Genomic DNA, 57,671 nt, shown 5'->3' with positions numbered 1-57,671 from the left:
TTGGCTAGGGCATAAATTAGTCGAGGCGCTGGGCGATGGCAGCGCTTTTGGGGTGCGAATTCGCTATAGCGCCGAAGAGAGTGCGCTTGAAACCGGCGGCGGCATTAAACGGGCTTTGCCTTTATTGTGTGAGGGGGAAAGCGATGAACCCTTTTTGGTCATTAATGGTGATGTGTTTATCGATGCCTTACCGCCAATAACGCAGCTTGCTGCCGATACGCTCGCCCATCTCTGGCTAGTGCCTAATCCTGAGCAGCATCCGCAGGGGGATTTCGCCTTGAGTGGCAATAGAGTGCAGGAGCTTGGTGAGAATAAGTACACTTTCTCGGGCATGGGCATTTATCGGCCTTCGCTGTTTAATAACACGCCGCAGGGCGCGTTTGCACTCGGTCCGCTGCTTAGAAAGCAAATGGCCCAAGGCCGAGTCAGCGGCGCGCTGTTTCACGGGCTTTGGTGCGATGTTGGCACGATTGCACGCCTGCAAGGGCTCGAACTGAGATTACAAAGCAATACCTAAATATCTGTGCTGGCTTATCCATAGGATAGTGCTGGCACATCAAATACATTATAGAAATCAGGATATAAGATGCGCTTTTGGGGTAAGTTTTTTGGGTTTATCATTGGCTTTATGTTCGGCCGCATCTTTGGTGCTTTGCTCGGCTTGTGGCTCGGACACCTCTACGATAAGCGCGCGGCTTCTGGCGTGGGGTTTCGCGAGGTTCTAGGGCAGGCTAAGAATCGCCAAGCGATCTTCTTCAATACCACCTTTGCGGTGATGGGGCATGTGGCGAAAGCGTCGGGACAGGTGACTGAAACCGATATTCGCATCGCGACCCTGTTGATGGATCAAATGCGCTTAACCGGTGAAGCCCGTAAAGAAGCACAGCAGGCGTTTCGCGAGGGGAAATCGGCGGATTTTGATCTACGCAGCAGCCTACAAGCTTTCCGCGTTATTACCATGGGACGCAAAGAGTTAGTGCAGATGTTCATCGAAATTCAGATCCAAACGGCATTGTCCGATGGTGAACTGGATCCCGCTGAACACGCTATCTTGATGACGATTGCCCAAGAGTTAGGTTATGGTCGAGCGCAGTTAGATGAATTACTGAAGCGCTGGCAAGCGGAGTTTCGCTTTCATCAGACCTCAAGTGGTAACAAAACATCGATTACCGATGCTTACAGTTTGTTGGGGATTACTAACGAGGCCAGCGACCAAGAGGTTAAGCGAGCTTACCGTAAGTTGATGAACGAACACCATCCCGATAAGTTAGTCGCTAAGGGCTTGCCACCGGAAATGATGGAGCTGGCAAATCGTAAGGCTCAGGATATTCAAGCGGCCTATGACAGAGTCAAGTCTGAGCGTGGTATGCGTTAGTCTTGATTGCTTTGGATTTTATAAAAGATAAGGAATTCATTATGAAACACACGCATTGCCTGTTGCTGTTGGCTAGTTTGCTCCCTGTGACTATGTCCGCGCAGGCTGAGGTGTTTGTCGCACCTTTTGGCGGTTATAGTCTGGGTGGCGGTCAATTTGATGTTAATCAAGTTGACGTCAACGCAGATCAAACGGGCGACAAGAAAAATGTGAAGGTCGAGGAATCAAGCCATTACGGCCTGATGCTGGGCATTGCCACGAATGATCCCGGTAATATTTATCTTTTATACAGTCACCAAGCCTCTGAACTCAAAAGTGGCGGTTTGTTTACGCCCGATCGTCTTACCTCTTTAGACCTAGATTACATCCACTTAGGCGGCACTTTATATTTCCCCCGTGGCGATATTCGACCCTATGTCACCGCAAGTGCGGGGATAACCCGCATGTTGCCCGACGCTTGGTCGAGTGAAACGCGTTTCTCTATGGGGATTGGCGGCGGGGTAGAGTATCAAGTGACTCCACACTTTGGTCTGTTTGCGGATATCCGCGGTTACGCGACGTTTATCAACAGCGACAGTTCGTTGTTTTGCAATGAAGATGAATGCCTATGGCACATTACGTCGGATGTGATGTGGCAGGCGCAGGCTAACCTTGGGCTCAAAGTCAGTTTTTAGCGCTAACACATCGTCTTAAAAGGAGATTTAGCGGCATGAAGATAGTTGTACTCGATGGCGAAACCTTAAATCCTGGCGATCTCAGTTGGCAATCCTTGACTGAATTAGGCGAGTTTGCGTGTTTCCCTCGCACCGCTGGCGCCGATATTGTTGCGCGTGCCCAAAGTGCAGAGATCATTCTCACCAATAAAACGCCGCTCAATGCTAAGACTCTGGCGCAACTTCCGGCACTGAAATACATAGGCGTATTGGCAACGGGTACTAACGTTGTCGATATAGCGGCTGCAAAAGCGCGCGGAATAGTGGTAACGAATGTGCCCGCCTATGCGCCCGATGCCGTAGCGCAGATGGTTTTTGCCCATATACTGCATCACACCCAAGCCGTGGCTGCCCATCATCAAGCCGTGGTCGATGGTCTGTGGGTGAACTGCCAAGATTTTTGTTTCACCTTAATGCCGCTGCAATCCTTAAAAGGCAAGACTTTAGGTTTAATAGGTTATGGTGATATCGGCCAGCAGGTTGGGACGCTCGCCCTTGCATTCGGGATGAAAGTGCTCGTCAATACCCGCTCTGTTATCAAAGACTTGCCCCAAGGTTCCACTTGGGTACCGCGTGATACTGTGCTGAGCGAATCAGATATTATCTCGCTGCATTGCCCGCTTACCCCTGAGACTGAGCAATTTATCAATCACCAAGCACTCGCCTTGATGAAGCCTAATGCGCTGCTTATTAATACGGCGCGCGGTGGATTAATTGATGAGTCCGCGCTTGCAGCAGCGCTTTCACAAAACCACTTATTTGCCGGTGTCGATGTATTATCGACCGAGCCGCCCAGCGCGGATAATCCCTTATTGCATGCACCAAATATCAGCATTAGTCCCCATAATGCGTGGGCGACTAAGGAAGCCAGACAAAGTCTACTCAATATTGCCGTTGCGAATGTGCACGGTTATTTACAGGGTGAAGTGATTAATTGTGTGAATTAAGGAATGCATTAGAACAAGGAATGTTATGTATAAGATAATTTTGATTATAGTTTTTGGATTAGTGTTTTGTGGGTGTGCTAGCAAGAGTCGAGTTCCTAAATCTTGTGACACAGTGAAAGAATGTTCGGTATTAGTGATGAATAAAATTCAATCAAACTTAGTCGTTGATGAATCTTTTAAAGACCAAATGGTAAAGGTTAATTTTCATCTTGATGAACAAGCAAATGTGGTTAATTACTCTGTAATACAACCAAGTCAGCTTGCTGAGCTAAACGAAGCAGTAAAAGCAGCAGTATATGCCTCTTCACCTTTCTCTGAAGTCTTATTCGCAGCACCTGTTGTGTTTACCGAGATCAAGGAGATTAATCTTACTGTTACACCTTACTTTAACTAAACTGCATGATATGAAAATGGCGTATAGTGAAGGTCAGCTATGCGCCATATCTCTATATATTTAAAGGTTATTTTGTTGTTTTTTAGATCTTCTACGCATCCACCACACACCCAATAAGCCCATGATTGCTAATACGCCAAATACGACGGGCTTTTTCAGCTTGTGGTACAGGGCGTTCCATTCTGCAATTTCATTGGCCTGTGCTCGTTTTACTGCCCCGTCAAAATCGGGCGTTTCACACTGCATACCAAAGTTTTCGGCCCAAGGCACAAAGGGGCCGTTGGCGACGTATTTTTTGTAGTAGCGTAGGGCAAGTTCTTGATCTCGATACAATACCCATCCAGTCGCTTGGCAGAGTAGCGCGGCGTAGGCTTGGCTGTTGTGGGGCACATGATCCGATGCCTTGTTGGCCAGTTCCGCCGCCGTGTAACGATAATGAAAGCGTTTATCGGGAACGGCTTGGCTGGCGCTTAACCGCAACTGTTCTTTTTCGGCCAATTTGCTCGGTTCATTCCAATCGCTTAGATCGAATACCCCTTGGTATATAGAGTAATCCGGGGCTAATTCAAACCCTAAGATTTCCATACCTTGATGGCGGGCAAGTTCTGCTGCAGCCCAATAGGCCTTAGCGCTATCAATGCCTGTTGCATTTTTCGCCGCTTTCAGCTCAGTGCCATAGGTGAGGGCGCTGGCATTAAGATTAGGATTAGGGAAATAAGCAGGCGCTTCGGCAATTGCGCCTTCACGTAATAATCTGCGGCCTAGTAAATAGCGTAAGCGATTGTTAATCGGCTCAATGTTATCGTACCAGTCGCTATCTTTAGGATATTCGAAGGCGATAAGCGGCACATGCTCATCGATAAATAACTTAAGTTCAGCCGTGGTGAGAACGCGCTCCGCCACATAGGCGATGTCTTGCCAGTACTCGTCGCCGCTGGCGAGTAAGTGATTGAGCGCATCGACATATTCGCCGCGCTCTAGTGATAACACGCCTTGCTCTGCGCGAATACGACAGTAAGTGGCTATATCTTCATCGGCATTAATGGCTTGCTGTTGAGTCTCTTTAGCATCAACTGTGGCCAATGCTTCATTAGACTGTTTGGGGAAGTGACGCGCTGCCTGAGCATAGGCCTTGGCCGCTTCTGCTTGATCGCCCTTTTGTAGCAGTAATTTTGCGTTGAGCCACCAAGTGAGGCCGCTGGGTTTCGCTAGCGTCAATAGGCGCTCAGCACTGGCATAATCCCCAAGCTGGTAATAAATCGCGGCTAACTTATCGCCATGGTTGAGTTGTAAACCATCGGTTGGAAACACTTTGAGGATGTCAGCTACCTTTGAGCCCATTTCCGAAAGCTGGCCATCGTAGGCAAATTCATTGGTGCTGCTTTGCCAATAGGCAATCAATAACTGCTGCACGCTCGCCTGTTGCAGTAGCGGTTTTAGTTCAGCAATGTCTTTCCCCATCAAGGTGCGGCTTAACATCAATAAAGAATCATAACCGCCGCTATCGCCTTGCACCGATTGGGTGGCATAGAGCTCAATTGCCTTATTCAGTGCATCAGGGGTAAGCGTCATTTGTAGCTCAGTATCATCTGCACTTTGATTGGTCACTTGCGGGAGCGGCTGGCCTTGGTGCAGCAGAATATAGGCTTGCTCACCTAGGCTAGCTAAGCTCAAACGCAGGGGATCGGCGACGCCTTGGGTGACTTCGTTTTGCAATTGAGCCAGGTAAGCGTTGGCACGATTAAAGTGCTCAGGATCCGCTGAGGTTTTACTTAAGATAAGCTCAATACGCGACAGCGAATAGAGTGCCCACAGACTGCGAGATGCGCGTTCATTTTCTGGTAATTTAATGATTTTACTGAAATAGTTACTCGCTCTATCATAATCTTTTGCCTCAAACGCCACGGCGCCTAAGGTGTACCAGGTCAGCGCTTGGGGCAAATCCTTATCCAACTTAGCGGCCATTTGTTCGGCCTCGATTGGACCTGTCGCATCCCGTAGTGTGTTCACTAAGATTAAATGGGCTTCACTTAACTCGCTGTTTTCAAAGGCGCGAGTTTGTGACAGATAACGGCTATGCACTTCATCCCACAGATATTCCTGCGCGGCTGGCGCATCTTGATACTGCCAAGGCAAAGGTTTTGCGAGGGCGGTTAGCTGCTGGCTGAAAGAGGTTTGCGGTAAATAACTGAGATTACTCTGCCTGTCCTGAGTCAATTGCAAAGGGAAGTCGGGGCCGCAGGCCAAGAGCATTGGCGAAAATAGGCTTAAACAGATAAGCGTGGTTTTTTTAAGCATAAAAGCCTGATTGGATGTTGCCATTGTGGATGATGATGTTGGCTTATGGCGCATAAATTCCCTGTAAATATAATGACTCACAACGTGCCCAGCCTATCACTTTCTGGCCGCCAGGGTTGAGCATGTGTTTTTGAGTTTGTTTGTTTGCTTGCGGCATTGGCATGTTCGTCGCGCTTGGAGCAGTGTCAGTCGGCGCCAACGCGGCGGTATTGTCAGCTCGCCACTGCCAGACTAACAGGCCATTTTTTTGTATTACGCGATAGCCATTTTGCGCATCATACCCGCTGCAAGCTTGTCCCGCTAGGGACAAAGTCGTGGGAATCTCGCCAGCAATATTACCGCGATTAATTAAGCTCAGTTGGAATAGCTGTGGCTTGAGGATTTCTTGGTTTTTAGTCTTATTTTCAGTGGCTAATGTCGTTTGGGTATCGTTATCGCTTGAGATCACTAATTCAATCTTGGCGGCAAGTTTACCTTGCTGCGCAACGGCGATTAAGGTGTCGAGTGGCCAGACTCTTTTATCCCCTTCCAGCGGCAGCCTGAACCAGATAATGCCTTTGAGCTTGGCATCCGCGTGGCTTTGCAGTTTGTGCACAAAAGCTTGCAACACTTGCGGATCGGCCATCAGTTCCTGTACTGCATGGGTATCATTGAGTTGACCTCGAAGCGGTGTTTCACTTTCAACTTTATAACCTGAAGCTGTGCTGATGACCGCCGAGCCGTAAGCGGGAAGCGCAATAAGATAAGGTACAGTACTGATTTTTGAGAGTTGCTGCACCCATTGCCAACCTTGATCGGCATCGAATAGTCCGAGGCGTGGGTCGCTCACGCTGTGAATTTGCAGCACGAGTTCATCGATATTGGTGAGTAATGCGGGGAAATTGGCGCTATTGAGCCAAGCGGGCAGGGCGGTAATGCTGAGTTTAAGGTCAGCAGGTAACTGCGCTTTAAGCTTTTTAAGAAAATCCCGATAGGCGGGCAGTTTGCTGCTAGCGCTGTCGTGATCGATTTCAACTCCGGCTATGTGCGTGCCTTTTGCCTGCCAATCTGTCAGTACTTGGCTGATTTTACGGATCACTTGTTCATCATTTAAATGCACGAACTGACCATCTAAGCGAATCACGGCGATTTTGGGTCTAGGATCTGCCTGTAGCCAAGCATGATTGACCGCGACTTCAAACCAAATGTCTGCGCCATTGGGTTTTGGATGTGCTTGCAGCGCTAAAATGCGCAATCCTTGGAATGCTCCTTGGCTTTGCACTAATGCCGTTTGATTGGCGGGGCGCCATTGGCGCTGCCAGATATAGACTTCCTGGGTGAGCGGAGCACGAGGCATTGCGGTTGCTGAGGTGACTTCTGCTGTATGACTGGCATCTGGGGTTGTCTTGAGTTCACTCGGTTCCGATGCGGGCTGACAGGCGCTTACGAATAGAGTGGTGCTCAGCAAAGCGAATAACAGCCATTGATTTCGGCTAATGTTTTTAACCAGATTGCCTATGCCCATAGTATTGCTATCGGTTCCGTTTTTGAGTGAGGCATTACTATGCCCGAAAAAGCCCGCTTTTACATTGCGGTCAAAGAGCCTGCATCAAATCTTAGTCTTCAAGCACAGATATCACGCCCTAAGCTTGGTTCTTCCTTTGGTGCCTTGTTAATCAATATAGAACTCAGGTCTCAAAAATCAGGATCGACCTGAAAGCGCATCCGTTCACGGGTAACGGGATGCTGAAGCATCAATAAATCCGCATGCAGATGCAGGCGATTGGCGCGAGTGCCGTAGAGGTCGTCACCGACAATCGGTGTATTTAGCCCCTCTGAGTGGGCGCAGTGAACCCTGAGTTGATGGGTTCTGCCTGTTTTTGGATACAGATATACGCGGGCTGTACGTGCCATTTCATCAAGTTGGCTCAATTCCCAATGGGTTTCGGCTGCTTTACCAAACTCGTGGCAAACGAGTTGTCTCGGTCTATCGTCTAAATCGCCACGCAAGGGTAAAGAGATGTGACCCGTCGCCTGCTTATTTGCCATTACCGCAGGCATTCCCGCTAAAAGTGCTACATAACGTTTAGTCACAGTGCGCTGGATAAATTGTTTTTGCAGCTGTTTATGGGCCTCTTTTGTCAGCGCGATCACCATTAATCCCGAGGTCGACATATCGAGTCGATGGACGATAAGTGGCCCTGTGGTATGGGGGAAGGTTTGGCGCATACGCGAATACACTGAGTCTTCAATTTCTTTGCCGGGCACGGATAAAAACTCGGCGGGTTTATTCACAATCGCCATCGCATCGTCTTGGTAGAGGATGGCTAAGGTTTTGCCTTCGGCGGGGTTGGTAAGCAGAGGATTCTCATCAACCACGAGTCCTTCGAGCATATGTCCAAGAATAGGTTGGCATTTTCGCAGGCAGGCGGGATAAAACTGCTTATGCTGGCGGATTTCTGATTTTGGCGGCGCGCCCCACCAAAACTCGGCAATCGCCAATGGTTTAAGGTCATGTTTAAAGGCGTAATGTAACAACTTAGGCGCGGCACATTCGCCCGAGCCTGCGGGCGGGGTTAACTCAACCGTGCCATTAAATATGCCGTTCAGACTCTTTTCTGTGCCTTTAATATTGAGAAATCGATACTGCTCAAACAGCTTTTGCTGCAGCGCCGCCGAGAGCCGCTTACGCTGTTGTCGTAACGCATCGCGCTCATCTGTCAGTTGGCTTAGCGCTTGGCTGATGGTATGAATACGTTCATCCCAATAGCGTTTAATATCTCTTAACTGATTCTTTTCACTGATGCTTTCCTGGCTGAGCTTTGCTTCAGTTATTGCGTTTTCACGCAAGGTCTCATCAGTCGGATTGGCAGCCAATTGGGCTGCGAGTTGATTACGCTGCGCCTTGCGAGATTGGCGGCTATCGATCATCACTTGTCTGTGGGCGTCAAGTTCGGCTTGCGCTTGAGCTTGTTCAGTTTCTAGCTCGGTTGATAGCCTCGGAATGTCGGGATGGTTTTCTACTGCAAACAGCTGCTCGTTAATTTGGTTGATTTGCAGATTTTCGGCGTGGAAAAAATTGTCCTTAGCCAGCATATCAAACACAGGTGGAACAAAGCGTGGCCAATGGTTTTGCTCGGCTAATTTGCCCGAAAATGCAGATAAATAGCCGACTTCACCTTGCGGATTTTGTACCAGCAATACGCCGAACATCTTGCCAATGGCGCCAGTTAACTCACCCGTTAGGCCAAAGTTATGTTGCCAGTCGTGCTGAGTCTCGAGGTGGTATTGTAATTCGTTGGCTGCAAGCACGCATAATGGATGCGGTTCGTAATAGAAAGGAAAAGTAAAACGTTGCGGCAGGGCATAGGCATCAATGGCTTGTGTGAAAGAGGTAAAGCAAGAAGGCTGAAGCTGCATATGGATTTCTACTACTATTGGTTTCTATTACTAATGGTTTTTTTGCTGCTGGAGTTTACTTAGATCACGCTCGAATTAAGCCACAGCTCGAAATCAATCGTCTTAATCAGCGCTCGCAATAAATTACTCTGAACAACTCGCCCGAAATTAAACTCGTACCACAGGGCTTGTTCTGCTTAGCGTGCAATCTTAGGCCACAAGACAAGGGTGCTAGTTTACTCTGTCGGTTTGGGTGGGTCACTTTTTATTGGTAAAGGTTCTGGATGCTGTACTGTGTGCATTGAAAAAGGGAAATGGCGTTGAAGCGCATTTCCCTTTGATTTGTAGCTTGTGCTTGAAGCCAATTTTAAGCAGCTAAACCCGCTTAAAAGATGACCTTCACTTTACTGGCGCTATCGAGTGCTTTGCTGACTGCGCTGTCGATATCGATATCACGGGCAAGCGCGACACCTAAGCGGCGGCGGCCATCAATGTCGGGTTTGGCAAATAATCTGAGTTGAGTGTTGACCGCCTCTAATGCAGCGGCAATACCTTGGTAGCGAATATTGCTTGAGGTGCCTTCGGCCAAAATCACCGCCGAGGCGCTTGGCCCATGCTGATGGATATTGGGGATTGGCAGACCCAGAATGGCTCTAACATGCAGGGCAAATTCCGATAAGTCTTGGCTGATGAGTGTCACTAGACCTGTGTCATGTGGCCTTGGTGAGACCTCAGAGAAATACACTTCATGGCCTTTAACAAACAGCTCTACGCCAAATAATCCATAACCGCCAAGGGCTTCGACGACTTTGCTCGCAATCGCTTGGGATTTTGCTAACACTTCATCGGACATGGCTTGTGGCTGCCATGACTCACGGTAATCGCCATCTTCTTGTCTGTGGCCAATTGGCGCACAAAAATGAATGCCATTGACTGCGCTAATGGTTAACAGGGTGATTTCATAATCAAAGGGAATAAAACCTTCGACTATCACTCGACCGCCGCCGGCGCGGCCACCTTCTTGAGCGTATTGCCATGCTTTATGGCTGAGGGCGATATCGCGAATAACGCTCTGACCTTTGCCCGATGAGCTCATGACTGGCTTAACCACACAGGGCACACCGATTTCGCTAATTGCTTGATTAAATTCGGTTTCAGTATCGCAGAAAAAATACGGAGAAGTCGGTAAACCTAAGGTCTCAGCGGCGAGGCGACGAATCCCTTCTCTGTCCATCGTGAGCTTAGTTGCCCGAGCTGTTGGGATGATATTCACCCCTTCGGCTTCCATGTCCACTAAGGTTTGGGTAGCGATGGCTTCAATCTCTGGGATAACTAAGTGCGGTTTTTCTAACTCGATAACTGCACGCAGGGCGTTGGCATCGAGCATATTGATCACATGGGAGCGATGCGCGACTTGCATGGCGGGGGCGTTGGCGTAACGGTCAACGCCAATCACTTCAACGCCTAAGCGTTGCAGTTCAATGGCCACTTCTTTGCCAAGTTCACCGCAGCCGAGCAACATGGCGCGTCGTGCGCCCTCAGTGTAGGGAGTGCCTATCATGTGTGATTCCTTTATTAGCAGTTGTAGGTATTGCGTCATGGCGCGCAATTTAGCCATGAGTTTAACGCGAACGGCACATTAGAGCATGGTGTAAATAAACAAGTGTGCTTTAGATCACTGGGTTTGGTGTGAACACGATTCAATTTGACCTTGTTGGAAGTGATTGTTTTTTTGTTGTCCTATAATGTTTTTGTTGTTCCATAATGTTGTTTGGTTGTTAATTTTGGTCTTGATATATTCAACTTTGTCTGTTTGATAAGTGAGCATGCTGATTAAGGGGATTCAAATGTTTTTAGATTACTTTGCGTTAGGGATTTTATTTTTTGTGGTTGTCGTTATTTTTTATGGTGTGATTGCTATCCATGATATTCCATACGAAATTGCCAAAAAGCGTAATCACCCACAACAAGATGCCCTTCATATTGCTGGGTGGGTGAGTTTATTTACGTTACATGCTATTTGGCCATTTTTATGGATCTGGGCCACCTTATATCGAGAAGATCGTGGCTGGGGATTTGGTACTGTGATGAAACGAGAGCAGGCGTTAGAGGAGGATGTGGGCACTTTGCGTCAGACGGTAATAGCGTTACAAGCGAGACTTGAGCAATTAGAGCAAGCAAGCGCAACTGTTATTGAGCCGAACATTATCAATAAAGTCGAGGTCTAAAATGGATCTATTGCTGATATTGACCTACGCCGCTATCTGTATTGTTATTTTTAAAGTCTTTAAAATCCCTCTGACCAAATGGACGGTTCCTACTGCCGTTTTGGGGGGCGTGGTGCTCATCGGTGCCTTGATACTGCTAATGAACTATAACCATCCCTATTCACGTTTTGCTCGGGAATATTTTGTCACCATTCCGATTACACCCGCAGTAAAAGGGTTAGTTAGTCGTGTTGAAGTGCAGCCAAATACTCCGGTTAAACAAGGGGATGTACTTTTTCGGATTGATCCCATCCCCTTTGAGGCCGTAGTAAAGCGTAAGCGTGCCGCGTTAGTCGCTGCCGAGTTAGAAGTGCCACAGCTCGCCGCCGCATTGGAATCGGCTAAAGCTAATGTTGAGCGAGTCAATGCTGATAAAGATCGCAATAAATCCGCCTATGAACGCTATGAAAGCGGTCATCGAAAAGGAGGCGCTAACTCTCCCTTTACCGCATTAGAATTGGATAATAAACGCCAACTGTATCTTGCCTCTGAAGCGCAGTTAACTGCCGCTAGATCAGAAGAGTTACGGATGAGGCTCGCCTATGAGTCTAATATTGATGGAGTTAATACCAAAGTGGCTGGCTTACAGGGAGATTTAGCGAGCGCACTCTATGATTTAGAGCAGACCGTCGTGCGAGCACCCGCTGACGGTATCGTCACACAAATGGCACTCCGTCCGGGGGCTATGGCTGTGCCTTTACCATTACGTCCCGTGATGAGCTTTATCCCTGACGAGCAACGTTATTTTGCCGGAGCCTTTTGGCAGAATTCCCTACTGCGCCTGAAAGAAGGCGATGAGGCCGAGATTATTCTCGATGCCGCGCCAGGGAAAGTGTTTAAAGGCAAAGTGGCGAAAGTGCTACCCGCAATGGCTGAAGGTGAGATCCAAATGGGTGGCGTATTAGCGTCCTCCAGTCGTCTGTTTCAAAATGGTCGAGTGGTTGTTCTTATCGATATAGATGACGATGCTATTCGTAAAGAGTTCCCTGCTGGAGTGTCAGGTCAAGTTGCTATTTACACTGAGCACTTTCATCATGTAGCTGTAATGCGTAAGGTATTACTCAGGATGCAAGGGTGGTTGAATTACTTATTTTTTGATGGACATTAGTACCTAAACCGTTAAATCTTGTTTGTTGAGTACTTTGTTCAGTTCTGTGCAAAGGTTGGTATAAAGTCCAGTTCGCTGGACTTTTTTGTGGCAATTTTTAGGTTAGTTAAAAGGGATGTGAAAGACATGCAAGATATTCGCGATTTAACCTCAGTGCTGCGCTCCAATACGCCAATCGTAGTGATTGAAACCTATGAAGAATATCGCGTGGTCGAGTTACTTAAACGGGTCGCCAGTGTGCTTTATCAACCTGTGTTTACTTGGAGCATTACCCAAGGTTTAGCACGGGTCGATAAACCTATGGCGGCGCAAAAGTTTAATAGCGAACCCACAGATTTGCTTGGACAAATTAAATCAACCTCGCAGCAGGGGATTTATGTGCTGTGCGACTTTCATCCCTTTGTGATTGATGCGCCAAAGAATGTCCGTTTACTCAAAGAAATCGCCCTCGAATACGAGACACTGCAACACACATTAGTGCTAGTGAGTCATGCCTTTGATATCCCGCCCGAAATCAAACGTTATTGCGCCTATTTTCAATTAACCTTGCCAAGCACAGTGCAATTGCAAAACCTGATTTACCTTGAGGTCGATAAAATTCGTCACCAAGGCACGCCGTTATTGGTCGATGATACCGCTGTGGTTAAATTGGCAGAGAATCTGCGGGGTGTGACCTTAGACGATGCTCGTCGTCTGGTGCGCAAAGCCATAGTCGATGATGGTGCTATTACCTTGTCTGATATTGATGCCATCAATAAAGCTAAGTTTCAGTTACTCGACTTAAATGGCGTGCTGCAATTTGAATACGACACCAGTGATTTCTCGCAGGTCGCTGGGCTGCATAATCTTAAAAAATGGCTCAAGCAGCGCGCACCCATAGCGGCTGTCAGCACCCTTGACCAAGGCGATAAGCCGACTCCAGTTCAGCAGGCTAAAGCGCTCGATGCGCCTAAGGGGATTTTGCTGCTCGGTGTTCAGGGCAGTGGTAAGAGCCTCGCGGCTAAGGCTGTTGCGGGCGTCTGGCAACGACCTTTGCTCAGACTCGATATGGCTGCCTTATATAACAAATACATAGGTGAAACCGAGAAGAACCTGCGAAATGCACTGGAGCTCGCCGACATGATGTCGCCCTGCGTGCTTTGGATAGATGAAATTGAAAAAGGCTTAAGCGGCAATAGCAGCGATGAGGGCACCTCGACGCGTATTCTCGGCACCTTACTCACTTGGATGGCGGAGCGTAAATCTGAAGTGTTTGTGGTGGCGACCGCGAATGACATTCAAGCCTTGCCGCCAGAATTGATGCGAAAGGGCAGGATGGATGAAATCTTTTTTGTCGATTTACCCGACGAAGCCATACGTAAAGCCATCTTCTTAATCCATTGTCAGCGCCGTGGAATCGATGTGGCGAGCTTAGATCTCGCCCAATTATCGGCCCGCAGCCAAGGATTTTCTGGCGCCGAAATCGAACAAGCGGTTATTGCTGCCATGTATACCGCAAGAAGCGTTGAGCGCAGTGTCGATCAAGTGTTACTACTCGAAGAACTCAGTAAAACTCGGCCTTTATCTGTGGTCATGAGCGATAAAATCAATGCGCTACGACAATGGGCCGCAAGCCGAACCGTGAATGCCCATGAGTAAGATTTCTGCTTCATGCCATGAGTGCTAGCTAGATCCGGCTGACGGCTTTAGCGGTATCACTGCCCAGTGATACCGCCAATGCTGCTGATTTCTATCAGAATGAAATTTAGATGTCGAAGGCGAGACTGCCAGGTGCCAGGAATGGCCAGCTTAGACGCGTTGGTGAGCTTTCACCTTGCGCTCCAAAGAAGTAACCGGTTCTTGGGGTGGCGTAAACCATGCTGCCTTTTTGTAACCCGAGTTCATGCAGATTATGGTGGGTGAACTTGGCTTCCCACAGCTCTTCGCTATGCCAGCCGTGTGGAGCTAATTCCACTCTGACTTCGGCGCCAATGGGGGTCATGGCGACAATATCGAACGGCAAATTTGCCTGACTATTAGGCTTGTTTGACAGCGCTAATTCGTGACTGCGTACATAGAGCACACCATCTTGCTGTAATGTTTGTTGTTCAGGAGGCGTTAAAAATGCTTGGCCATTTTCCCAACGCTTTTGTTGCCAACTGGCTTCAAAGACATTGACGTTACCGAGAAAATCAAACACAAAGCGACTATTGGGATGCGAGTATAACTCAGCAGGCGTATTGATCTGCTCGATATGACCATTGCTCATCACCACCACTCTATCAGAGAGTTCAAGCGCTTCATCTTGATCATGGGTCACAAACACGCTGGTGAATTTCAATTCTTCATGTAGGCTGCGTAGCCAGCGGCGTAGTTCTTTACGCACTTTGGCATCCAAGGCACCAAAGGGTTCGTCGAGTAGCAAGACTTCGGGTTGCGTCGCGAGTGCACGGGCCAAGGCAATTCGCTGTTTTTGTCCACCCGAGAGCTGTTCAGGATAGCGCTGTGCGAGATGGCCTAGTTGTACTATTTCAAGTAGTTGGGTCACGCGTTTACGTATTTCTGCCGCTGAAGGTTTTTGCTTTTTAGGCATAACTTCGAGTCCAAAGGCGACGTTATCGGCGACCGTCATATGACGAAACAGCGCATAGTTTTGAAACACAAAGCCCACTCGTCTTTCACGCACATGCACTTGGGTGACATCTCGGTCACCGAAATAAATGTTGCCGCTATCGGCTCCCTCGAGCCCAGCAATAATCCGCAGTAACGTGGTTTTACCCGAACCTGAAGGTCCCAACAGACCAATCATTTCCCCTTCTTGAATATCAAGATCCAGCGGGGAAAGCGCCTGAAACTTGCCAAATTTCTTGGAAATATTAGTAAGACGAATACTCATAATGGGCTCTGCTCTTTATTGTCATTGGCGGATAAACTGCGTTGTTGTCGCCATTCCACTACGGCTTTTAACATTAGGGTAAATAGGGCGATCAAGGCCAGTAATGACGCGCTCGCGAAGGCGGCTTCGGCCTGATAATCTTCGTACAATAACTGCACGTGTAAAGGTAAGGTGTTGGTTTCGCCACGAATGTTGCCAGAGACAACCGCGACAGCACCAAATTCGCCCACGGCTCTGGCATTGGTGAGGATCACACCGTAAATCAGTGCCCACTTGATATTAGGGAGCGTTACTCGGCGGAAGAGTTGCCACCATGAGGCGCCGAGGATCACTGCGGCTTCCTCTTCTGAAGCACCCTGTTGTTGCATTAATGGAATGAGTTCTCTGGCGACAAAGGGACAAGTGACAAAAATGGTGACTAACAGTATTCCCGGCCAAGCAAACATGATCTGCAGATCGTGCTCATATAGCCATTCACCCAGCCAACCACTGTTGCCATAGAGCAGTAAATAGAGCAAACCTGCGACGACGGGGGAGACCGCAAATGGAATATCAATTAGCGTGATCAACAACTTGCGACCCGGGTATTCAAACCGAGTGACACTCCACGCCAGCATAATTCCGAACACTAAATTGATCGGGACTGTGAGCGCCGCAACCATCAGCGTCAAACCAATCGCATGCAGCGAATCTGGCTGACTTAAGTGGCCGATATAACGCTCCCAACCTCCGACAAACGCTTGCTGAAAAATACTCACCAGTGGCAATAGCAACAAGAGCAAACCTAAGAACACGGCGAGTGTAATCAGGCTCCATTTGATAAGAGGGGCTTCACCGACTCTTAAGGGCTTAAATGAGTTCATGTTTGCTCCTTATCGTCCATGAATGCGGCGTAAATAACGCGCCTGCCACAGGTTTATTAACAGTAATAGCAGTAGCGAGGTCATCAGCACCACTGAGGCAATGGCACTGGCGCCGGCAAAATCAAACTCCTGCAGGCGGACAAAGATCATTAACGATGTGATTTCGCTGATATAGGGCATGTTGCCCGCGATAAAGATAACGGCACCAAATTCACCTAGGCTGCGGGTAAAAGACAGTGCTGTCCCGACCATCAAGGCTGGCCACAATGACGGCAAAATGATCCGCCAGAATACCGCGCGATCCGAGGCGCCAAGGGTCATGCCCGCTTCTTCTTCATCGTGGGATAACTCTTCAAGAACCGGTTGCACGGTACGCACCACAAAGGGAATACTGGTGAAAATCATCGCGACCACTATGCCTAGCGGGGTATAGGCGACTTTTATGCCCAGTTCTGCCAGTACACTACCGATTTGGCCATTTTCGGCATACAGGGTTGCTAAGGTGATACCTGCAACGGCGGTCGGCAACGCAAAGGGTAAATCCACCAATGCATCTAAGATACGTTTGCCGGGGAATTCATAACGTACCAGCACCCATGCGAGTAATAATCCGAAAAGGCAGTTAAATAGCGATGCTGTGAGTGCTGATAGAATGGTAACTCGGTAACTCGCCAACACCCGAGGATCTGTGATGACGCCCCAGTATTCAGACAAGCTCATTGAACTGGTCTGCATAATCAGTCCAGTGGTTGGCAATAATAGGATCAGGCTGACAAACAGTAGGGACACACCTAAGCTGATGGTAAAACCTGGAAGAACCCGCTTATGGCGTAAACGCCCGTTATTAAAAATCACAGAATAATCACCCGGTCAGGTTAATTGAGTTAATCCAATACGCTGTATTTGCCGTCAGCGATCGGCTGTCTTAGTTAAAGACTATTGAATTCGTCTTCGCTGCTTGAAAATCATCACTCGTCAATGCGCTAAAATTGCTTAACCCGGGACTGAGCCCGGGTTGCAATATTAACCTGTTATAGCATCAAGCTGAAATTAGCGCTTGAGTAACTCATCGAGTTTTGCACCGTTAGCAAACTGCGTTTTCATGGCATTATCCCAACCACCGATGATTTGCTCAACAGTCAGCAGGTCAACCGTAGGAAACTGTTTAGCAAACTCAGCCTGAACCTTTTCGTTGTTTACACGATAGTTGAAGCCGGCCAATAGTCGTTGTGATTCTTCGCTGTAGAGATAATTCAAATACTCAGTCGCTAGCTCCTGTGTGCCGTTGCGTTTAGCGTTTTTCTCTACCACAGCGACGGGAAACTCAGCCAGAATAGATGTTTTTGGCACTATGACTTGGTAATCGTCGGCACCATATTGCTGACGGATATTGTTCACTTCCGATTCAAACGTAATCAGCACATCACCGATACCGCGTTCTACAAACGAGGTGGTTGCACCACGACCGCCAGTATCAAACACGGCTACGTTGCCGAGGAATTTTTTCAGAAATTGATCCAGTGAAGCCTGATTATCCTTACCAAAGCTTTTTTGGGCATAACCTAATGCGGCTAAATAGGTGTAGCGCGCATTACCAGAGGTTTTTGGGTTAGGAAAGACCAGTTTAACGTCATCTCTTGCTAAATCGCCCCAGTCGCTGATCTGTTTTGGGTTACCTTTGCGTACCAAAAATGCGATGGTGGAATAGTAAGGTGAACTGGCGTTAGGCAGTAATTGTTGCCAATTTTCTGGGATCAATTTACCGCGGTCATGGAGTACCTGTACGTCTGTCACTTGGTTAAACGTCACCACATCTGCTGGCAATCCTTGCAGAATTGAGCGTGCCTGTGCCGATGATCCAGCATGGGATTGTTTAATCTCGACAGTTTTACCTGTTTTCTCTTGCCAATGTTTGGCGAAAACGGGGTTGTAGGCACTGAATAATTCCCGCGCGATATCGTAAGAAGAATTCAGCAGGGTTTGATCTGCGGCAGCCACATTGAGTGACGTTCCCAGAAAGAGCGTTCCCAGTAGGGCCTTTATCACTTTTATTTGCATTTGCTACTCCTTAAACTGGCAACTTTGTCAGCGTTATGACATATAGAGTAGTTGAAGTAATTATTTATAAGAAGTCAGTTAAATAGAACTTTTTTGAATAAGTATGAGCGATTTATTGTATGCCATAGATCATTTTCACTGTGTTTGTGCATGCTAACCCACTTAGAATAGGCTAACGCTTAGTTGTTTTTATCAAGTAAAGGATAATCCTAGTGTCTGACTTTCCGACAATTGAAGCCTGTATTGGGCAAACTCCGCTGGTTCGCTTGCAGCGGCTTAACTGTGGCACCTCAACTGTACTGTTAAAGTTGGAAGGTAATAACCCAGCGGGTTCAGTGAAGGATCGTGCAGCACTCAATATGATCATTCAGGCCGAACTGCGTCAAGAGATCCGCCCGGGTGATACGCTTATCGAGGCGACGAGTGGCAATACTGGGATTGCGTTAGCGATGGCGGCGGCGATCAAAGGATACAAGATGATCCTGATTATGCCCGAAAACTCGACCCAAGAGCGTAAGGATGCGATGCAAGCTTATGGCGCAGAACTCATGCTGGTGGATAACATGGAAACGGCGCGGGATTTGGCACTGCAGTTACAAACCGAAGGCAAAGGTAAGGTGCTGGATCAGTTTAATAATCAAGATAATGCGAATGCGCATTTCCTCACCACAGGTCCGGAAATCTGGCAACAGAGTCAAGGTAAAATCACTCACTTTGTCTCTAGCATGGGGACAACTGGCACCATAATGGGTGTGTCTAAATACCTTAAAAGCTGTAATCCTGACATCACGATTGTCGGCCTTCAGCCCGCCGATGGCAGTAGCATTCCTGGGATCCGCCGTTGGCCGCAGGCCTACTTGCCGGGGATTTTCGATGCATCCCGTGTAGATTTAGTCATGGATGTTGAAGAGCAAGATGCAAAAACCATGGCGAGAGCCTTAGCGCGCGAAGAAGGGATTTGTGCTGGCGTTAGCTCTGGTGGTGCAGTGTTTGCTGCGCTGGAGATAGCGAGACGATATCCAGATTCAGTGGTCGTGGCGATTGTTTGTGATAGGGGCGATCGTTACCTTTCATCAGGGCTTTTTTCCTGAGTCCAAGATATTTCGCCTAAGTTATTTGACGACAAGCATTCTTCATTAATAAAAATGGGCGGAATTCGCCCATTTTTATTGACTCTTCATGATCATTTTTTCGGTGGGAACTGCGCCAAAATCCGACTGACGGCTTTGGCGGTATCTTGGGCTTTCTCATTGCCGCCTGCATCGAAATCATAACTGTCGCTACCACGCCAAATGAGCGCTTTGGTCTTTGGGTCGACAATATCTATATGAATAGTTTGAATTTTAGCGGTATTACTGCCCAGTGGTACCCCAACGCTGGTACCTATTCCTATCCCACCTGAACTCCCAAATGTGCCAGTACCTAATCCAATAGATAGCCCTGAATCTTTAGGTTTATCTTGGGTCAGTAGGGCGTAGGCGACGTTAAAGTCGGGGGCTTGGGTATTCTCGACAAAGCCTTTTTGAGCCAACTGATTGTTGATTTCTACTTGAATGCGTTGGGCGCTGAGTGGGTCGTCCGTTGGCTGTGGTGTTAGCTGGGTAAAGCTGTGCAGTGTGCTGAAGTCGTAATTGAGATCGTAATCGTTTTTCGGTTTACTGCTACAAGCGCTTAATAAGGCAACGGCGACGAGCAGACTGGCAAAGTGACGGTATCCCATGATAGTGCTCCAAGTTGTACAAACACTGTTCAATGTGCCTTGATTAAGGTTGTTTCTGCAAGTACTTTAGATAAGTGTGTTGTATTTGAATTGCTTTAAACGCCATTCGGCAGCTTCTTTTTGGGCATGGGGCGTTTAACCATGGTTCATCTGAGCATGCTTCATTTGAGAACAGCTCATTTTGACAGAGGAATAGCGGCGGGTTATGGAACAGTTAGCCTTTTTTGATATCCCCAGTCCCTGTATCGGTGTGTGTGCCACCGATGCGCGCGGTTACTGTAATGGTTGCCTGCGAAGCCGTGACGAAAGATTCAATTGGTTAACGTTTTCAGATGCGCAAAAGTACGATGTCATTCGGCTGTGCACTCAACGTAAACGCCGTCGCCAGTTGGCGATGATGAAAGCAAGGCAAGCGCAAATTGAGCAAGAAAGGGCGGCGTTAAATCCGCAGTTGAATTTTGAGCCTGAGCCCGAAGCCGATCTGGATTTTGGTGGCTTCGATCTAGACTAATGTGTTGAATAATTTGTGAAATAGTCTTGTTTAACTAGCTTGTTTAACTGACCAGTTTTACTGGCTTGTAGAATTAGCGCGTTAGATGAATAACAGATCCGCAGCCGTTTAATCCCTATCCTAATCCCTATTACAGCTTGCGTTTCTTCGGCCAGATTAAATTAAATCGGGTATGTTGCGCATTACTGGTGACGCTGACATTCCCCTGGTGTCGCTGCATAATCCGTTTGATGATCGCAAGTCCCAAACCATGCCCTTTATTGCCATTTTGCACCGATTGGCTGCGATAAAAAGGCTCGAACACTTTGGGTAAATCCACCGCGGGGATAGCTTCGCCGTCGTTACTCACACTTAAATTCACCCTGTGCTGCGTTTGCTTAACCTCAATAATGATTTCAGTACGGGCAAAGCGTTGGGCATTGGTCAGTAAATTTTGCAGCGCACGTTCAATCAATGCAGGTTCCCCAAACAAGGGCAGTTTTTCGACTTCTGTCTTTAAGGTAATAGGCGTTGGACTTAAGGTTTCTAGGCGCTTAATGCTTTGATTGATGAGATTAATTAAATCGTATTCATCCAACTGGATACCTTCTCGCTGGGACTCTAAGCTGGCGTAGGTCAGTAGTTCTTGGAGTAAGTCTTCCATTTCTTTGATATCGAGCTGCATCTCATCGAGAAAATCTTGGCGCTTTTGTTCGTCCGAATCGGGCTGACAATACATGGGCATAAGTGCAAGGGCGAATTTGAGTCTCGCCAGCGGCGTGCGGATCTCATGGGAGACCGCATTAGACAGGTGTTTCTGGTTCTCAATCAAGGCGCTGATATGTCGCGCCATTTCGTTAAAGGTATTGGCTAAGGGTTTGACCTGAGAGCGATTTGACAGGGTAATCCGCGTGTCCCATTTGGCTTCGCCAAACTCTTTAGTGGCCTTACGCAGTATGCTCAAATCCCGAGAAAGCGGGCCAACCCAGATCAGCGCGACCAGGGCGAGTGATAAATAGAAGAACAGGGTGAACAGGCTACGAAGGTTAGCTCTGGGATCGATGTCCAGCGGCCCCGCCATTAAGACTTGATCGCCGACTCGGATAAATTGCAGCAGGTTATCGTCATTGGTCGTGGTGGTGAACACAGTACTGGTACTGATGGCTTGATTGTCTGCTAGCGCGACTTGACCGGCACTGAGCAATTGCAACGGCATCACAGGATTGGCTGGGATCGCCTCCAGATACCTTTGGCGGGTATCGGGAGGCAGTTCCGCTAACAATTGCGCCAAGGCCACTAATGGCGCATCGAGGGCGTTATTGTCATCCACATTTTTCTGCCACAGGCTGTCGAGTGTCCAGCCAATCCCAAGCACGCTGAGACTGAGTAGCAGATATAAACTGATAAAGAGACGTTTCACTGTATCTGTGCTTAGTTATTCTAGGCTTCAGGAGCAAAGAGGTAACCTTGTCCCCAAACGGTTTTAATTCTGAAAGGTGTCTCGATATTATCGTTGAGTTTTTTACGTAATCTAGAGATACGCACGTCAATTTTTCGATCTTTACCATCGAAATCAATATTGAGTAACAGCTGATAGATATACTGACGGCTGAGTACTTGGCCAGCTTGTGAGGCCAGTAACCACAGCAACTCGAATTCGTGGCTGGTGAGATCGATTTCAGTTTCATTGAGGCGAATCGCGTGGGTATGCGGGTCGATACTCAGTTTACCAAAGGTCAAACAGTGGGATTCCGCCTGAGGTGGCTGATTCTGACGACGAAGTAAGTTGTTGATCCGCGCGACTAACAGAGCAGGATCGACGGGCTTAACCACATAGTCATCGGCACCGAGTTCTAAGCCTTTGATTTGATCTTCGCTTGAGCCAAGTGCGCTCATTAGCAGGATTGGGCCTGCAAAATAGTCGGGCAGTTTCTCACACAGGGTGAGGCCATCCATGCCCGGCAGCATAATGTCTAACAGTATGATATCTGGCTTGTAATTGATTAATCGCGTTAATACTGTGTCGCCACGGCGTTCAACTTCAACATGCATACCATGGGATTTTAGGTAATCTACAATCAAGTTTGCTAAGCGAACGTCGTCTTCAACCAATAATACTCTGTGGTTCGATTGTGGGCTTGTCATTAAAATAAACTCCAAGGGTTGCGGTAACGTCTGCGAACCTGAGGTTGTGATGCAGAAGTGATTTTAAGTTTGGCACCAGCCAAAGTTTGGTTACTGTTTTTACTCACCATGACAAATTGAATATCCGTCATGGTATGGATTTTCATGCTTAACGTATGGGTTGAAACTGAATCACTGCACCATTTGGGATAGGCGGCATTGTCGGACAAAATACAGATAAGCTCATCTTTGGCGAGCTCCCACTGCAGTTCAATATAGACGTCGCAGGCCTGAGTTTCTGAACTGGTAATACAAATTTCGGGTGTGAGTTTAAGTGACGAGTCGCGAGTTTTAGCTTGTGCAGAACTTGGGCCCATCAAGCCGAGGCTTAGACCAAGAAAGCAAAGCAAGCTTAACTGAGGCAGCGTCACTAACGTTAGAACCTATAGGCTGCGCCGATAAAGTAGGTGCTGCTATAGTCTTGGTCTAACAAGGGACTGGCGGCAATCTCATCGGCAATTAGAGTGTAACGAACTGCCAAGAGTAGATCCCAATTGTCAGTTAATATATAACGGGCCGTCATTTCCGCACCTTTATCCCAACCTGATTTTGCTTGATATTGTTCACTCCAATAGGCGTTTTCACTCGGTCTAACGCCATAATAATAATCGACCACTGCTTGGCTCTTCCAATCAAACACCAGTGCGAATTCAAAAATGAAACGATCGTAATCCCAGCCATAGGTCCATTTTATTTGTGCTTCTGAACCTTGATGAACATTAAACATATCATGGGTGTACGCCAATCGAATAATGCCGAGTCGGGTATAGATGAATGCTTCGGCACCGCCAAGTAGGGTGAAGTTCCGCGTCTCTAAAGAATTAAATTCACGTTCGGGTTCTGTCGACAAAGACATGTTATTTATGGCTTTGGCTTCGACTTGTGTGCCGCGGTTCAAAAAGATATTCGATGGGTCCCATCGATAGAAATAGGCTCTATCTAAGCTATAACTGGTGACGAGATTGAACGTGAAGCTTTCTTGCTCGGCTAAGGTGTAGCCTAAATTACCATTATCGAAGAACCAGTGTTCGCCGTAATAGGCCACTGTAGGGATAAAGAACAGTGGAATATCGTCAAAATCCTTGAGTGGATTGCTTTTTTGTCCCCAGCCAATGGCGACGCCGAGATCCCAGTTGTTCATCTCAATACACTGATTTTCTGATGCGCAGGTTTCTTTCGCCATTCCGACAGAAGGCAAAATACTTAAACTTGTAATGAGGACAAAAAGGATGCGATACATGATTTAACGATTAAGGGCTGAGGTTAATAATACAGGAAAATAGATTAGCATTTTATGCCCAATTCAACAGTGGTTTCATTCGCAGGGATGCAAAATGATACAGCTATCAATTAAATAGTAAATTTGTAGATCGCACAATACCTTGATAGTCATGCTAAAAGCCTATTTTGGTGGCTTTCATACGGTTAATTGTGGATGTTAAATTTTGTATTCGATACGTTTCGTCTGTAACTGAAATGATATTAATTGTGAGCTGAATAGCTGTGTTACTTGAAAACAATAATGCCATTCGCAGATGTGAATGGCATTGAATGAAGCTGAAGAACGCGCTTTTGCGGTATTAACGTTGGGATTAGAATGAAGATTAATTAACCTCAGTAACCGACTTGTAGCCCATTTCTGTCAGTTGATCGTTTACACAATCAAGCACATATTGTTTTAGCTCTGCATTCTCGACTTGATCTTCAGAGGCCATCTGCTGGCACACTTCTTTCAGCTGAGCGATATCGGCTGCTGGTGCAGGCGGTAAAGATGAGTCGTCAGCAAGGGTCGTGAAGCTCACTAATGCCAACAGGGTGAAAACAGCTGATAACTTATTCATTTTATTTCCTTTAGTTATGTATTGTTAACTACAGATTAAGAAGCATTCTCTTAATACCACTGCGCCAACATCTGCAATTTATCACTGCTATTCTGTTTTAGATATAAATAATTTTTACCTTTTGGAGTTAAGGTTTTTAGCTTGTTTTCCCTTGATTCGCTTTAAGCAAATCTGATGCTTAAGTGCTGTTCAATAGACTTAGCTTTAGTCATTATCCCAACAGATAAACCTGTTGAGTTTGGCTTTAGCGCAAAGGGCTTTGTGCAAAGGTTATATGCAGAGTGAGTCGTGCTTAACTCCTGCATTAGCTTCGTAGGCTAAAATAGGCTAAATCTGGCATCACAGAGTTGGTTTTTTCCAAAAGTGCCACTTACATCACCTTAACCACTTATTTGCGATTAAGTGCAGTATTATTGCTATTTTAGCCCTAATTTTGATTAAGGTTTTAAGGACGCTTAATACTAAACTATGCGGCAGTTATAAAAAGTCGCATAAAATGCGATATGACGCAGGTTGTAGTCGGCTTTCTTCCTAGAATAATGAATTGAAAAGAATTAATTTTTAATCAAAATTAGGACTTGGTTTATTTTCAGTATGTTTAATTTTAAGTGTATGTTTTTATTTTGTATTTATTGCTACTTATTCATTTTTAATGATTTCGTTGCCAAGGTTGTAGCTATCCTCTAGAATGCGCGGCTCTCGCAGGTGCGAGAACATAAGGTTTACGGTTAATGCCGTTGATTTTTATTGAATTATTGATTTTTCTCTAGGGGAACTCTGTGTCTACAAAACTGGCTAATCCAGCGCCATTAGGTTTAATGGGCTTTGGTATGACAACGATTTTGTTAAACATCCATAACGCGGGATATTTCCCTATTGATTCTATGATCTTAGCCATGGGGATTTTTTACGGCGGCATTGGTCAAGTGATTGTGGGTATTATGTGTTTTATGCGCGGCGATACTTTCGGTACGACGGCATTTACCTCTTACGGGTTGTTTTGGTTAACATTAGTGGGATTAATCTTAATGCCTAATGCGGGCATTGCGGCGAGTCCAACGTATTTTATGGGCTGGTATTTAACACTTTGGGGCATATTCACCGCATTTATGTTTGTGGGTTCTTTACGTTATCCACGAGCTAAGCAATTTGTGTTTGCTTCTTTGACTGTCTTATTTTTCCTATTAGCGGCGCGTGATTTCACGGGCAGCGCCTTGATTGGCACTATTGCTGGCTTTGAAGGGATCATCTGTGGTGCGAGTGCGATTTATTTTGCGATGGCGCAGGTGCTCAATAATGAGTATGGCCGCACGATTTTACCGGTTGGTGAATTGAAAAAGTAATGCTGCAGTGATGAAGACTGGTGAAAAGGCTGATAAAAATCAGCCTTTTTTATGGGTATTTTTTAGCGGGACTAGATTTTAGTTTTAATATAGGCCGCAGCCGCCTCATCTAAGCTACGCAAGGATACATAACTCGTGCCTGCCTTGTGGGTGATCAAGAAACCTTTTTCAGTTTCTTTAATCCGGTAAATGTCGGTCCATAAAATTTGGCTGGTCACTGACATAGATTGAGTGTGAATCCCTTGCTCATCAATGGTGAGCGTGACCTCATTGCTGGCCGCTTTACTCATCATTTGACGCATCAACCACCATGCCTTGTGATACTTCACATTGAGCGCCTCGATAACGCCGAGTCCAACGAAGAAGTAAGCTAAATACAGGCTAATGTCGGCGAAGATCAGCGCGATACCTATCAGGGCCAACCCTATGGCTTTGTAGTAAGGTTTGAGCGTGGGATCAGGCACGACAGATTGGGTATAGCACTCATCGAAATGGGCTTTATCTAAAATATAGGTCGTTGAGTAAGAATAGGGCGTCGGCATAATGTCATCTATTTTAGGTGCTGCTTAATGCGGGCTAGTGTAGCGATTACAGTGATAAAAGTAACTAAAGTAACGAATGCATAAAGTTGCTAGTGTATTAAGTCGCTACGTATAAAGTAGCTAATATCTAAAGTGCTATGGTCGCTCGCGTGAGTATGGGTAAGTGCGGCGTCGCGTCCTAGGCCAATGTTGGAAGGATCTCCTTGATGAAACTAACTCTGGGAGTTGGACAGAAATGCTGCAACGGCTATATTAGTCTTGTCGTCAGCGTTATTCGATCCCATGAGTCCCTCAAGGAGTGCGAAAGCATAATGGCCTTAGTCCCTAAAGATTTTGTAAATTACAAATCAACGCCGGTTTTCTGCCGTGACAACGTCCCTAACATGTTGCTGCACATGCACAATACGAAGGCTGGCGTGTATGGGCAGATCCAAGTGCTAACGGGCAGCTTAAAGTTCTATGGCTTTACGGGCAGCAGAGGCGAGTTAGATAAAGAAATCATCATTCGCGCCGATGAAACGGCCATTTCTCATCCCGAGTATTGGCACAAAGTGGAGCTACTGACAGAAGATACCCAGTTCAGACTCCACTTTTATGCCCATAAAGATTCCGCCATAGTGGCGCAGCAACAATCCGAGCGAAGTGAATAGTGCTTAGCACCTAACATCTAGCTCCTAGCAACTAACACTCAGTCCAATTCGCGCGGTTCACGGCTGCAGTTGACCACTTTTTTTAATAACGACTTACGCTAATACCGCTAATAGCGATTTCGCTCCGCTGGAATATCAGTTAAATACTCGACAAATTCCACTTCAAAACCATGGGCGTCGAAGAAGTAAATATTGCGTCGATAGGGGTCTTCCATGCCATCTTTGGCAATAGGGAAGCCTGCTTGGGTCAATCTTGCTATCACAGCATCTAAGTTGTCGGTCACAAAGGCAAAATGCGCCAGTCCAATTTGATGGCCAGTTAAATCTCGGTTTTCTCCCTCACCATTATCACTAAAAGCAATGTATTGATAATCATCGCCAAAATGAATCCAATTACGAGGTTTGCCGTACCAAGTGCCCTTATCGCCACCGCGAACACGCCAGTGGGGAAAAGCCGCCTGATAAAAGCGCAGTGCTGCGGGGATGTCGTCTACCACTAAGTTGATATGCTCTAAATGAATCATAATGCGTTCCTTGTAATGATTTTAGTCTGTTGCTGGTGGTTAAAATCTCAAGCCGCTTACATACCGTAACAGTATTCCTGCTGCTTTGGGTACGCTTGTCCGGCATGTTGTTGACGAATGGGTGCTAATGCTTGGGCGTATTGATGCAGCATATACAAGCTGTACTGCACTCTTTCCCTGAGTGCGATATCCCGGGCACCCTCGGGAATGGCATTGAGTACATGGCTGACATTGCGGATGATCAAGTGATCGGGAATAGGCACTAATTTATTGTTTTTGAGTGCATTCATCTTCACTTCAACGATGGGATAGGTACCGCCAATCCCGTTCGATACTGAGATTAATAGTGCCGGTTTATGGGCTGTTTCTTCGCGAGTACACATCAATAAAAAGTTCTTCAGTAGTGGCGATGCCATGCCGCCCCATTCTGGGGTGATAAGTACCAGCGCATCGGCTTCGTCGACGCTTTGCTCTATTTCGGGCCAGTGTTCCCCCTTGTTGTCTTCCTCTCCATCCCAAAATGGCAGGTTAAATTGGCATAACTCTAAGTGATGTATGCTGGCGTAACCCATAGCATGGGGAGATGAGAAACTGCTTTCTGCAATGTAGCGACCGACTTTAGCACTTTGGGAGTCGGGTCTTTGGCTGGTGCTGATGATGAGTAACTTCATTAAGTAAACCTATTTGTTTATAAATTATTTATAAGGTAATTACTTTATTTAATCTTGTAAAGGATAAAGTAAATAAAAAAGTTTATTTAATCTGTTAAAGCGGTACTGGATCGGAGATAATGCGCTGGCTAACATCGGAGAGTTCAGATGAAAACCACTGATAAGATTATTCAATTGCTCAAGTTACATGGCCCGCTTACCGCTAAAACCTTAGCGGAGGAATTGGCGTTAACGACGATGGGCGTGCGTCAACATCTTCAGGCATTGGAAGACGCAGGCGATGTGGACATCGAAGATAGAGTTGAAGGTCGTGGTCGCCCAACGCGTTACTGGAGATTAACTGAACAGAGCCGCAGTCACTTTGCCGATCGTCATGAGGAATTGACGGTACAGCTAATTGATTCGGTGAAAATGATCTTTGGTGACCAAGGTTTAGATAAGCTTATCGACCACAGGGAGCAAAGTGCGTTAGTTCAGTATCGTGCCGCTATGGAAGGGGCGACAGATATTCCGACACGTTTGGCTATCCTTGCGAAATTACGCTCGAACGAAGGTTATATGGCGACGATGGAACAGGTAGATGGCGTGTATTTTTTACTCGAAAATCATTGTCCTATCTGCGCCGCAGCGACTAAGTGTTTAAACTTTTGCCGCTCAGAGTTACAACTTTTCCAGCAATTATTCGCCGATATCGCGGTGGTGAGCCGCGAAGAACATATCATCGAAGGTGCACGCCGCTGTGCATATAAGATTGAGGCTATTCCTCACTAGTGGGACTTAAGTCGCTCAATTATGGCGCTTTATCTTTAGGATAAAACGCCACTGAGCGCCAACGCCATATATCAAGCGTTAGTGCGGAGCTTAAAAATTAAAGCTTATAACTTAGTAGCTTAGGGCTTTTCAGGTTCGTGATAGGCCAATAAGGTTTCGAAACGAGCATGTCCTTTAAGTTGTGAGAAATCCGCCTCTTCTAAGGCCAGTTCCTTGAAGGATGCACTGTTATGAATGGCGCGCTCTAAATCAGAAATTGCTCTATCTTCAACCCCTAAGCACGCAAAGGCGCAGGCTCTTTGATAAAAAGCGTGGGCGTTAGTTGGGTCCACTTCCAGAACGCGATTACACAGGCTTTGTGCCCAGTTAAATTCACGCATTTCCATTGCGGCGTCGGCCTTGTAGGTCAGGGCTTCTAAATCCCCTGGTCGAATCGTGAGAATCTCATCATAGACTTCAATCTTTTGCTCTGGCGTTTGCGCACTTTGCGCCCGTAGCCAGAGGTTATGGATCTCATTGATAATCTCAATCTCGCGATTATTGTCCGTGATAGTACGGCTCTTACGCTTGAGTTCTTGCTCAAGTACTTTGAACTTTTCTTCGTATTGTTCGGCAATACTTTGCAGCTGGTTAGCAGCCAGTTTGGCTGTGTGCGTTTTGATTTCCCGCAGGGATTGCCAACCGATAAAGGCGACTAACGAGGCGACACCCGCGATGATATAGAAGAAGTAAGTCACAGTGACATTGGCGTAGTTCATCGATTTGTCAGCTACGGCGAGTTCGCGGTCGGTGATGTCGATGGTGAGACGACGCTCGAGATCCTGTTGATCGTGTCTGAGGGATTTAAGTTCATCGAGGACGTAACGCTCGACCAGCGGTTTATCATGGATAGCGGAGGGGCGAGCCGCTTCAGGAGGATTAACTGCATCACTCGCTTGGGCGAAAAAAGAGCTCGCAAGCGTCACTAAAAACAAGGCTAAAAATAGCAGGTTCGAACGTATTAAAACGGGACTTGCGGATAAGTTTTTGATGCGGTAACCACTCACAGTAAGATTAATTGAGCGCCTAGCTTAACAAATTTTACCTCGTTCGATCCAATTTAGCCCAGAATAGCCTTTGTGATGCTCCTTTAGTTCGGCTTGCTATGAGCCGAACTTGCATCCTGCTAGAATGGCTATCTCATTCATATTTCGTCATTTGTGGTGTTATGCAATCTAAGCGCGGCCGACTCGATCGTTATCTTTGTACCCAGTTACACACTCACCGTAAAGCGGTGCGTGAACTGCTATTATCGGGCCGAGTGTGCGTCGATGGATTGATAGTGAAGGATATGGATAGGCAAGTGGATGAGTTTTCCCACATCCAACTCGATGAGCAAATACTGCAGGCCAATGCGCCCGTCTATGTGATGCTTCACAAGCCGATTGGTGTGGTGAGTGCTACCAAAGATATTCAGCATAAAACAGTGATTGATTTGCTTGATTGCGAAGCCCGTGATGAGTTGCATATTACTGGCAGATTAGATTTAAACTCTTCGGGTTTGTTGTTATTGACCAATGACAGCCGCTGGTCTGATGCGCTGATGTCACCTACACACAAGGTCGACAAAGTGTATCGGGTTACCTTAGCTAATCCCATAACCGAAGAATACATCGCTGCATTTGCCGAAGGGATGTATTTTGGCTTTGAAGATATTACAACCCAACCCGCTAAGCTGGTTATCCTCGCTGATAACGTGGCTGAAGTGACTTTACATGAAGGTAAGTATCATCAAATCAAACGGATGTTTGGTCGGTTCCGCAATCCGGTTGTTGGCCTGCATCGATTATCGATAGGCGATATTGTGCTTGATGAAAAGTTGGCACCGGGTGAAAGTCGCGCGCTCACTGCGGCTGAAGTTGCCTCTATCCGTTAAAAATGATGAATAGAAAAGTACATCAAGCATTCATCATGCTTGTCGCTATCGTTTGCCATGCTAACAATGAAAGCTAAGCATTCAAACGGACCTGAGCGTGAATTCCCTCAAGTCCGTGTCATGCCATTAAAGATCGGCGTGAGGGCCGAACACTTCATAGTGCATGCTTTCAGCCGCGACACCCAGAGCGAGTAGTTGTTGCTTGATGGCTGACATGAATCCAATGGGGCCGCAGAAATAATAACGTGCGTGGGGAAGCAACTGTTCGGCGACTTTACTTAACTCCATTTGCCCTTCGAAATCATAATCATCACCCAACTTATCGGTTGGGGCTGGCTCACGATACCAAACATGACTTGTCAGATTATGATGTTGCTGGCGCTTGGCGTAGATAGCCTGTTTGAACCCGTGTACGGCGCCTTGCTCACAGGCATGCAGCCAAGTGATAGTGCTGGGATGCTGCAGCTTGAGTAATTGATTGAGCATACTTTTCATCGGTGTTTGGCCTACACCAGCCGAAATGAGCACTACGGGGGTGTCCGCCGCGACTTCTAGGGTAAAGTCTCCCGCGGGTGGCATCACCGCGATTTTGTCGCCGACGTGTATCGCATCATGCAGCAGGTTCGACACTTGTCCGCCGAGTTCGCGTTTCACACTGATGCGGTAGCTGGTGCCATTGGGCGCATCGGATAAGGAATATTGGCGGATTTCTTCATATGCCAAATTCGGGTGTGTTAGCTTCAAACTTAAATACTGACCAGGGATAAAATCTTTAACTGGCTTGCCATCTTCGGGCGTCAATATGAAGGAGGTGATGACTGCTGACTCGGTATTTTTCGCACTAATGATAAACTGACGCTCACCTAACCAGCCACCATCTTGCTCTGCATGCGCTTGATAAATTTGTGCTTCTCGCTGAATAAAAATATTGGCTAAAAATCCATAGGCCTGTGCCCAAGCTTCTAACACTTCTTCTGTTACCGCATCGCCCCCTAATTCTTTAAGCGTTGCCAATAAATGGCTGCCGACGATCGCATATTGCTCAGGTTTGATCAGAAACCCCGTATGTTTTTGGGCAATGCGCTCGACGGTTGAACTCAGTACCGCTAAGTTTTCGATATTTTTCGCATAGGCTGCGACGGCATTGAACAGGGCTACAGGCTGACCACCAGAATGTTGGTGCGCCAAATTAAATACATCTTTTAGTTCAGGATTATGTTTGAACATACGTTGATAAAAATGGGTCGTCAGCGCAGGACCTGCTGATTCGAGTAAGGGAATGGTGCTCTTGATAACTTGGATAGTACGGCTGTCCAACATCGAAAATCCTTAACGTGTAAATTTTATGAATGTTTATTGAGTTTAAAGATCTATTTGATTTGGATCAATAGAGATTATCGCTATCCGTGCTATCGATAACAAGGCTGAGATCATTTGAAGTGTTCAATAGAAGGAGAAATTAAATCGAGAAATAATGAAACGGATATTCTATTTCAATGGGTTACAGATGATGTAAATAGAGGGGAGTTTGACTGCAACAGCAAAAATGGTTGCAGTCGTTTTGTGGTTGATTGAGTTAAATTAGAGCTTAAATGCGCTCACTTGATTGCGCATGCTGCTGGCGAGCTTAGTCAAATTAATCACAGATTCACTTAATTCAGCCGCCGAAGCTGTGGAATGCTCGGCGATATCGCTGATGGCAATAATACTGCGATTAATACTCTCGGCAACGCTACTTTGCTCTTCAGCTGCGGTCGCAATGTGGGTATTCAGCTCGGTGATGCTGTCTACTGAGGTGACAATTTCTTTCAGCGCTTGACCCGCCTGATTGGCTTTATCGTTGGCATCATCTACTTGATTGATACCGATTTCCATTGCGCTGACGGCTTCTTTAACCCCTTGTTGTAGGGTGGCAATCATGGCCTCAATTTCTTGAGTCGATTTTTGAGTGCGTTGCGCTAGGGTGCGCACTTCATCGGCCACGACCGCAAAGCCGCGACCTTGCTCTCCCGCCCGTGCGGCTTCAATGGCGGCATTGAGTGCCAGTAAATTGGTTTGTTCAGCAATGCTCTTAATCACATCGAGTACGCGGCCGATATTTTGACTTTCATTAGATAAAAATCCAATGACCTGCGCCGTTTTTTGAATTTGATCAGAAAGCTGCGACATACTGCTAATCGATTGCATCACAATATTATTGCCGTTGGCGGCATAGGTATCGGCATCTTTGGCTGAATCCGCCGCGGCAGATGCGCTTTGGGCGACTTCGGCAACGGTGGCCGTCATCTCATTCATGGCCGTTGCAGTCTGCTCCGTTTCGGCTTGTTGCTGTTGCATTCGTTTATTGGTGTCTTGGGTGAAGCTACTTAACTCATTTGCCGAACTGTTGACCGTAGTTGCTGCCTCGGCAATGGAATGAAGAATCCCCCGTAAGTGTTCAATTACTTGGGTGAGGCTCGTGGATATTTGCCCTAGCTCATCGTGATTAAAAGTGGTGAATCTGACTGTGAGATCTGAGTCTTGATGGATCCTTTTCAGTTTACCGAGGATGTCATTAATGGGATTCATCACGCTGCGATTGACCCAGAGTCCAATCACAATACTGATGATCATGGCGGCACAGGCTAATGCCGCAAAAATAGTGATTGATGATTGGTAAATGGCATTTACACTATCTTTTTCTTCGCCCGCCACGCGGATTTGCAGTGCAATCAGTTCAGATATTTGGTTACTGATAGGATCAATTGCTTGGTACAGCGGCAGGATATTGGCTGAGAGTTGGCTTGAAACATCGCCGTTTAATCCTCTTAAGCGCGATATCAGGGTATCAATCTGTTGATTCGCGGAGGAGAACAGCACTTCGGCTTGTTTTACGAGTCGGGATTCTTCTGAGGTAAGCTCGGTAGATAGGTATTTTTGCCAATGTTGAGTAATAGTCGATTTGGCACTGTCTAGCGCTTCAGCCGCTTGCGAGGCGGTGAAACCACCCGCGTTCGCCTTATTGACCGCATCGATAACATCGACCGCATACTTATCGGCAATCACTTTTAAGTCATCCAGCGGCACCACTCTGTCGTTATAGATGCGTTCAACACCCGACTCAATGTTGCCCATCATATTAATGGCGAGAAAACCAATCGTCAGTAACATTGCAAGGGGGACCAAAATGCCGATAAACATTTTTTGTTTTATTTGTAGACCGTTCATATGGGATAGCCTCAGTGAACTAAAGAGTCCTTTAGGCAGAGCTCGAGCTATCCCTATGATGAGTCTGTAACATTAGGTATAGCAAATCAGCGGAAAGAGGGGAGAGTAACAGAGGATTTATTTTTTTTTAGATACAAAAAAACCTCGCTTAGCGAGGTTTAAATGTTGGTACAGATGAGAGGACTTGAACCTCCACGCCCTTGCGAGCACCAGCACCTGAAGCTGGCGTGTCTACCAATTCCACCACATCTGCATGGCTATCCGAAATTTCATCGAATGAGTAATCTCAAAACCGAAGAAACAATCTTAATGCTTTGTTTCATTCGTTGAACTGCAATTTGGTACAGGTGAGAGGACTTGAACCTCCACGCCCTTGCGAGCACCAGCACCTGAAGCTGGCGTGTCTACCAATTCCACCACACCTGCACTGTACCTATTGCAATTCTCTAACATTAGTCGCTGAAGCAACCAATTTAAAGATGGTGCCCGAACCCGGAATCGAACCAGGGACACGAGGATTTTCAATCCTCTGCTCTACCGACTGAGCTATTCGGGCGACGGGCGCAATTTAAAGGCTTTTCGGGTTTTGAGTCAATAGATTTTTACTAAATAACGTAAAAAGTGACTCGGTTGGATAAGATTTACACGAAAGTGTCATTTACGCTGCAAGTGGCGAGCTAAAAATAGTCAAACCACTATCTACGCTGGGGACTTAGCAATATCCAGTGATGGGTTAACTTGGGTAACAAAGCAAAAAAATGCCCCTATTAAAGGGGCATTCTCGGCTAGTTTGATAAGATTTCATTGTTTGGATAGTTAGCTTGCATTACCATGAGCACGTTTTGCTTCAGCTTGCTCTGACCTAATTCGCCATAAGCTTCTATCATTATCTCTAATGCCCGTTCATTTGAAGGGGTGCCAGGATATGTTTCCATTACAGATTGTGCTCGGATTGCTGCGGCGCTCCATGCATTCATCTTGAGATAATATTCGGCAACTTGGATTGAATATCTTGCTAAGCGATTCTTCAACGCTAACATGCGTTTTTGCGCATCGGCGGCATATTTGCTGTTAGGGTAAGTTTTGATAAGACGATCAAAATCTTTGAAAGCATCTTGAGCATTTTTAGGGTCACGATCGGTTCGGTCGATATTAAGCATATCGTGGAACAAATAGTTGTCGGCTTGCATGTTCACTAAACCGCGCATATAGAACACATAGTCAATATCAGGGTGGGTAGGATTAAGACGGATAAATCTGTCTATGTTCGCAATCCCCGAAGCGACATCGTCCATTTTGTAGTAAGCATAAATCAGGTCTAACTGGACTTGAGTTTTGTGAGGTCCGAAGGGGAAGCGTGAGTCTAACGCCTCCAAAGAACGGACAGCTTTAGAGTAATTGCCAAGTTCCATAGAGGTTCTTGCCTGAGTGTAAAGCACATCAGGTGACGTTTTGGCGGCAATATCGTTATCATCAGGGCTGCTGCTACAGGCTGATAACGCTAGTGAAAATAGGACTAAGGTAACGCCTTTGGAAAATTTATACATACTTGAATTCAATTCTTTTTAAGTTGTAGTTAAGAATTTTTCCATTTCACTATAAAATAGAAAACATCCGATTGTAACAGATAGCACACATTTTTTGACCCCTAAATGGGGATACGGTTCCTATGACACAAGAGATTAATCTAAAAAGCGAGATTTCGGCAACACAAACTGGACTGAGATTAGATCAGGCCCTAGCAGAGTTGTTCCCAGATTACTCGCGCACGCGCATCAAGGAATGGATCCTATCTGATGCAGTTTATGTTGACGGCGTTGTCGTTAATAAGCCCCGCGAGAAAGTTTATGAGCTGCAACAGATACTCATAGACGCCACTCTCGAAGAAGAAGTCCATGCCGCGGCGCAGGCCATTGATCTGGATATCGTCTATGAAGATGACGACATTATCGTGATCAACAAGCAAGCTGGATTGGTGGTTCACCCAGGTGCTGGCAATGCCGATGGCACTTTGATGAATGCACTATTGCACCATTGTCCTGATATTGAGCATGTGCCACGTGCAGGTATTGTGCATCGTCTGGACAAAGATACAACAGGTTTGATGGTCGTTGCCAAAACCGTTGAAGCGCAAACGCATTTAGTTGCCGCTTTGCAGGCCCGTGAAATCACTCGTGAATACGAAGCGATTGTTATGGGGACTATGACAGGTGGCGGTACAGTGGATGAGCCTATTGGTCGTCATCTTACTAAACGTACTCACATGGCCGTGCTGCACTCAGGTAAACCTGCTGTGACGCATTACCGTGTCGCGGAAAAATTCCGTAACCACACGCGTTTGAGATTACGTCTAGAATCTGGCCGTACTCACCAGATCCGTGTGCACATGGAATACATAGGCCACGTGTTAGTGGGCGATCCTGTGTATGGTGGTCGTCCAAAACCGCCTAAAGCGGCGAGCCCTGAGTTTTTCGATATCCTGAAAAACTTCAAGCGCCAAGCGCTGCACGCAGTTCGTCTAGAATTGGCTCACCCAGTGAGTTGTGAAATCATGAGCTGGCAAGCGCCAATTCCTGAAGACATGGTGATTTTGACTAAAGCACTGCGTCAAGACACGGTAGAGCATCCGATCGAGTATCTCTAAGTGTTTGATCACGATTGGCCTGTTCCTGCTAATGTTGGCATCGCTATGACAAATCGTCATGGCGGTGTGAGCGTGCATCCCTATGACAGTTTGAATCTTGGACTGCATGTCGGTGATGCTAAAGATCTGGTGATGGCTAATCGTGAATTACTCTGCAAACAATTAGCGTTAACTGCCGCTCCTGTTTGGCTTGAGCAAGTCCATGGTACCCATGTGCTCAATTTAGACACGCTGAGCTTAGCTCACGCAGCGGGTACGCCGATTGCCGATGCCAGTTATAGCCGAACTGCGAGCCAAGTTTGCGCTGTAATGACCGCCGATTGTTTACCTGTATTGCTGTGTAATCAAGCGGGAACCGAAGTTGCTGCGGCCCATGCCGGTTGGCGCGGTTTATGTGATGGCGTGATTGAGGCCACCGCGGCGCAGTTTAGTTCTCCTATGGATGAGTTGATTGCTTACCTAGGCCCGGCGATTGGTCCACAAAAGTTTGAAGTCGGCGTCGAAGTGAAGCACGCATTTTGTGGGTTACATCCACAGGCGGCAGCGTGTTTTATTCCCAGTGGCGACAAGTATCTGACCGATATTATTGGCTTGGCTAAATTACGCTTGAGTTTACTCGGCATCAAGCATATTTATAGCGCCGATATCTGCACTGTCAGTGACACTGATTACTTCTCATATCGTCGCGATAAGGTGACGGGGCGCATGGCATCGTTGATCTGGCTTAAGTCTTAAGTTAATTCCCCTACAATTTATATTTATTTCCGCGTTATCCGCTTGAATTTGGCTAAATAGCCCCCATCTTTTAACTAACGAAATGTAATACCAATCCTATTGAGATCTCTCCATTAGCGGTACTGATTTAACGCCACTAAATTGGCAAGATATCTTGTGGATTGGCATATCTCTACTTTGTGAGTTTTAGGAGGCTGTATGCGACTCGATCGTATGACCAATAAATTTCAGCTTGCCATCTCAGATGCCCAGTCTCTCGCACTCGGGCGTGATCATCAGTTTATTGAACCGCTGCATTTGATGATGGCATTGTTGAACCAAGATTCAGGTTCAATCCATCCCTTATTGACCCAAGCTGGCATTCGCGTGAGTGCGCTGCGCTCGCTTTTGAGTCAAGAGCTGGAACGCTTACCTCAAGTCGAAGGTACGGGCGGCGATGTGCAATTATCCCAAGGTTTAATACGTTTATTAAACCTGTGCGATAAATTGGCGCAAAAGCGTAAAGACAAATATATCTCTAGCGAGTTATTTGTATTAGCCGCGTTAGAAGGAGGCGATGCCCTCGCGCAAGCGTTGAAAAAAGCCGGCGCGACCAAAGAGTTGATGGAGCAAACCATTGAACAAATGCGCGGCGGCCAAAAAGTGGATGATCCGAACGCTGAAGATCAACGCCAAGCGTTGAAGAAGTTTACTATCGATCTGACCGAGCGAGCCGAGCAAGGCAAGTTAGATCCTGTGATCGGCCGTGACGATGAAATTCGCCGCACGATCCAAGTGTTACAACGTCGCAGTAAAAATAACCCCGTCCTTATCGGTGAACCGGGTGTAGGTAAAACTGCGATTGTTGAAGGACTTGCCCAGCGTATCGTTAATGGTGAAGTCCCTGAGGGGATTAAAAATAAGCGCGTCTTATCCCTCGATATGGGCTCATTGATTGCGGGCGCTAAATATCGCGGTGAGTTCGAAGAACGTTTAAAAGCGGTACTTAATGAGTTGGCGCAGGAAGAAGGTCAAGTGATCCTCTTCATCGACGAGCTGCATACTATGGTCGGCGCCGGTAAAGGTGAAGGCGCAATGGATGCGGGTAACATGCTCAAACCTGCGTTAGCGCGTGGTGATTTGCACTGTGTGGGCGCTACCACGCTCGATGAGTATCGTCAGTACATTGAAAAAGATGCGGCGCTTGAACGTCGTTTCCAAAAAGTGCTGGTGGATGAGCCAAGCGTTGAAGACACCATCGCCATTTTGCGTGGACTGAAAGAACGTTACGAGCTGCATCACCATGTGGAAATTACCGATCCGGCGATTGTGGCGGCGGCGACTATGTCGCACCGTTATGTGTCGGACCGTAAGTTGCCCGATAAAGCGATCGATTTGATCGACGAAGCGGCATCGAGCATTCGCATGCAGATGGACTCAAAACCTGAGTCACTCGACCGGCTTGAACGTCGTGCTATCCAGCTCAAACTGGAGGAGCAAGCGTTAGCCAAAGAAAATGATGAGGCGAGTCGTCGCAGGCTTGACCATCTGCAAGAGGAATTACGTGACGTTGAAGCTAAAGCTTCAGAGTTGAACGAAATCTGGCGTACTGAAAAAGCCGCATTAGCGGGAACTCAGCACATTAAAGCTGATCTTGAACAGGCTCGAATGGATTTAGAAGTGGCGCGTCGTGCGGGTGATTTAACTCGGATGTCTGAGCTGCAATACGGTCGTATTCCTGAGCTTGAAAAACAGCTCGATTTGGCATCGCAAGCCGAAATGCAGGACATGACGTTATTGCGTAACAAGGTCACTGAGTTCGAAATCGCCGAAGTCTTGTCGAAAGCGACGGGAATACCCGTATCGAAAATGCTTGAAGGCGAGCGCGAAAAATTACTGCAAATGGAAGTGGCGCTGCACGAGCGGGTGATTGGCCAAAACGAAGCCGTCGATGCGGTCGCGAATGCGATTCGTCGTAGCCGCGCAGGTCTGGCGGATCCAAATCGCCCGATAGGCTCGTTCCTGTTCTTAGGCCCAACGGGTGTGGGTAAAACTGAGCTGTGTAAATCATTGGCGAGGTTCTTATTCGATACCGAATCGGCCTTAGTGCGCATTGATATGTCTGAGTTTATGGAGAAACACTCAGTATCGCGTTTAGTGGGTGCGCCTCCTGGATACGTGGGTTATGAAGAGGGCGGTTACTTAACGGAAGCCGTTCGTCGTAAACCGTATTCGGTGATATTGCTCGACGAAGTCGAGAAAGCGCATCCCGATGTGTTTAACATCCTACTGCAAGTGCTTGATGATGGACGCTTAACCGATGGTCAAGGTCGTACTGTAGATTTTAGAAATACAGTGATTATCATGACCTCGAACTTAGGCTCCGACATTATCCAAGAAGGATTTGGTCAAGTGACCTATGCAGAGATGAAAGCGGCGGTAATGAATGTGGTTACTCACAGTTTCAGACCCGAGTTTTTAAACCGTATCGATGAATCTGTGGTGTTCCATCCATTGGATGCTGCCAATATCAAGCGTATTGCTTCGATACAGATTGCTTCCTTACGCCAACGTTTGGCGGAAAAGGACTATACATTGGAGATCACCGACGACGCATTATCATTGATTGCGGAAATTGGTTTCGATCCTGTGTATGGCGCAAGACCGTTGAAACGGGCATTGCAGCAAGAAGTCGAAAACCCGCTGGCGCAGAAATTACTGCGTGGCGACTTGTTACCGGGTAAACCGATCAAAGTCAGCTGTGCGGGTGGCGAGTTAGTGTTCGAGCAATAACCAGTAGCTAGTCACTTAGTGTGTTGTTTGAATGCGATACGTTAATCGCAAGCTTGAAGTTGGATAGATTGAAATAGGCGAACTGAAATAAGCGTTCTTGAATGAACGAGCTTGAAATAAACTATCTTGCAATAAGAGATAGTGCTTTCTTAGTCAGTATCGCTCCCGCTTCAAGCACTAAAACGAAAGGAGCCGAGTTTTTAACTCGGCTCCTTTTTTATTGCATCAGCTTAATCGTTGTTCGTTAATGTAGTGGCATAGTGAATTTGGCTACTTCTTATCACAGAAGAGTTTGATTCTTTCCTGTTGCTGAGCAATCGAGGCTTGGCGGTCTTCCTCTGTCATAGCGACAGATTCACCCGAATCGGAAGTTTGACGGATAAGCTTAGTGTGCGTTGTGAGAATATCTAAATTGTGTTTAGCACTCTCACAAATGGATTGAGCCTGTTTAGCATCTTTCTCTTTGATCAGCGCCGCTGACTTTTCTAATTCATTGGCTTCAGAAGTGGCTTCCGCTTTCTTTACCGGCGCGATAAAACCCACTTTCGCCTGCTCTAAATCTTCACTGTAGAGCTTTTCTGCTTTGATGTTTTCTTGTTGCGGGGCTTGTTGGCTGTAATGCGTCACCCCATTTTCGTCGACCCAAGTATAGATAACGCCCGCAGAAACGGGGCCAATGAAAAGGCCGAGCCAAAACCAGCGGCATAGCATAGTGCTGAACGTGTTCACTTTTAACATCGAAATCATCCCTAACTGGTCTCTCATCGACATGATAATAAAATATGTTATCTTGAAAGCTAACTTCTCTTCACTGAACTAGCGTAATAAGTGTATGCAAAATTCTTCAAATCAAACAGTAAAGAATAAAGGTATCTATTTATTACCGAACCTTTTTACCACAGCGGGTTTGTTTTCTGGTTTTTATGCCGTAATTGCTTCCATGAATGCTAACTTTGAAGCCGCAGCGATAGCCATTTTTATTGCCATGATTTGTGATGGGCTCGATGGACGAGTGGCAAGACTGACTAATACCCAAAGTGATTTTGGTGCTGAGTACGACAGTATGGCCGATATGGTGTCCTTCGGAATGGCGCCAGCACTACTCGCCTACAATTGGGCATTAGCGGACTTAGGTAAAATTGGTTGGCTGGCCGCATTTATCTATTGCGCAGGTGCAGCACTCAGGCTTGCTCGATTTAATACGCAAGTTGGCGTCGCTGATAAGCGTTACTTTCAAGGTCTCGCCAGCCCGGCTGCCGCCGCTGTTATTGCTGGCAGTATTTGGCTTGGTAATCAATACAGTCTCGATGGAAGAAATATCAGTTGGATTGCGGCCCTTGTTACGGCAGCAACCGGTTTACTGATGGTCAGCAATTTCCGCTATCACTCCTTTAAAGAAATTGATTGGCGCGGCAAGGTTAACTTCATCGTGATCTTACTGGTCGTCGGTGTGTTTGTGGTGGTGTCGGTGCAACCTGCATTGATTTTATGTGTCGGCTTCTACTTATATGCGATTTCAGGCCCGATCATTACTATCAGAACGGTGAGAAAGCTCAAAGTCGCTCACGTTGTAGGAGATAATGTCACGGCGAGTGTCGAAACGAACTCCTCAGTCCAAGTCGCTGCACAAACTCAAGTCGTTACAGATCTCGAGAAAGAGAAACAAGAAGAGCATAAACCTTAGGGCTCGTGCATTTGATCATTGCTTATCATTAGCTAGGTGCAAACAAGAGTAAGGCATCACACTAGGCATAACGTTTTTAGAGGTTTACTGATAGATATAGCGAAAAATAGCTATCAACTTCTGTTTATGCCCATTCAATCTATTAAAACCTCTGCAATAGGTAATTTCTTCTGCCAGACTTATCAACCCAAACAGCGATATTGCTCAATATTGCAGTATATTTCTGCAGTTTGGTGGTTATTTATTCGCTTGGCGCTGATTGTTAAAAAAGCCCTTGCACAAAATCTCCTGCTCCCTATAATGCGCATCCACTGACACGGCAGACAGCGTTAAGCAGCCTGATGTGACAGTTCATCAATGAGTTTACTAATTGATGAGTGTTGAGAAAGTTTGCAAAAACTCCTTGACGCGAAACGGGAAATGCGTAGAATACGCAGCCCTAGCCAACTGGAAGCGTTCGACGCTCAGTGTGGTACTCAAGTTCTCTTACGGATATTGAGTTGCTCTTTAACAAGATAAAACAAGAAATCTGTGTGAACACTCACAGGTGTTGAGTTAATCGAAACTGCTTAACCTTCGGGTTGGCAGTCAAAAATTTAAATCAACCAATTCTTTCACGAGAGTGATGAGTGTTCATAGCAATATGTACAAAGACTTACTACTTATTTTCGAATAAATAGGAGTCGAACAGAATTCGTTGAGCCGTTTGACGTAAGTCAAACAACAAAACTTTAATTGAAGAGTTTGATCATGGCTCAGATTGAACGCTGGCGGCAGGCCTAACACATGCAAGTCGAGCGGCAGCGGGAAGGTAGTTTACTATCTTTGCCGGCGAGCGGCGGACGGGTGAGTAATGCCTAGGGATCTGCCCAGTCGAGGGGGATAACAGTTGGAAACGACTGCTAATACCGCATACGCCCTACGGGGGAAAGGAGGGGACCTTCGGGCCTTCCGCGATTGGATGAACCTAGGTGGGATTAGCTAGTTGGTGAGGTAATGGCTCACCAAGGCGACGATCCCTAGCTGTTCTGAGAGGATGATCAGCCACACTGGGACTGAGACACGGCCCAGACTCCTACGGGAGGCAGCAGTGGGGAATATTGCACAATGGGGGAAACCCTGATGCAGCCATGCCGCGTGTGTGAAGAAGGCCTTCGGGTTGTAAAGCACTTTCAGTAGGGAGGAAAGGTAATAGTTTAATACGCTGTTGCTGTGACGTTACCTACAGAAGAAGGACCGGCTAACTCCGTGCCAGCAGCCGCGGTAATACGGAGGGTCCGAGCGTTAATCGGAATTACTGGGCGTAAAGCGTGCGCAGGCGGTTTGTTAAGCGAGATGTGAAAGCCCCGGGCTCAACCTGGGAATTGCATTTCGAACTGGCGAACTAGAGTCTTGTAGAGGGGGGTAGAATTCCAGGTGTAGCGGTGAAATGCGTAGAGATCTGGAGGAATACCGGTGGCGAAGGCGGCCCCCTGGACAAAGACTGACGCTCAGGCACGAAAGCGTGGGGAGCAAACAGGATTAGATACCCTGGTAGTCCACGCCGTAAACGATGTCTACTCGGAGTTTGGTGTCTTGAACACTGGGCTCTCAAGCTAACGCATTAAGTAGACCGCCTGGGGAGTACGGCCGCAAGGTTAAAACTCAAATGAATTGACGGGGGCCCGCACAAGCGGTGGAGCATGTGGTTTAATTCGATGCAACGCGAAGAACCTTACCTACTCTTGACATCCACAGAAGCCAGTAGAGATACAGGTGTGCCTTCGGGAACTGTGAGACAGGTGCTGCATGGCTGTCGTCAGCTCGTGTTGTGAAATGTTGGGTTAAGTCCCGCAACGAGCGCAACCCCTATCCTTATTTGCCAGCACGTAATGGTGGGAACTCTAGGGAGACTGCCGGTGATAAACCGGAGGAAGGTGGGGACGACGTCAAGTCATCATGGCCCTTACGAGTAGGGCTACACACGTGCTACAATGGCGAGTACAGAGGGTTGCAAAGCCGCGAGGTGGAGCTAATCTCACAAAGCTCGTCGTAGTCCGGATTGGAGTCTGCAACTCGACTCCATGAAGTCGGAATCGCTAGTAATCGTGGATCAGAATGCCACGGTGAATACGTTCCCGGGCCTTGTACACACCGCCCGTCACACCATGGGAGTGGGCTGCAAAAGAAGTGGGTAGCTTAACCTTCGGGGGGGCGCTCACCACTTTGTGGTTCATGACTGGGGTGAAGTCGTAACAAGGTAGCCCTAGGGGAACCTGGGGCTGGATCACCTCCTTACCTATACGACTAACTTAATGTTTGTTGAGTGTTCACACAGATTGCTTGTTTATCTTCTCTTAGGAGAAGTCAGAGCTGAATGCGCCGCTAGCCGGTACGCATTGTTCTTTAACAATTTGGAAAGCTGATAGTATGTAACGTGATGATGTCTGTCGTCATGTTACTTACAAACCGATGTAAACGTGGAAACGTTTGCATCATGAGTTCTCAAACACTTTATTAAGTGTCTTGAATATTCAAAAGTAAATTATTCTTTATTGGATAGTTTACGTCTAAGGCGCGTCCACTTCTTTGGTCAGAAGTGAGACAAGTAAAACCAGCTGGTCGCAACAATTCAAGTGAAACTCATTTGGGTTGTATGGTTAAGCGACTAAGCGTATACGGTGGATGCCTTGGCAGTCAGAGGCGATGAAGGACGTAGTAACTTGCGAAAAGCGTTGGCGAGCTAGTAACAAGCATTTGAGCTAACGATGTCCGAATGGGGGAACCCAGCAGCATAAGCTGTTATCGCAACATGAATACATAGTGTTGCGAGGCGAACCCGGGGAACTGAAACATCTAAGTACCCGGAGGAAAAGAAATCAACCGAGATTCCCCTAGTAGCGGCGAGCGAACGGGGATTAGCCCTTAAGTCAGTGGGGTGTTAGTGGAATGTGTTGGAAAGCACAGCGGCACAGGGTGATAGCCCCGTACATGAAAACTAACCATTGATGAAAACGAGTAAGGCGGGACACGTGACATCCTGTTTGAATATGGGGGGACCATCCTCCAAGGCTAAATACTCCTGACTGACCGATAGTGAACCAGTACCGTGAGGGAAAGGCGAAAAGAACCCCTGTGAGGGGAGTGAAATAGAACCTGAAACCGTATACGTACAAGCAGTGGGAGCGGTTCTTGAGACCGTGACTGCGTACCTTTTGTATAATGGGTCAGCGACTTACATTTTGTAGCGAGGTTAAGCGAATAGCGGAGCCGTAGGGAAACCGAGTGTTAACTGCGCGTTTAGTTGCAAGGTGTAGACCCGAAACCCGGTGATCTAGCCATGGGCAGGTTGAAGGTTGAGTAACATCAACTGGAGGACCGAACCGACTAATGTTGAAAAATTAGCGGATGACTTGTGGCTGGGGGTGAAAGGCCAATCAAACCGGGAGATATCTGGTTCTCCTCGAAAGCTATTTAGGTAGCGCCTCGAGCGAATACCATTGGGGGTAGAGCACTGTTAAGGCTAGGGGGTCATCCCGACTTACCAACCCTTTGCAAACTCCGAATACCAATGAGTACTACTCGGGAGACAGACGGCGGGTGCTAACGTCCGTCGTCAAAAGGGAAACAACCCAGACCGTCAGCTAAGGTCCCAAAGTACTAGCTAAGTGGGAAACGATGTGGGAAGGCTTAGACAGCTAGGATGTTGGCTTAGAAGCAGCCATCATTTAAAGAAAGCGTAATAGCTCACTAGTCGAGTCGGCCTGCGCGGAAGATGTAACGGGGCTAAGCTAGTCACCGAAGCTACGGGTGCATTTCATTAGAGATGCGCGGTAGAGGAGCGTTCTGTAAGCCGTTGAAGGTGAAGGGGTAACCCACGCTGGAGGTATCAGAAGTGCGAATGCTGACATGAGTAACGATAAAGGGGGTGAAAAACCCCCTCGCCGAAAGACCAAGGGTTCCTGTCCAACGTTAATCGGGGCAGGGTGAGTCGACCCCTAAGGTGAGGCCGAAAGGCGTAATCGATGGGAAACAGATTAATATTTCTGTACTTCCGCTAACTGCGATGGAGAGACGGAGAAGGCTAGGCTAGCGCGGCGTTGGTAGTCCGCGTTTAAGGTGGTAGGTTGATTTCTTAGGCAAATCCGGGGAATCGCACTTTAGTGTGCAGACTGAGAGCTGATGACGAGGTCCTAAGGGACTGAAGTAGTTGATGCCATGCTTCCAGGAAAATCTTCTAAGCTTCAGGTTAGTGGGAATCGTACCCCAAACCGACACAGGTGGTCGGGTAGAGAATACCAAGGCGCTTGAGAGAACTCGGCTGAAGGAACTAGGCAAAATGGTACCGTAACTTCGGGAGAAGGTACGCTCCTGTTGGTGATGAGACTTGCTCTCTAAGCTGACGGGAGTCGCAGATACCAGGTGGCTGCAACTGTTTATCAAAAACACAGCACTGTGCAAACTCGCAAGAGGAAGTATACGGTGTGACGCCTGCCCGGTGCCGGAAGGTTAATTGATTGGGTTATCGCAAGAGAAGCTCATGATCGAAGCCCCGGTAAACGGCGGCCGTAACTATAACGGTCCTAAGGTAGCGAAATTCCTTGTCGGGTAAGTTCCGACCTGCACGAATGGCGTAATGATGGCCACGCTGTCTCCAGCCGAGACTCAGTGAAGTTGAAATTGCGGTGAAGATGCCGTATACCCGCGGCTAGACGGAAAGACCCCGTGAACCTTTACTATAGCTTGGCACTGAACATTGAACCTACATGTGTAGGATAGGTGGGAGACTTTGAAGTTGTGACGCTAGTCATGATGGAGTCGTCCTTGAAATACCACCCTTGTAGTTTTGATGTTCTAACCTAGGTCCCTTATCGGGATTAGGGACAGTGCCTGGTGGGTAGTTTGACTGGGGCGGTCTCCTCCCAAAGAGTAACGGAGGAGCACGAAGGTTGGCTAAGTACGGTCGGACATCGTACGGTTAGTGCAATGGCATAAGCCAGCTTAACTGCGAGACATACACGTCGAGCAGGTACGAAAGTAGGTCATAGTGATCCGGTGGTTCTGAATGGAAGGGCCATCGCTCAACGGATAAAAGGTACTCCGGGGATAACAGGCTGATACCGCCCAAGAGTTCATATCGACGGCGGTGTTTGGCACCTCGATGTCGGCTCATCACATCCTGGGGCTGAAGTCGGTCCCAAGGGTATGGCTGTTCGCCATTTAAAGTGGTACGCGAGCTGGGTTCAGAACGTCGTGAGACAGTTCGGTCCCTATCTGCCGTGGGCGTTGGATGATTGAAGGGAGCTGCTCCTAGTACGAGAGGACCGGAGTGGACGAACCGCTGGTGTTCGGGTTGTCATGCCAATGGCATTGCCCGGTAGCTACGTTCGGAATCGATAACCGCTGAAAGCATCTAAGCGGGAAGCGAGCCCTAAGATGAGTCATCCCTAGGAATTTAATTCCTCTAAAGAGCCGTTCGAGACTAGGACGTTGATAGGCATGGTGTGTAAGCGTTGTGAGGCGTTGAGCTAACATGTACTAATGACTCGAGAGGCTTAACCATACAACCCAGATGGGTTTTACTGAAAGCCTTAGACAGAATATCGACACTTGATGAAGTGCGAACTCAAACAAAGCAAATCAGCTTTCCGAATTATTATTAACGTGGTCCAGAGATGGACACGGTAATAAACAGAATTTGCTTGGTGACAATAGCCTTGTGGAACCACCTGATCCCATCCCGAACTCAGAAGTGAAACGCAAACGCGCCGATGGTAGTGTGGGGTCTCCCCATGTGAGAGTAGGTCATCGCCAAGCATCCAAATAAACAGAAAAGCCCTAGCCTAAACCGCTAGGGCTTTTCTGTTTATACGCTTCGCGAAAACTTATCTCGATGTCAACCCGCCGCTGAGCGGGATCCCCAGCTGCGCAATACATTGCTCCGCGCGACGCATCATCAAAATGCTGCGTATTTTAGGCAATGATGACTCGCCCCCATGCATCCCCTTCGGGGATAAAAGAAATTAGGTCATCGCCAAGCACCTAATTATCTCATTGAGATGTAACGAAGCCAGCTGAATAAGCTGGCTTTTTTGCGTCTGCAATTTGCAGAAATTGATATATTTTTCTTCCAACTTGCATGTTTCCCCACTATTTTTACTCACCAGCTCACCAGCTCACCAGCTCACCAGCTCACCAGCTCACCAGCTCACCAGCTCACCAGCTCACCAGCTCACCAGCTCACCAGCTCACCAGCTCATTTTTTAATTGTTGAGTTCCTTGTCGATCCTAGGCTTCCTTATTTCGTTCTTGTCCTATTACTTATACCAATCACATTAAATATCTAATCAGTTCACAGCCTCACAGTCATCTCAATCCAAGGCGCATTGACGCGGAAATAGTTATTCCCTTTTAAGTCAATGCAACACCGGAGTGGGATGCCGAAGGGCGGCTAACTGTTAACGGCATGGCAACGCGCTTTATACTGCGTTTAAGGTTTTCGACAGAGCACCACTATGCCTTCACTTCGCCTTGTCTAAAGCGCGTTGAACTCCCGCTGAATGAACAGATATTTAATACGATTGGTATTAATCCTGCGAATAGCTAAGAGCCTAAGGTCTACCTCGGGTAGCACTGTGGTTTATCTTTCGAGATAGCCGCTCCACAACAAACCGTATTGAGCCTCTAGCACCGCTTTGTGTTGGTATCAAGGGGACATTTAAGTTGTCAAAATGGATGATTTAATTTGTTAGATTGACCCCATTCCTCTTCTTCAATCAATTCCTTCAGAACGACATGCCTTTCTATATTCATTCAGAATCAAATAGCAGTGACTTGGATTGTGAAATCTGCATACTTTTTCACTTGGTTTATTCCTATGTCCGTTGTCTTCAATTTAGGAATCATTTTTTAGCCTAGGACATCATTTCGACTTAAATCCAGCATAGTGGGTATTTCATTATGGAATATTGAATTAATTGCCCGATTTATGAGGATTAATGACTGGCCGCCTTTGGATTTATTCAATATTGGTAAGACCAATTTACATTCACATGGTGTTTTTGTTATCAATTGGTTATGTTTGTAGCGGGTTAAGTTCAAGCTGATTTTCTTGTTGCGTGAGTTATTAATTTTTAAATGTGATTTTTTATTCAAAAATTCTTTGGTTTGGTGGTCGCTATGGGTCTGTCTACGAGAGACCCATAGTTTGTAAACCGCTCAACCGATTGAATGTTGAACTTGTGATGCGATAGCGATGGTTTGGGGCAATCGTACTTTTGATAGGGATTGAGAGAGTAAGGGGTAGGGGAGCTATGGAGGATGTAACGCAATCTTTATTGGATGCCGTTGGCATTATGTTTTTGGGGATGGGCTTAGTGTATTTATTTTTAGGTGTACTAATCCTTGGGATCCATTTAGTTGCGCGTTGGTGTGCAGTCGATGCTGCCTCTGCACGTTTTGCTAAAAATCATGCTAAAAGTCAGCAGAGGGTATCGCAATCTGATGCTAAGCCTTTAGATCCAAATGTGGTCGCTGCGATTTCATTGGCGGTAAAGCAGTATCGTTCACAGATTAAGTAATGGGGAGCAGTATGACTTTTGTATCTAATTCTACGACGGCAGTGGCTAAGCCATTATTTTTAACTGATGTCGTTTTGCGGGACGCGCATCAATCCATTTTAGCGACGCGCTTACGCATTGATGACATGTTACCGATAGCGCCACTACTCGATAAGATCGGCTTCTGGTCACTGGAATCTTGGGGCGGTGCAACTTTTGATGCCTGCATTCGTTATCTTGGTGAAGATCCTTGGGATCGAATTCGTGAGCTGAAAAAGGCCATGCCGAATACGCCGCAGCAAATGTTACTGCGTGGCCAAAACCTCTTAGGTTATCGCCATTATGCCGATGATTTAGTCACGCGTTTTGTTGAGCGCGCCCATACCAATGGCGTCGATGTATTTCGTATTTTCGATGCGATGAACGATGTTCGAAACCTCGAGACTGCGGTGAAAGCAGTGCGCCAAGTTGGCGGCCATGCGCAGGGGACGATTTCGTATACCACGAGTCCAGTGCATACCATAGAGACGTGGGTTGATATGGCAAAACGTCTCGAAGATATGGGATGCGATTCTTTGTGCATCAAAGATATGGCGGGCTTACTTAAGCCGATGGAAGCGTTTGAGCTTATTAGCCGACTCAAATCTCAGACGCAACTCGTGTTATCTATGCATTGTCATGCGACGACAGGGTTGAGTACGGCCACTTATCAGAAAGCCATTGAAGCGGGCATCGATGTGCTCGATACGGCAATTTCGTCGATGAGTCAAACCTATGGACATACTGCAACTGAAACTGTTATCGCTATGGTGGAAGATACTGAGCGCGCTACTGGTTACGATATGGTGTTGCTTGAAGAGATTGCCGCTTATTTTCGTGAAGTGCGCAAGAAGTACGCTAAGTTTGAAGGAGCGCTGAAAGGCATCGATTCGCGGATCTTACGTGCCCAAGTGCCTGGTGGCATGCTGACCAATATGGAGAGCCAATTAAAGGAGCAAGGCGCGGCCGATAAGATGGACTTGGTATTGGAAGAAATCCCCCGCGTTCGTGCTGATTTAGGTTTCTTGCCGTTAGTGACGCCCACATCGCAAATTGTCGGCTCGCAGGCGGTCATTAATGTGTTAATGGGTGAGCGTTATAAGTCACTGACGAAAGAGACTGAAGGCGTGCTTAAGGGCGAATATGGCGCGACGCCTGCGCCAGTAGATGCCGCATTGCAAGCCAGAGTGTTGCAAGGGGCTGAAGCTATTACATGTCGCCCTGCGGATTTATTAACGCCAGAGCTGGCTAAGTTACGGCTTGAGTTAGCTGATAAAGCACAGGAACAAGGCATTCGCCTATCTTCAGAGCATGACGATGATGTGCTGACCTATGCACTCTTCCCACAAATAGGATTGCAGCTCTTAAAGAATCGTGACGATCCAAGCGCCTTTGAGCCTAAACCTGAATTGACTTCAGCACTTGCTACTAATGCTGCGGATCGTGGCCCTGAAACCTACACGGTAACAGTCGAAGGGAAAGAGTACGTAGTTGAAGTCGCCACAGGCGGGGAGATCTCGCAAATCCAGCCACAGGGCCAAAGTGTTCATGCCGTGCAAACTGCTACGGCGAGCACTACGCCAACTGCGTGCCATGGAGAGATCAGGCTTGAAATGAGCGCGCCGCTGTCGGGCAACATCTTCAAAGTTCATGTTTCTCCAGGCGATAGAGTGTGTGAAGGCGATGTCGTGATCATCCTTGAGGCGATGAAGATGGAAACTGAAATTCGTGCTCAGGGCGATGGCATTATCGCTAAGCTCTGGGTGAAAGAAGGCGACTCAGTGTCTGTGGGTTCTCAATTACTGGCCTTGGCGTAGGAGTCATTATGGAAGGTTTAATGGCTTTTTGGGCCGAGACTGGTATTGCCCATTTTACTGGCGGGCAAGTGTTGATGATGGCAGTGGGCGCTTTGCTCTTGTATCTCGCCATTGTGCGTGGATTTGAGCCTTTGTTGTTGCTGCCCATTGGTTTTGGTGCAGTACTGGCGAACATTCCCCATGCGGGATTTACCGAAGAAGGTGGCATGCTGTATTACGCCTATCATGTGGGGATTGAGACTGGGGTGTTCCCACTGTTGATCTTTATGGGCGTCGGCGCGCTGACCGACTTTAGTGCCTTGATTGCCAATCCTAAAACCCTGTTGTTAGGGGCGGCGGCGCAGTTTGGGATTTTCGCGACATTGATTGGTGCGATAGCGCTGAACTTAGTGCCGGGCTTTGAGTTCACCATGAAGGACGCGGCGGCCATTGCGATTATTGGCGGTGCTGATGGACCTACGGCGATTTTCCTCGCCTCCAAACTGGCGCCTGAGTTATTGGGGGCGATTGCGGTCGCGGCTTATTCCTATATGGCGTTAGTCCCTATTATTCAACCGCCGATCATGCGCTTACTGACAACCCAAGCTGAGCGCGAAATTAAAATGGAGCAGCTGCGCGAAGTCAGCAAGAAAGAAAAGATCATTTTCCCTTTGATGGTGCTGGGATTAACGATCCTCTTCTTACCCGCGGCCACTCCGTTAGTGGGCATGTTTTGCCTTGGTAACTTGATGCGCGAATCGGGCGTAGTGGATAGATTATCGAAAACGGCGCAGAACGAGCTTATTAATATCGTCACGATTTTCTTAGGGTTAGCTGTGGGTTCTAAGTTATCCGCGGATCAATTCCTGCGGCTGGAAACCTTAGGGATTCTGGTTTTGGGTGCCTTGGCTTTCGGTGTTGGTACTGCCGCGGGGGTGTTGATGGCAAAGCTGATGTGTAAGCTGTCGGGCGGTAAAGTGAATCCGCTGATTGGCGCGGCAGGGGTGTCGGCTGTGCCTATGGCGGCGCGAGTCGTCAACAAAGTAGGGTTGGAAGCGAATCAACATAACTTCCTGCTGATGCATGCAATGGGGCCTAATGTGGCGGGGGTGTTAGGCTCTGCTGTGGCGGCGGGGATTTTACTTGCTGTTCTTGGGTAACGGATTGGGCTAATCACTGAGTTAACCGACTCGTGTTAACTGAATCGGGTTAACACGAGTCGGTAAGGGAGCGGGTTTAGCTTCGAACTTATTTCAATCGCTATGATTCCAATCGTTAGCTTAGTTTTATCACTAAGGCCAACTCAGTATTGAGTTGGCCTTTTGCTAAGCCGTTAACCACATTAACGTTATGAGGATTAAAATCATCCCTTCGCCTATGCCGATAATGTAGATAAAACCTCGTCTGCCTTGTTTTAGCGTGAGTTTGTTGGCTTTTAAAAATAACGCCCAAAACAAACATAGGATCAGCGGGATAAGGAAGAGTCTCGTCATTGTCTGTTCTGCTAAAATGTGAGTTAGAGTGGCTTCAGAGTCTAACAGCTTGATCTTATTTGGGTAACCTATTTTGCAGTTGATGAGGACCGTTGGAGTTGATTGGGGCTTTAAAGCCGACGGATTAAAGGCCGTTTGTTGAATAATAAAAAAGACCGCCTAAGCGGTCTCTTGATTTACATCATCTGCGCAATTTACGCAATTTACGCAATGTTACTGATGGTTTAGCGCAGTGGCTTCGATCCAGTATTGTTATTGCTGCGAACTCACAGGTGTAACGTCTTGGGTATCGTTCGAATAGAACTGCGCTTCATCGAGTTCATTTTCTGATTTACCAATCACGACTGCTGTCATCATATCGCCCGTCACGTTCGTTGCCGTGCGGATCATATCGATAATACGGTCAATCGCGGCGATAAAGGCAATGCCTTCAAGTGGCAGACCAATCACACCTAAGGTCACAGTTAACATCACCATTGCACTTCCCGGCACGCCAGCGGTACCAACAGAAGCGACGGTCGCAGTCACGGCAATCATCACATAGTCCAGTGTATCGAGCGGAATATTGTAAATCTGCGCGATGAAGATAGCGGCAATCGCAGGATAAATACCCCCACAGCCGTCCATGTTCATCGTCGCACCTAATGGCATCACAAAGGCGCTATAACGCTTTGATACGCCCATGGTTTCGACTGCACGTGTACTCGCAGGTAAAGTACCGAAACTTGAAGAAGTACTAAAGGCGACTAACTGCGCTGGCATAGCTTTGCGGAAAAATTGCAGTGGGCTTAAACCACCGACAAATTTCACTAAGCCACCGTAGACAAAGATGATGTGGATAAAGGCGGCAATGTAGATAGCCCCGATAAACTTACCTAAAGGCAGTAGAGTTGATAAACCGTATTCACCGACAACCCAAGCCATTAAACCAAACACACCGATAGGGGTTAGTTTTAAGACCATGCGAGTCAGTTGGAACATGACTTCTGCGCCCGCTTCTATGGTGCGTTTTAGCGGCTCAGCTTTCTCGCCGACTTTATTGATAGCGATACCCACTAACGCGGCAAACACGATAATTTGCAGTACCTTGCCTTCAGCCAGTGAGGCGAAAGGATTGACTGGTATCATATCGAGCAACACTTGTGCAAAACCGGGAATATTACGCTCGCGCACTTCCGTTGCCGTGAGCTGCATAGTGCCGCCCATGTCGATCATTGAACCTACGGCTAAGCCAATCAGCGAGGCAATCGTGCCTGTCAGCATGAACATGCCTAAGGTTTTAAGGCTCAAGCGTTTCAGGCTAGTTTGCGAGCCTAGCGACGTGATACTGACGACAATGGCACAAAATACCAAAGGCGCGACCAACATCTTAATGGCGCCAATGAACAGATCACCGAGTGGTTTTAGCACTGTGGCGCTTTCACCTAAAATAACGCCAACGAGCGCACCTAAGATAAAGCCTGCTAAGACTTTTTGCCAAAACGGAATGCGGCTAATGGTTTGAAGGATCATGCATATTCCAGAAAAATAAATTAAGAGTGAGCCAATAGACCTGCGATGATAGGATTCGTATTCAACGAGTTGAGCGTGATGTTAACGCGCTCTCAGTCATGCGCATGGTCATTGATTGCCATAATTAAACCATTGTATCGACAGAGCTAGGGTTATAACAAACCGTTTTTCTTATAACTTATTGTGATAAGTGAGTTTGTTGTAAAAAGATTAAGTGAAACATTCAATTAACCCATGACAAACCTTATCGCCTTGAATACAAAAAGAGAGATTTATCATTGAGTAAGCCATTATGACTGAGTTAGGTATTATGTTCTCCGGCGCTTTTTTAGCGGCGACTTTGTTACCGGGGGGATCTGAAGTCTTACTCGTGGCGCTATTAAACAAAAACCCAGAGGCTTGGGTTGCGCTGGTCGTGGTGGCAAGTATTGGCAACACGTTGGGCGCGATGACCAGTTTCTATTTAGGCCGCTTAGGTCGCCTCGCAAAATCACCAGAAGCGTTAGCGACAGGTAAACACGCAAAGGGGCTCGCCATGATTGAACGCTACGGCGTGTGGGCGCTGTTACTCTCATGGGCACCGGTTGTTGGCGATATTCTCTGTTTATTGGCGGGCTGGGTGAGGTTGCCGCTAATTTCCTCTTTACTGATGATTTTAATCGGTAAAACAATTCGTTACTTAATTGTTGCCGCTGCCGTGCTGCAATGGATGGCTTGATGGCGTTAGGATGCATTTAATGGTTAAGGGCGGGGAGTGTTTTTCCGTTTAGACTGAATTTACTGTATAGATAGGAACTTAGTGTCAATTTTGCGAGTCATAAATCCCAATGCTTAATCATTTAAGCGCACTTTATTCTACGGACTTTGACTCAGCGGACTGTGAATAAGCGTACTATGACTAAGCGCATTGTGACGCTACACAGCGATGAATATACGCAGCACTATGATTATGAAGCTGTATTTTTGACCCATTGATGTATGAGGGGAATGTTTTGAAGAAATGGATATTAGCGGTCGCAATTTCTGCCGCACTCGCGGGCTGTGCATCTGAAACGACTACGGCGAACTTGCCCGCAGGCGTTAAACTTATTGAAAATGTGCAACTGGCCGATTCGCAAGTAGGGATCCCCTACAAAAAGTACCAATTAGCCAATGGGTTAACGGTTATTTTGCATCAAGATGATTCCGATCCCTTAGTGCATGTCGACGTCACTTATCATGTGGGCTCTGCCCGTGAATTGGCTGGCCGTTCGGGTTTTGCGCATTTATTTGAACACATGATGTTCCAAGGCTCGCAGCACGTCGCCGATGAACAACATTTTGAAGTGGTTACCGAAGCTGGCGGCACCTTAAACGGCACGACTAATACCGACAGAACCAACTACTTTGAAACCGTACCCAGCAATCAATTAGAGAAAATGCTGTGGCTTGAGTCGGACCGTATGGGCTTTTTATTGCCAGCGCTCACCAGTGAAAAATTTGAAGTGCAGCGCGAGACAGTGAAAAACGAGCGTGCACAGCGTATCGATAATCAGCCCTATGGCCGCATGAGTGAGCGTTTTAGCCAAGCCATGTATCCTGTCGGTCATCCTTATTCTTGGCCTGTGATTGGCTGGCCGGACGATCTTAATCGCGCCACAGTTGATGATGTTAAACACTTTTTCCAACGTTGGTATGGGCCTAACAATGCAACCCTGACCATAGGTGGCGATTTCGATGAAATGCAGACCTTAGCCTGGGTGAATAAATATTTTGGTGAAATCCCCCGCGGCCCTGAAGTCTCGTTAGAGCAAAAGGCGCTGGTTAACTTAGATAAAACGCGTTACATCTCCATGGAAGATCAAGTGCACTTGCCTTTGATCCGTATTGGTTTTCCAACCGTATACGCAAGGCATCCTGATGAAGCTGCGCTCGATCTGTTAGCCAATATTTTAGGCGGCGGCAAAACATCCTTGTTATATAAAAACTTGGTGAAGGATGGTTATGCCGTGCAGGCCAATGTCAGCCACCCTTGCCAAGAGCTGGCGTGTCAGCTGTCGATTTATGCTTTAGCTAATCCTGAAAAGGGTGGCAAACTGGCGGATCTGGAACAACGTATCCTCGACTCTATTAAGGAGTTTGAGCAACGTGGCGTTACCGATGACGATTTGCAAAAAGTTAAAGTGCAGTTTGAGGCCGATACCATTTACAGCCTGCAAAGTGTTTCTGGCAAAGTGTCTGCCTTAGCGATGAACCAAACGCTGTCGGGCAATCCGAACATGATAGCTTCAGATTTGAGTCGTTATGCTAATGTGACCAAAGACGATGTGATGCGCGTGTTCAAGCAATACATTAAAAATAAGCCTATGGTGGTGATGAGTGTGGTGCCGCAGGGTATGACGTCACTTATCGCCCATGCCGATAACTTCACGCCAGCGACCTTGCCCATTGCGCAAACGGCGGTTGAAGGGGATTTGCCAAAGCCTGAACTTGTTTCAAGTTTTGATCGAACTAAGATGCCAGCATCAGGCGCCGCACCTGTGTTAAAGGTTCCGACAATATGGACAAAAACCTTAGCCAATGGCATAGAAGTCATGGGCACACAAAGCACTGAAACGCCAACGGTTGAGCTGATTGTGTACCTTAATGGCGGCCATAGACTGGTACCAGTTGAAAAAGCGGGCTTAGCAACGCTAACTGCGGAAATGCTCAATGAGTCGAGCCAGAAACGCAGCAGTGAAGCGCTTTCGCAAGCGTTAGAAATGCTCGGCAGTTCAGTCGACTTTAGTGCCTCTGAATATCAAAGTGCGATTAAAATATCGACGCTGACAGCGCATTTAGATGAGACGCTGGCGATTATGGAAGAAAAGCTCTTCCAGCCAGCCTTCAACGAAGCGGACTTTACCCGAGTAAAACAGCAGCAGTTACAGCAGATCCAGCATATGCAGTCTGATCCTAGCTACCTTGCTGATACGGCGTTGTCGTCTTTGTTATACGGTAAAGACAATGCCTTAGGCGTGAATGACATAGGTACGCTCGATTCAGTCGCTGCGCTCACGTTAGCCGATGTAAAAGCGTTTTATGCCCAGCAGTATCAAGGCGGTAACGCTAAAATCGTCACAGTCGCCAATTTACCTGAATCAGTATTATTGCCTAAGTTAGCGGGATTGAGTCAGTGGCAAGGGGCCGCAGTTGTGGTGCCGCCACTTAAGCCATTCCCAGCATTAAAAGGCGGTACGATTTATCTGATTGATAAACCTGGCGCAGCGCAATCGGTGATCAATATCGCCAAGCGCGCATTGCCCTATGATGCCACAGGCGATTACTTTAAATCTTACCTGATGA

At 47.1% G+C, this 57,671-nt stretch carries 48 protein-coding genes, 3 tRNA genes and 3 rRNA genes (2 of these 54 only partly in view); 27 read left to right on the top strand and 27 right to left on the bottom strand.

Annotation, left to right across the window (positions count from 1 at the left end; all coding sequences use genetic code 11):
• From murU to DYH48_RS15985, 5 genes are all read left to right on the top strand, one after another.
• Positions 1-517 carry the 3' portion of an N-acetylmuramate alpha-1-phosphate uridylyltransferase MurU gene (murU, locus tag DYH48_RS16005; RefSeq protein WP_115335325.1) on the top strand. It extends 161 nt beyond the left edge of the window, so 517 of the gene's 678 nt are visible here — the last part of the coding sequence; its start codon lies off the left edge, out of view; its stop codon occupies positions 515-517.
• A 69-nt stretch (positions 518-586) separates the two neighbouring features.
• Positions 587-1,375 carry a co-chaperone DjlA gene (gene djlA / locus DYH48_RS16000; RefSeq protein ID WP_006080548.1) on the top strand — a complete coding sequence of 263 codons (789 nt, stop codon included), beginning with the start codon at positions 587-589 and terminating at the stop codon, positions 1,373-1,375.
• 41 nt (positions 1,376-1,416) lie between these two features.
• The gene (locus DYH48_RS15995; RefSeq protein WP_006085815.1) at positions 1,417-2,049 is read left to right on the top strand and encodes a porin family protein; all 633 of its coding nucleotides are present in this window, start codon (positions 1,417-1,419) and stop codon (positions 2,047-2,049) included.
• Between the two features lie 35 nt (positions 2,050-2,084).
• On the top strand, positions 2,085-3,035 hold the full coding sequence (locus DYH48_RS15990) for a D-2-hydroxyacid dehydrogenase (protein WP_006085814.1): 951 nt from the start codon (positions 2,085-2,087) through the stop codon (positions 3,033-3,035).
• 25 nt (positions 3,036-3,060) lie between these two features.
• A complete protein-coding gene (locus tag DYH48_RS15985) occupies positions 3,061-3,429 on the top strand; it encodes a cell envelope integrity TolA family protein (protein WP_006085813.1) in 369 nt (122 codons plus the stop codon).
• Positions 3,430-3,489: 60 nt separating this feature from the next.
• Here the strand turns inward: DYH48_RS15985 and DYH48_RS15980 are convergent, their stop codons facing one another.
• From DYH48_RS15980 to purT, 4 genes are all read right to left on the bottom strand, one after another.
• Complete coding sequence (locus DYH48_RS15980; protein ID WP_115335324.1) at positions 3,490-5,781, bottom strand: hypothetical protein; 2,292 nt, start codon at positions 5,779-5,781, stop codon at positions 3,490-3,492.
• Positions 5,771-7,231: a DUF3142 domain-containing protein gene (locus DYH48_RS15975; RefSeq protein ID WP_006085809.1), complete on the bottom strand. Its 1,461-nt coding sequence runs from the start codon at positions 7,229-7,231 to the stop codon at positions 5,771-5,773. Before DYH48_RS15975 ends, DYH48_RS15980 begins: the two co-directional genes overlap by 11 nt.
• 170 nt (positions 7,232-7,401) lie before the next feature.
• Entirely contained in the window at positions 7,402-9,126 is a 1,725-nt protein-coding gene (locus DYH48_RS15970) for an RluA family pseudouridine synthase (RefSeq protein WP_115335323.1), read from the bottom strand.
• A gap of 364 nt (positions 9,127-9,490) precedes the next feature.
• Positions 9,491-10,666, bottom strand: coding sequence for a formate-dependent phosphoribosylglycinamide formyltransferase (gene purT / locus DYH48_RS15965; protein WP_006085805.1), 1,176 nt, complete (start codon positions 10,664-10,666; stop codon positions 9,491-9,493).
• Positions 10,667-10,952: 286 nt separating this feature from the next.
• On the opposite strand from purT, the gene DYH48_RS15960 reads away from it, so the two are divergent.
• From DYH48_RS15960 to DYH48_RS15950, 3 genes are all read left to right on the top strand, one after another.
• A complete protein-coding gene (locus DYH48_RS15960; RefSeq protein ID WP_006085804.1) occupies positions 10,953-11,333 on the top strand; it encodes a DUF3302 domain-containing protein in 381 nt (126 codons plus the stop codon).
• A 1-nt stretch (position 11,334) separates the two neighbouring features.
• On the top strand, positions 11,335-12,480 hold the full coding sequence (locus DYH48_RS15955; RefSeq protein ID WP_006085803.1) for an HlyD family secretion protein: 1,146 nt from the start codon (positions 11,335-11,337) through the stop codon (positions 12,478-12,480).
• Between the two features lie 126 nt (positions 12,481-12,606).
• Complete coding sequence (locus tag DYH48_RS15950; protein WP_006085802.1) at positions 12,607-14,118, top strand: AAA family ATPase; 1,512 nt, start codon at positions 12,607-12,609, stop codon at positions 14,116-14,118.
• Positions 14,119-14,224: 106 nt separating this feature from the next.
• On the opposite strand, the gene DYH48_RS15945 is transcribed toward DYH48_RS15950, so the two are convergent.
• The 4 genes from DYH48_RS15945 to cysP form a co-directional block, all read right to left on the bottom strand.
• Complete coding sequence (locus DYH48_RS15945; protein WP_006085800.1) at positions 14,225-15,355, bottom strand: sulfate/molybdate ABC transporter ATP-binding protein; 1,131 nt, start codon at positions 15,353-15,355, stop codon at positions 14,225-14,227.
• Entirely contained in the window at positions 15,352-16,218 is an 867-nt protein-coding gene (cysW, locus tag DYH48_RS15940) for a sulfate ABC transporter permease subunit CysW (RefSeq protein ID WP_012588361.1), read from the bottom strand. Before cysW ends, DYH48_RS15945 begins: the two co-directional genes overlap by 4 nt.
• A gap of 9 nt (positions 16,219-16,227) precedes the next feature.
• Positions 16,228-17,073: a sulfate/thiosulfate ABC transporter permease CysT gene (cysT, locus tag DYH48_RS15935; protein WP_115335322.1), complete on the bottom strand. Its 846-nt coding sequence runs from the start codon at positions 17,071-17,073 to the stop codon at positions 16,228-16,230.
• Positions 17,074-17,268: 195 nt separating this feature from the next.
• On the bottom strand, positions 17,269-18,276 hold the full coding sequence (gene cysP, locus DYH48_RS15930) for a thiosulfate ABC transporter substrate-binding protein CysP (protein WP_115335321.1): 1,008 nt from the start codon (positions 18,274-18,276) through the stop codon (positions 17,269-17,271).
• A 212-nt stretch (positions 18,277-18,488) separates the two neighbouring features.
• On the opposite strand from cysP, the gene cysM reads away from it, so the two are divergent.
• Positions 18,489-19,367: a cysteine synthase CysM gene (gene cysM, locus DYH48_RS15925; protein WP_115335320.1), complete on the top strand. Its 879-nt coding sequence runs from the start codon at positions 18,489-18,491 to the stop codon at positions 19,365-19,367.
• A gap of 92 nt (positions 19,368-19,459) precedes the next feature.
• Here the strand turns inward: cysM and DYH48_RS15920 are convergent, their stop codons facing one another.
• Positions 19,460-19,996 (bottom strand): DUF4136 domain-containing protein, encoded by a 537-nt coding sequence (locus tag DYH48_RS15920; RefSeq protein WP_115335319.1) that lies wholly within the window; start codon positions 19,994-19,996, stop codon positions 19,460-19,462.
• Positions 19,997-20,201: 205 nt separating this feature from the next.
• On the opposite strand from DYH48_RS15920, the gene DYH48_RS15915 reads away from it, so the two are divergent.
• Complete coding sequence (locus DYH48_RS15915; protein WP_107402451.1) at positions 20,202-20,507, top strand: DUF1289 domain-containing protein; 306 nt, start codon at positions 20,202-20,204, stop codon at positions 20,505-20,507.
• Between the two features lie 130 nt (positions 20,508-20,637).
• On the opposite strand, the gene DYH48_RS15910 is transcribed toward DYH48_RS15915, so the two are convergent.
• From DYH48_RS15910 to DYH48_RS15890, 5 genes are all read right to left on the bottom strand, one after another.
• Positions 20,638-21,906 (bottom strand): ATP-binding protein, encoded by a 1,269-nt coding sequence (locus DYH48_RS15910; RefSeq protein WP_115335318.1) that lies wholly within the window; start codon positions 21,904-21,906, stop codon positions 20,638-20,640.
• Between the two features lie 20 nt (positions 21,907-21,926).
• Entirely contained in the window at positions 21,927-22,631 is a 705-nt protein-coding gene (locus tag DYH48_RS15905; protein WP_115335317.1) for a response regulator, read from the bottom strand.
• Positions 22,631-23,041, bottom strand: a complete 411-nt coding sequence (locus DYH48_RS15900) for a DUF3019 domain-containing protein (protein ID WP_115335316.1) — start codon at positions 23,039-23,041, stop codon at positions 22,631-22,633. The genes DYH48_RS15905 and DYH48_RS15900 overlap by 1 nt, the downstream gene beginning before the upstream one ends.
• Positions 23,042-23,046: 5 nt before the next feature.
• Complete coding sequence (locus DYH48_RS15895) at positions 23,047-23,910, bottom strand: MipA/OmpV family protein (RefSeq protein WP_037391137.1); 864 nt, start codon at positions 23,908-23,910, stop codon at positions 23,047-23,049.
• Positions 23,911-24,274: 364 nt separating this feature from the next.
• Positions 24,275-24,511: a hypothetical protein gene (locus tag DYH48_RS15890; RefSeq protein WP_006080575.1), complete on the bottom strand. Its 237-nt coding sequence runs from the start codon at positions 24,509-24,511 to the stop codon at positions 24,275-24,277.
• A 779-nt stretch (positions 24,512-25,290) separates the two neighbouring features.
• On the opposite strand from DYH48_RS15890, the gene DYH48_RS15885 reads away from it, so the two are divergent.
• Positions 25,291-25,854 (top strand): acetate uptake transporter, encoded by a 564-nt coding sequence (locus DYH48_RS15885; protein WP_006085788.1) that lies wholly within the window; start codon positions 25,291-25,293, stop codon positions 25,852-25,854.
• 71 nt (positions 25,855-25,925) lie between these two features.
• Here the strand turns inward: DYH48_RS15885 and DYH48_RS15880 are convergent, their stop codons facing one another.
• A complete protein-coding gene (locus tag DYH48_RS15880) occupies positions 25,926-26,396 on the bottom strand; it encodes a YcxB family protein (RefSeq protein ID WP_115335315.1) in 471 nt (156 codons plus the stop codon).
• A 311-nt stretch (positions 26,397-26,707) separates the two neighbouring features.
• Between DYH48_RS15880 and DYH48_RS15875 the strand changes: the two genes are divergently transcribed.
• A complete protein-coding gene (locus DYH48_RS15875; RefSeq protein WP_115335314.1) occupies positions 26,708-27,046 on the top strand; it encodes a TehB family protein in 339 nt (112 codons plus the stop codon).
• A 107-nt stretch (positions 27,047-27,153) separates the two neighbouring features.
• Here the strand turns inward: DYH48_RS15875 and DYH48_RS15870 are convergent, their stop codons facing one another.
• Both DYH48_RS15870 and DYH48_RS15865 read right to left on the bottom strand, forming a co-directional pair.
• Entirely contained in the window at positions 27,154-27,570 is a 417-nt protein-coding gene (locus DYH48_RS15870) for a VOC family protein (RefSeq protein ID WP_006080581.1), read from the bottom strand.
• Between the two features lie 56 nt (positions 27,571-27,626).
• The gene (locus DYH48_RS15865) at positions 27,627-28,241 is read right to left on the bottom strand and encodes an NADPH-dependent FMN reductase (RefSeq protein ID WP_011846050.1); all 615 of its coding nucleotides are present in this window, start codon (positions 28,239-28,241) and stop codon (positions 27,627-27,629) included.
• 147 nt (positions 28,242-28,388) lie between these two features.
• Here DYH48_RS15865 and DYH48_RS15860 point away from each other — a divergent pair, with 147 nt between their 5' ends.
• On the top strand, positions 28,389-29,012 hold the full coding sequence (locus tag DYH48_RS15860) for a helix-turn-helix transcriptional regulator (protein ID WP_006080584.1): 624 nt from the start codon (positions 28,389-28,391) through the stop codon (positions 29,010-29,012).
• A gap of 119 nt (positions 29,013-29,131) precedes the next feature.
• Here the strand turns inward: DYH48_RS15860 and DYH48_RS15855 are convergent, their stop codons facing one another.
• Complete coding sequence (locus DYH48_RS15855; RefSeq protein WP_115335313.1) at positions 29,132-30,058, bottom strand: tetratricopeptide repeat protein; 927 nt, start codon at positions 30,056-30,058, stop codon at positions 29,132-29,134.
• A 161-nt stretch (positions 30,059-30,219) separates the two neighbouring features.
• Between DYH48_RS15855 and DYH48_RS15850 the strand changes: the two genes are divergently transcribed.
• Positions 30,220-30,927, top strand: coding sequence for a pseudouridine synthase (locus tag DYH48_RS15850; RefSeq protein ID WP_115335312.1), 708 nt, complete (start codon positions 30,220-30,222; stop codon positions 30,925-30,927).
• A 126-nt stretch (positions 30,928-31,053) separates the two neighbouring features.
• Here DYH48_RS15850 and hmpA read toward each other — a convergent pair whose 3' ends face one another.
• The 6 genes from hmpA to DYH48_RS15820 all read right to left on the bottom strand — a co-directional run bounded on the left by hmpA (position 31,054) and on the right by DYH48_RS15820 (position 35,681).
• Positions 31,054-32,247, bottom strand: a complete 1,194-nt coding sequence (hmpA, locus tag DYH48_RS15845) for an NO-inducible flavohemoprotein (protein ID WP_115335311.1) — start codon at positions 32,245-32,247, stop codon at positions 31,054-31,056.
• Positions 32,248-32,508: 261 nt separating this feature from the next.
• Positions 32,509-34,134, bottom strand: a complete 1,626-nt coding sequence (locus tag DYH48_RS15840) for a methyl-accepting chemotaxis protein (RefSeq protein WP_115335310.1) — start codon at positions 34,132-34,134, stop codon at positions 32,509-32,511.
• A 166-nt stretch (positions 34,135-34,300) separates the two neighbouring features.
• A tRNA-Leu gene (locus DYH48_RS15835) sits at positions 34,301-34,387 on the bottom strand.
• 86 nt (positions 34,388-34,473) lie between these two features.
• Positions 34,474-34,560: transfer RNA gene (locus DYH48_RS15830), tRNA-Leu, on the bottom strand.
• A 54-nt stretch (positions 34,561-34,614) separates the two neighbouring features.
• Positions 34,615-34,690, bottom strand: a tRNA-Phe gene (locus tag DYH48_RS15825).
• 229 nt (positions 34,691-34,919) lie between these two features.
• Entirely contained in the window at positions 34,920-35,681 is a 762-nt protein-coding gene (locus DYH48_RS15820; RefSeq protein WP_006085778.1) for an outer membrane protein assembly factor BamD, read from the bottom strand.
• 122 nt (positions 35,682-35,803) lie between these two features.
• Here DYH48_RS15820 and rluD point away from each other — a divergent pair, with 122 nt between their 5' ends.
• From rluD to clpB, 3 genes are all read left to right on the top strand, one after another.
• Positions 35,804-36,778 (top strand): 23S rRNA pseudouridine(1911/1915/1917) synthase RluD, encoded by a 975-nt coding sequence (gene rluD / locus DYH48_RS15815; RefSeq protein WP_115335309.1) that lies wholly within the window; start codon positions 35,804-35,806, stop codon positions 36,776-36,778.
• Positions 36,779-37,513 (top strand): peptidoglycan editing factor PgeF, encoded by a 735-nt coding sequence (pgeF, locus tag DYH48_RS15810; protein WP_115335308.1) that lies wholly within the window; start codon positions 36,779-36,781, stop codon positions 37,511-37,513.
• A gap of 198 nt (positions 37,514-37,711) precedes the next feature.
• Positions 37,712-40,285 (top strand): ATP-dependent chaperone ClpB, encoded by a 2,574-nt coding sequence (gene clpB / locus DYH48_RS15805; RefSeq protein WP_006080593.1) that lies wholly within the window; start codon positions 37,712-37,714, stop codon positions 40,283-40,285.
• A 270-nt stretch (positions 40,286-40,555) separates the two neighbouring features.
• Here the strand turns inward: clpB and DYH48_RS15800 are convergent, their stop codons facing one another.
• The gene (locus DYH48_RS15800) at positions 40,556-41,023 is read right to left on the bottom strand and encodes a DUF4124 domain-containing protein (protein ID WP_006080594.1); all 468 of its coding nucleotides are present in this window, start codon (positions 41,021-41,023) and stop codon (positions 40,556-40,558) included.
• A gap of 94 nt (positions 41,024-41,117) precedes the next feature.
• On the opposite strand from DYH48_RS15800, the gene pssA reads away from it, so the two are divergent.
• From pssA to DYH48_RS15760, 8 genes are all read left to right on the top strand, one after another.
• Positions 41,118-41,969 carry a CDP-diacylglycerol--serine O-phosphatidyltransferase gene (gene pssA / locus DYH48_RS15795; protein ID WP_107402438.1) on the top strand — a complete coding sequence of 284 codons (852 nt, stop codon included), beginning with the start codon at positions 41,118-41,120 and terminating at the stop codon, positions 41,967-41,969.
• Positions 41,970-42,701: 732 nt separating this feature from the next.
• Positions 42,702-44,246, top strand: a 16S ribosomal RNA gene (locus DYH48_RS15790).
• A 360-nt stretch (positions 44,247-44,606) separates the two neighbouring features.
• Positions 44,607-47,511, top strand: a 23S ribosomal RNA gene (locus tag DYH48_RS15785).
• A 138-nt stretch (positions 47,512-47,649) separates the two neighbouring features.
• Positions 47,650-47,765, top strand: a 5S ribosomal RNA gene (gene rrf / locus DYH48_RS15780).
• The 16S, 23S and 5S rRNA genes sit together here, the layout of an rRNA operon.
• 275 nt (positions 47,766-48,040) lie before the next feature.
• Positions 48,041-48,295: a hypothetical protein gene (locus DYH48_RS23730; protein WP_172481198.1), complete on the top strand. Its 255-nt coding sequence runs from the start codon at positions 48,041-48,043 to the stop codon at positions 48,293-48,295.
• A gap of 966 nt (positions 48,296-49,261) precedes the next feature.
• Positions 49,262-49,528, top strand: a complete 267-nt coding sequence (locus DYH48_RS15770; protein WP_115335307.1) for an OadG family transporter subunit — start codon at positions 49,262-49,264, stop codon at positions 49,526-49,528.
• Between the two features lie 11 nt (positions 49,529-49,539).
• Positions 49,540-51,363 (top strand): sodium-extruding oxaloacetate decarboxylase subunit alpha, encoded by a 1,824-nt coding sequence (oadA, locus tag DYH48_RS15765; RefSeq protein ID WP_115336150.1) that lies wholly within the window; start codon positions 49,540-49,542, stop codon positions 51,361-51,363.
• 8 nt (positions 51,364-51,371) lie between these two features.
• Positions 51,372-52,502, top strand: a complete 1,131-nt coding sequence (locus DYH48_RS15760; RefSeq protein ID WP_006084952.1) for a sodium ion-translocating decarboxylase subunit beta — start codon at positions 51,372-51,374, stop codon at positions 52,500-52,502.
• Between the two features lie 165 nt (positions 52,503-52,667).
• Here the strand turns inward: DYH48_RS15760 and DYH48_RS23725 are convergent, their stop codons facing one another.
• Positions 52,668-52,835: a hypothetical protein gene (locus tag DYH48_RS23725; protein WP_006080601.1), complete on the bottom strand. Its 168-nt coding sequence runs from the start codon at positions 52,833-52,835 to the stop codon at positions 52,668-52,670.
• 252 nt (positions 52,836-53,087) lie between these two features.
• Entirely contained in the window at positions 53,088-54,347 is a 1,260-nt protein-coding gene (locus DYH48_RS15755) for a dicarboxylate/amino acid:cation symporter (RefSeq protein WP_006084953.1), read from the bottom strand.
• A gap of 292 nt (positions 54,348-54,639) precedes the next feature.
• Here DYH48_RS15755 and DYH48_RS15750 point away from each other — a divergent pair, with 292 nt between their 5' ends.
• Entirely contained in the window at positions 54,640-55,065 is a 426-nt protein-coding gene (locus tag DYH48_RS15750; RefSeq protein ID WP_115335306.1) for a YqaA family protein, read from the top strand.
• Between the two features lie 256 nt (positions 55,066-55,321).
• Positions 55,322-57,671 carry the 5' portion of a M16 family metallopeptidase gene (locus tag DYH48_RS15745; protein ID WP_115335305.1) on the top strand. The gene runs 503 nt beyond the window's last position, so only the first 2,350 of its 2,853 coding nucleotides appear in the window; its start codon is at positions 55,322-55,324; its stop codon lies beyond the right edge, outside the window.

The organism is Shewanella baltica (assembly GCF_900456975.1).
Lineage (GTDB): Bacteria > Pseudomonadota > Gammaproteobacteria > Enterobacterales > Shewanellaceae > Shewanella > Shewanella baltica.
Note: the sequence above shows the minus strand (reverse complement) of the source record. Positions and strands in the feature narration are given on the sequence as shown.

Excerpts from the sequence above, each read along its gene's own strand:
- djlA (WP_006080548.1), top strand. The coding sequence starts at position 587 with ATGCGCTTTTGGGGTAAGTTTTTTGGGTTTATCATTGGCTTTATGTTC.
- DYH48_RS15995 (WP_006085815.1), top strand. The coding sequence starts at position 1,417 with ATGAAACACACGCATTGCCTGTTGCTGTTGGCTAGTTTGCTCCCTGTG.
- DYH48_RS15990 (WP_006085814.1), top strand. The coding sequence starts at position 2,085 with ATGAAGATAGTTGTACTCGATGGCGAAACCTTAAATCCTGGCGATCTC.
- DYH48_RS15985 (WP_006085813.1), top strand. The coding sequence starts at position 3,061 with ATGTATAAGATAATTTTGATTATAGTTTTTGGATTAGTGTTTTGTGGG.
- DYH48_RS15980 (WP_115335324.1), bottom strand. The coding sequence starts at position 5,781 with ATGCGCCATAAGCCAACATCATCATCCACAATGGCAACATCCAATCAG.
- DYH48_RS15975 (WP_006085809.1), bottom strand. The coding sequence starts at position 7,231 with ATGGGCATAGGCAATCTGGTTAAAAACATTAGCCGAAATCAATGGCTG.
- DYH48_RS15970 (WP_115335323.1), bottom strand. The coding sequence starts at position 9,126 with ATGCAGCTTCAGCCTTCTTGCTTTACCTCTTTCACACAAGCCATTGAT.
- purT (WP_006085805.1), bottom strand. The coding sequence starts at position 10,666 with ATGATAGGCACTCCCTACACTGAGGGCGCACGACGCGCCATGTTGCTC.
- DYH48_RS15960 (WP_006085804.1), top strand. The coding sequence starts at position 10,953 with ATGTTTTTAGATTACTTTGCGTTAGGGATTTTATTTTTTGTGGTTGTC.
- DYH48_RS15955 (WP_006085803.1), top strand. The coding sequence starts at position 11,335 with ATGGATCTATTGCTGATATTGACCTACGCCGCTATCTGTATTGTTATT.
- DYH48_RS15950 (WP_006085802.1), top strand. The coding sequence starts at position 12,607 with ATGCAAGATATTCGCGATTTAACCTCAGTGCTGCGCTCCAATACGCCA.
- DYH48_RS15945 (WP_006085800.1), bottom strand. The coding sequence starts at position 15,355 with ATGAGTATTCGTCTTACTAATATTTCCAAGAAATTTGGCAAGTTTCAG.
- cysW (WP_012588361.1), bottom strand. The coding sequence starts at position 16,218 with ATGAACTCATTTAAGCCCTTAAGAGTCGGTGAAGCCCCTCTTATCAAA.
- cysP (WP_115335321.1), bottom strand. The coding sequence starts at position 18,276 with ATGCAAATAAAAGTGATAAAGGCCCTACTGGGAACGCTCTTTCTGGGA.
- DYH48_RS15920 (WP_115335319.1), bottom strand. The coding sequence starts at position 19,996 with ATGGGATACCGTCACTTTGCCAGTCTGCTCGTCGCCGTTGCCTTATTA.
- DYH48_RS15915 (WP_107402451.1), top strand. The coding sequence starts at position 20,202 with ATGGAACAGTTAGCCTTTTTTGATATCCCCAGTCCCTGTATCGGTGTG.
- DYH48_RS15905 (WP_115335317.1), bottom strand. The coding sequence starts at position 22,631 with ATGACAAGCCCACAATCGAACCACAGAGTATTATTGGTTGAAGACGAC.
- DYH48_RS15895 (WP_037391137.1), bottom strand. The coding sequence starts at position 23,910 with ATGTATCGCATCCTTTTTGTCCTCATTACAAGTTTAAGTATTTTGCCT.
- DYH48_RS15890 (WP_006080575.1), bottom strand. The coding sequence starts at position 24,511 with ATGAATAAGTTATCAGCTGTTTTCACCCTGTTGGCATTAGTGAGCTTC.
- DYH48_RS15880 (WP_115335315.1), bottom strand. The coding sequence starts at position 26,396 with ATGCCGACGCCCTATTCTTACTCAACGACCTATATTTTAGATAAAGCC.
- DYH48_RS15875 (WP_115335314.1), top strand. The coding sequence starts at position 26,708 with ATGGCCTTAGTCCCTAAAGATTTTGTAAATTACAAATCAACGCCGGTT.
- DYH48_RS15870 (WP_006080581.1), bottom strand. The coding sequence starts at position 27,570 with ATGATTCATTTAGAGCATATCAACTTAGTGGTAGACGACATCCCCGCA.
- DYH48_RS15865 (WP_011846050.1), bottom strand. The coding sequence starts at position 28,241 with ATGAAGTTACTCATCATCAGCACCAGCCAAAGACCCGACTCCCAAAGT.
- DYH48_RS15860 (WP_006080584.1), top strand. The coding sequence starts at position 28,389 with ATGAAAACCACTGATAAGATTATTCAATTGCTCAAGTTACATGGCCCG.
- DYH48_RS15850 (WP_115335312.1), top strand. The coding sequence starts at position 30,220 with ATGCAATCTAAGCGCGGCCGACTCGATCGTTATCTTTGTACCCAGTTA.
- hmpA (WP_115335311.1), bottom strand. The coding sequence starts at position 32,247 with ATGTTGGACAGCCGTACTATCCAAGTTATCAAGAGCACCATTCCCTTA.
- DYH48_RS15840 (WP_115335310.1), bottom strand. The coding sequence starts at position 34,134 with ATGAACGGTCTACAAATAAAACAAAAAATGTTTATCGGCATTTTGGTC.
- DYH48_RS15820 (WP_006085778.1), bottom strand. The coding sequence starts at position 35,681 with ATGTATAAATTTTCCAAAGGCGTTACCTTAGTCCTATTTTCACTAGCG.
- rluD (WP_115335309.1), top strand. The coding sequence starts at position 35,804 with ATGACACAAGAGATTAATCTAAAAAGCGAGATTTCGGCAACACAAACT.
- clpB (WP_006080593.1), top strand. The coding sequence starts at position 37,712 with ATGCGACTCGATCGTATGACCAATAAATTTCAGCTTGCCATCTCAGAT.
- DYH48_RS15800 (WP_006080594.1), bottom strand. The coding sequence starts at position 41,023 with ATGTTAAAAGTGAACACGTTCAGCACTATGCTATGCCGCTGGTTTTGG.
- pssA (WP_107402438.1), top strand. The coding sequence starts at position 41,118 with ATGCAAAATTCTTCAAATCAAACAGTAAAGAATAAAGGTATCTATTTA.
- DYH48_RS15770 (WP_115335307.1), top strand. The coding sequence starts at position 49,262 with ATGGAGGATGTAACGCAATCTTTATTGGATGCCGTTGGCATTATGTTT.
- oadA (WP_115336150.1), top strand. The coding sequence starts at position 49,540 with ATGACTTTTGTATCTAATTCTACGACGGCAGTGGCTAAGCCATTATTT.
- DYH48_RS15760 (WP_006084952.1), top strand. The coding sequence starts at position 51,372 with ATGGAAGGTTTAATGGCTTTTTGGGCCGAGACTGGTATTGCCCATTTT.
- DYH48_RS23725 (WP_006080601.1), bottom strand. The coding sequence starts at position 52,835 with ATGACGAGACTCTTCCTTATCCCGCTGATCCTATGTTTGTTTTGGGCG.
- DYH48_RS15755 (WP_006084953.1), bottom strand. The coding sequence starts at position 54,347 with ATGATCCTTCAAACCATTAGCCGCATTCCGTTTTGGCAAAAAGTCTTA.
- DYH48_RS15750 (WP_115335306.1), top strand. The coding sequence starts at position 54,640 with ATGACTGAGTTAGGTATTATGTTCTCCGGCGCTTTTTTAGCGGCGACT.